At 72.6% G+C, this 57,671-nt stretch carries 45 protein-coding genes, 2 tRNA genes and 1 riboswitch (2 of these 48 cut by a window edge); of the genes, 29 read left to right on the top strand and 18 right to left on the bottom strand.

Annotation, left to right across the window (positions count from 1 at the left end):
* The 4 genes from AB0D66_RS12115 to AB0D66_RS12100 all read left to right on the top strand — a co-directional run.
* Positions 1 to 528, top strand: partial view of a PQQ-binding-like beta-propeller repeat protein gene (locus AB0D66_RS12115; RefSeq protein WP_362300585.1) — the end only. 1,074 nt of this gene lie to the left of the window's left edge; 528 of the gene's 1,602 nt are visible here — the last part of the coding sequence; its start codon lies beyond the left edge, outside the window; it ends in the stop codon at positions 526 to 528.
* 156 nt (positions 529 to 684) lie between these two features.
* The gene (locus AB0D66_RS12110) at positions 685 to 1,374 is read left to right on the top strand and encodes a LuxR C-terminal-related transcriptional regulator (protein ID WP_362300811.1); all 690 of its coding nucleotides are present in this window, start codon (positions 685 to 687) and stop codon (positions 1,372 to 1,374) included.
* Between the two features lie 75 nt (positions 1,375 to 1,449).
* The gene (gene galE / locus AB0D66_RS12105; protein WP_362300808.1) at positions 1,450 to 2,409 is read left to right on the top strand and encodes a UDP-glucose 4-epimerase GalE; all 960 of its coding nucleotides are present in this window, start codon (positions 1,450 to 1,452) and stop codon (positions 2,407 to 2,409) included.
* A 487-nt stretch (positions 2,410 to 2,896) separates the two neighbouring features.
* Entirely contained in the window at positions 2,897 to 3,667 is a 771-nt protein-coding gene (locus tag AB0D66_RS12100) for a response regulator transcription factor (protein ID WP_362300582.1), read from the top strand.
* Here AB0D66_RS12100 and AB0D66_RS12095 read toward each other — a convergent pair.
* Positions 3,626 to 4,123 carry a MarR family transcriptional regulator gene (locus tag AB0D66_RS12095; RefSeq protein WP_362300578.1) on the bottom strand — a complete coding sequence of 166 codons (498 nt, stop codon included), beginning with the start codon at positions 4,121 to 4,123 and terminating at the stop codon, positions 3,626 to 3,628. The two genes, AB0D66_RS12100 and AB0D66_RS12095, sit on opposite strands and share 42 nt — an antisense overlap.
* Before the next feature lie 161 nt (positions 4,124 to 4,284).
* On the opposite strand from AB0D66_RS12095, the gene AB0D66_RS12090 reads away from it, so the two are divergent.
* Together AB0D66_RS12090 and AB0D66_RS12085 are read left to right on the top strand one after the other, a co-directional pair.
* The gene (locus AB0D66_RS12090; protein WP_362300575.1) at positions 4,285 to 5,142 is read left to right on the top strand and encodes a trans-aconitate 2-methyltransferase; all 858 of its coding nucleotides are present in this window, start codon (positions 4,285 to 4,287) and stop codon (positions 5,140 to 5,142) included.
* Position 5,143: 1 nt separating this feature from the next.
* Complete coding sequence (locus AB0D66_RS12085; protein WP_362300572.1) at positions 5,144 to 5,512, top strand: VOC family protein; 369 nt, start codon at positions 5,144 to 5,146, stop codon at positions 5,510 to 5,512.
* A 113-nt stretch (positions 5,513 to 5,625) separates the two neighbouring features.
* Here AB0D66_RS12085 and AB0D66_RS12080 read toward each other — a convergent pair whose 3' ends face one another.
* Positions 5,626 to 6,297, bottom strand: coding sequence for a TetR/AcrR family transcriptional regulator (locus AB0D66_RS12080; RefSeq protein ID WP_030723342.1), 672 nt, complete (start codon positions 6,295 to 6,297; stop codon positions 5,626 to 5,628).
* Entirely contained in the window at positions 6,297 to 7,277 is a 981-nt protein-coding gene (locus AB0D66_RS12075) for an acyl-CoA desaturase (RefSeq protein ID WP_362300569.1), read from the bottom strand. Before AB0D66_RS12075 ends, AB0D66_RS12080 begins: the two co-directional genes overlap by 1 nt.
* Before the next feature lie 348 nt (positions 7,278 to 7,625).
* Here AB0D66_RS12075 and ppc point away from each other — a divergent pair, with 348 nt between their 5' ends.
* Positions 7,626 to 10,373, top strand: a complete 2,748-nt coding sequence (ppc, locus tag AB0D66_RS12070; protein ID WP_362300804.1) for a phosphoenolpyruvate carboxylase — start codon at positions 7,626 to 7,628, stop codon at positions 10,371 to 10,373.
* A 73-nt stretch (positions 10,374 to 10,446) separates the two neighbouring features.
* Here ppc and pth read toward each other — a convergent pair whose 3' ends face one another.
* The 5 genes from pth to AB0D66_RS12045 form a co-directional block, all read right to left on the bottom strand.
* Entirely contained in the window at positions 10,447 to 11,037 is a 591-nt protein-coding gene (pth, locus tag AB0D66_RS12065) for an aminoacyl-tRNA hydrolase (RefSeq protein ID WP_362300565.1), read from the bottom strand.
* Positions 11,038 to 11,127: 90 nt separating this feature from the next.
* Complete coding sequence (locus tag AB0D66_RS12060; protein ID WP_362300561.1) at positions 11,128 to 11,715, bottom strand: 50S ribosomal protein L25/general stress protein Ctc; 588 nt, start codon at positions 11,713 to 11,715, stop codon at positions 11,128 to 11,130.
* 182 nt (positions 11,716 to 11,897) lie between these two features.
* Positions 11,898 to 12,875, bottom strand: a complete 978-nt coding sequence (locus tag AB0D66_RS12055) for a ribose-phosphate diphosphokinase (protein ID WP_030716976.1) — start codon at positions 12,873 to 12,875, stop codon at positions 11,898 to 11,900.
* Positions 12,876 to 13,009: 134 nt separating this feature from the next.
* Positions 13,010 to 14,455 carry a bifunctional UDP-N-acetylglucosamine diphosphorylase/glucosamine-1-phosphate N-acetyltransferase GlmU gene (gene glmU, locus AB0D66_RS12050; RefSeq protein ID WP_362300557.1) on the bottom strand — a complete coding sequence of 482 codons (1,446 nt, stop codon included), beginning with the start codon at positions 14,453 to 14,455 and terminating at the stop codon, positions 13,010 to 13,012.
* A 110-nt stretch (positions 14,456 to 14,565) separates the two neighbouring features.
* A tRNA-Gln gene (locus AB0D66_RS12045) sits at positions 14,566 to 14,637 on the bottom strand.
* Positions 14,638 to 14,800: 163 nt separating this feature from the next.
* On the opposite strand from AB0D66_RS12045, the gene AB0D66_RS12040 reads away from it, so the two are divergent.
* Complete coding sequence (locus AB0D66_RS12040) at positions 14,801 to 16,069, top strand: histidine kinase (protein WP_362300554.1); 1,269 nt, start codon at positions 14,801 to 14,803, stop codon at positions 16,067 to 16,069.
* Positions 16,070 to 16,176: 107 nt separating this feature from the next.
* Here AB0D66_RS12040 and AB0D66_RS12035 read toward each other — a convergent pair whose 3' ends face one another.
* Together AB0D66_RS12035 and AB0D66_RS12030 are read right to left on the bottom strand one after the other, a co-directional pair.
* Positions 16,177 to 16,686, bottom strand: coding sequence for an SUKH-3 domain-containing protein (locus AB0D66_RS12035; RefSeq protein ID WP_362300551.1), 510 nt, complete (start codon positions 16,684 to 16,686; stop codon positions 16,177 to 16,179).
* 2 nt (positions 16,687 to 16,688) lie between these two features.
* A complete protein-coding gene (locus AB0D66_RS12030) occupies positions 16,689 to 17,294 on the bottom strand; it encodes a YwqJ-related putative deaminase (RefSeq protein WP_362300548.1) in 606 nt (201 codons plus the stop codon).
* A gap of 230 nt (positions 17,295 to 17,524) precedes the next feature.
* Here AB0D66_RS12030 and AB0D66_RS12025 point away from each other — a divergent pair, with 230 nt between their 5' ends.
* The 3 genes from AB0D66_RS12025 (at position 17,525) to AB0D66_RS12015 (ending at position 21,920) form a co-directional block, all read left to right on the top strand.
* Positions 17,525 to 18,532, top strand: a complete 1,008-nt coding sequence (locus AB0D66_RS12025) for an SMI1/KNR4 family protein (RefSeq protein WP_362300545.1) — start codon at positions 17,525 to 17,527, stop codon at positions 18,530 to 18,532.
* Positions 18,533 to 18,539: 7 nt separating this feature from the next.
* Positions 18,540 to 20,924 carry an SUKH-4 family immunity protein gene (locus tag AB0D66_RS12020; RefSeq protein WP_362300542.1) on the top strand — a complete coding sequence of 795 codons (2,385 nt, stop codon included), beginning with the start codon at positions 18,540 to 18,542 and terminating at the stop codon, positions 20,922 to 20,924.
* Between the two features lie 123 nt (positions 20,925 to 21,047).
* Positions 21,048 to 21,920: a cellulose-binding protein gene (locus AB0D66_RS12015; protein ID WP_362300539.1), complete on the top strand. Its 873-nt coding sequence runs from the start codon at positions 21,048 to 21,050 to the stop codon at positions 21,918 to 21,920.
* A 205-nt stretch (positions 21,921 to 22,125) separates the two neighbouring features.
* Here AB0D66_RS12015 and AB0D66_RS12010 read toward each other — a convergent pair whose 3' ends face one another.
* Positions 22,126 to 23,115 (bottom strand): hypothetical protein, encoded by a 990-nt coding sequence (locus AB0D66_RS12010; protein WP_362300536.1) that lies wholly within the window; start codon positions 23,113 to 23,115, stop codon positions 22,126 to 22,128.
* 83 nt (positions 23,116 to 23,198) lie between these two features.
* Complete coding sequence (locus tag AB0D66_RS12005; RefSeq protein ID WP_362300534.1) at positions 23,199 to 24,809, bottom strand: MFS transporter; 1,611 nt, start codon at positions 24,807 to 24,809, stop codon at positions 23,199 to 23,201.
* A 321-nt stretch (positions 24,810 to 25,130) separates the two neighbouring features.
* Between AB0D66_RS12005 and AB0D66_RS12000 the strand changes: the two genes are divergently transcribed.
* Both AB0D66_RS12000 and AB0D66_RS11995 read left to right on the top strand, forming a co-directional pair.
* A complete protein-coding gene (locus AB0D66_RS12000; protein WP_362300531.1) occupies positions 25,131 to 25,919 on the top strand; it encodes an ABC transporter ATP-binding protein in 789 nt (262 codons plus the stop codon).
* Positions 25,916 to 28,498, top strand: coding sequence for an FtsX-like permease family protein (locus tag AB0D66_RS11995; protein ID WP_362300528.1), 2,583 nt, complete (start codon positions 25,916 to 25,918; stop codon positions 28,496 to 28,498). The genes AB0D66_RS12000 and AB0D66_RS11995 overlap by 4 nt, the downstream gene beginning before the upstream one ends.
* 168 nt (positions 28,499 to 28,666) lie before the next feature.
* Here the strand turns inward: AB0D66_RS11995 and AB0D66_RS11990 are convergent, their stop codons facing one another.
* Complete coding sequence (locus AB0D66_RS11990; protein WP_362300525.1) at positions 28,667 to 30,076, bottom strand: DUF2079 domain-containing protein; 1,410 nt, start codon at positions 30,074 to 30,076, stop codon at positions 28,667 to 28,669.
* A 313-nt stretch (positions 30,077 to 30,389) separates the two neighbouring features.
* Here AB0D66_RS11990 and mfd point away from each other — a divergent pair, with 313 nt between their 5' ends.
* Positions 30,390 to 33,929 carry a transcription-repair coupling factor gene (gene mfd / locus AB0D66_RS11985; protein ID WP_362300800.1) on the top strand — a complete coding sequence of 1,180 codons (3,540 nt, stop codon included), beginning with the start codon at positions 30,390 to 30,392 and terminating at the stop codon, positions 33,927 to 33,929.
* Between the two features lie 64 nt (positions 33,930 to 33,993).
* Here the strand turns inward: mfd and AB0D66_RS11980 are convergent, their stop codons facing one another.
* Entirely contained in the window at positions 33,994 to 34,167 is a 174-nt protein-coding gene (locus AB0D66_RS11980; RefSeq protein WP_362300522.1) for an Rv0909 family putative TA system antitoxin, read from the bottom strand.
* Positions 34,168 to 34,374: 207 nt separating this feature from the next.
* Between AB0D66_RS11980 and AB0D66_RS11975 the strand changes: the two genes are divergently transcribed.
* Together AB0D66_RS11975 and AB0D66_RS11970 are read left to right on the top strand one after the other, a co-directional pair.
* On the top strand, positions 34,375 to 35,001 hold the full coding sequence (locus AB0D66_RS11975) for a hypothetical protein (RefSeq protein ID WP_362300519.1): 627 nt from the start codon (positions 34,375 to 34,377) through the stop codon (positions 34,999 to 35,001).
* Positions 34,998 to 36,512, top strand: coding sequence for a serine/threonine-protein kinase (locus AB0D66_RS11970; RefSeq protein WP_362300516.1), 1,515 nt, complete (start codon positions 34,998 to 35,000; stop codon positions 36,510 to 36,512). The genes AB0D66_RS11975 and AB0D66_RS11970 overlap by 4 nt, the downstream gene beginning before the upstream one ends.
* Here AB0D66_RS11970 and AB0D66_RS11965 read toward each other — a convergent pair.
* On the bottom strand, positions 36,500 to 38,848 hold the full coding sequence (locus AB0D66_RS11965) for a YfhO family protein (RefSeq protein ID WP_362300513.1): 2,349 nt from the start codon (positions 38,846 to 38,848) through the stop codon (positions 36,500 to 36,502). The two genes, AB0D66_RS11970 and AB0D66_RS11965, sit on opposite strands and share 13 nt — an antisense overlap.
* A 192-nt stretch (positions 38,849 to 39,040) precedes the next feature.
* Here AB0D66_RS11965 and AB0D66_RS11960 point away from each other — a divergent pair, with 192 nt between their 5' ends.
* Positions 39,041 to 39,664, top strand: a complete 624-nt coding sequence (locus tag AB0D66_RS11960; RefSeq protein ID WP_362300510.1) for a SurA N-terminal domain-containing protein — start codon at positions 39,041 to 39,043, stop codon at positions 39,662 to 39,664.
* Between the two features lie 28 nt (positions 39,665 to 39,692).
* Positions 39,693 to 40,727, top strand: a complete 1,035-nt coding sequence (locus tag AB0D66_RS11955; RefSeq protein WP_362300507.1) for a nucleoside triphosphate pyrophosphohydrolase — start codon at positions 39,693 to 39,695, stop codon at positions 40,725 to 40,727.
* Positions 40,728 to 40,749: 22 nt separating this feature from the next.
* Here AB0D66_RS11955 and AB0D66_RS11950 read toward each other — a convergent pair whose 3' ends face one another.
* Positions 40,750 to 41,970: a globin domain-containing protein gene (locus tag AB0D66_RS11950; protein ID WP_362300505.1), complete on the bottom strand. Its 1,221-nt coding sequence runs from the start codon at positions 41,968 to 41,970 to the stop codon at positions 40,750 to 40,752.
* Positions 41,971 to 42,091: 121 nt separating this feature from the next.
* Here AB0D66_RS11950 and AB0D66_RS11945 point away from each other — a divergent pair, with 121 nt between their 5' ends.
* The 9 genes from AB0D66_RS11945 to AB0D66_RS11905 all read left to right on the top strand — a co-directional run bounded on the left by AB0D66_RS11945 (position 42,092) and on the right by AB0D66_RS11905 (position 52,712).
* Positions 42,092 to 43,378: a cytochrome P450 gene (locus AB0D66_RS11945; RefSeq protein WP_362300502.1), complete on the top strand. Its 1,287-nt coding sequence runs from the start codon at positions 42,092 to 42,094 to the stop codon at positions 43,376 to 43,378.
* A 102-nt stretch (positions 43,379 to 43,480) separates the two neighbouring features.
* Positions 43,481 to 44,527, top strand: a complete 1,047-nt coding sequence (locus AB0D66_RS11940; protein WP_362300499.1) for a transglycosylase family protein — start codon at positions 43,481 to 43,483, stop codon at positions 44,525 to 44,527.
* A gap of 276 nt (positions 44,528 to 44,803) precedes the next feature.
* Positions 44,804 to 44,976: riboswitch (cyclic di-AMP (ydaO/yuaA leader) on the top strand.
* A gap of 3 nt (positions 44,977 to 44,979) precedes the next feature.
* The gene (locus AB0D66_RS11935; protein ID WP_362300496.1) at positions 44,980 to 45,675 is read left to right on the top strand and encodes a transglycosylase family protein; all 696 of its coding nucleotides are present in this window, start codon (positions 44,980 to 44,982) and stop codon (positions 45,673 to 45,675) included.
* Between the two features lie 273 nt (positions 45,676 to 45,948).
* Entirely contained in the window at positions 45,949 to 47,235 is a 1,287-nt protein-coding gene (gene eno, locus AB0D66_RS11930) for a phosphopyruvate hydratase (protein WP_266628651.1), read from the top strand.
* Between the two features lie 90 nt (positions 47,236 to 47,325).
* Entirely contained in the window at positions 47,326 to 47,817 is a 492-nt protein-coding gene (locus tag AB0D66_RS11925) for a septum formation initiator family protein (protein WP_069920565.1), read from the top strand.
* A 104-nt stretch (positions 47,818 to 47,921) separates the two neighbouring features.
* Entirely contained in the window at positions 47,922 to 48,470 is a 549-nt protein-coding gene (locus tag AB0D66_RS11920) for a DUF501 domain-containing protein (RefSeq protein ID WP_362300491.1), read from the top strand.
* Positions 48,467 to 49,435 carry a Ppx/GppA phosphatase family protein gene (locus tag AB0D66_RS11915; RefSeq protein ID WP_362300488.1) on the top strand — a complete coding sequence of 323 codons (969 nt, stop codon included), beginning with the start codon at positions 48,467 to 48,469 and terminating at the stop codon, positions 49,433 to 49,435. The genes AB0D66_RS11920 and AB0D66_RS11915 overlap by 4 nt, the downstream gene beginning before the upstream one ends.
* 426 nt (positions 49,436 to 49,861) lie before the next feature.
* Positions 49,862 to 51,241, top strand: a complete 1,380-nt coding sequence (locus AB0D66_RS11910; RefSeq protein WP_362300485.1) for an NAD(P)/FAD-dependent oxidoreductase — start codon at positions 49,862 to 49,864, stop codon at positions 51,239 to 51,241.
* Between the two features lie 136 nt (positions 51,242 to 51,377).
* On the top strand, positions 51,378 to 52,712 hold the full coding sequence (locus AB0D66_RS11905) for a cyclopropane-fatty-acyl-phospholipid synthase family protein (protein WP_362300482.1): 1,335 nt from the start codon (positions 51,378 to 51,380) through the stop codon (positions 52,710 to 52,712).
* 117 nt (positions 52,713 to 52,829) lie between these two features.
* Here AB0D66_RS11905 and AB0D66_RS11900 read toward each other — a convergent pair whose 3' ends face one another.
* Together AB0D66_RS11900 and AB0D66_RS11895 are read right to left on the bottom strand one after the other, a co-directional pair.
* Positions 52,830 to 55,382, bottom strand: coding sequence for an FtsX-like permease family protein (locus AB0D66_RS11900; RefSeq protein WP_362300479.1), 2,553 nt, complete (start codon positions 55,380 to 55,382; stop codon positions 52,830 to 52,832).
* Between the two features lie 55 nt (positions 55,383 to 55,437).
* Positions 55,438 to 56,211 (bottom strand): ABC transporter ATP-binding protein, encoded by a 774-nt coding sequence (locus AB0D66_RS11895; protein WP_362300476.1) that lies wholly within the window; start codon positions 56,209 to 56,211, stop codon positions 55,438 to 55,440.
* A 442-nt stretch (positions 56,212 to 56,653) separates the two neighbouring features.
* Between AB0D66_RS11895 and AB0D66_RS11890 the strand changes: the two genes are divergently transcribed.
* Positions 56,654 to 56,735, top strand: a tRNA-Leu gene (locus AB0D66_RS11890).
* Positions 56,736 to 56,880: 145 nt separating this feature from the next.
* Positions 56,881 to 57,671 carry the 5' portion of a Bax inhibitor-1/YccA family protein gene (locus tag AB0D66_RS11885; protein ID WP_362300473.1) on the top strand. Its footprint extends 64 nt past the window's final position, so the window shows 791 of its 855 coding nt (coding positions 1–791); the start codon lies at positions 56,881 to 56,883; the stop codon falls past the right edge of the window.

Genomic DNA, 57,671 nt, shown 5'->3' with positions numbered 1-57,671 from the left:
GTCGACCCGGCCGGCCAGCTGAAGGCCCGCATCTCGCTGTCCTCCGGCAACTTCGGCGGCGAGTGCAACACCGAGGTCGAGCGGTGCTTCGGCTTCGTCGTCGGCAACGGCAAGCTCTACCTGCCCTCGTACGAGCACCAGGGCCAGGACCCCTACGGCAAGACCAACGAGCTGCTCTCCTTCGACCTGGAGACCGGCAAGCAGACCAACGAGGCCGCCGCCGCGGGCGAGCGGTTCAAGCTGTTCCCGCTGCGCATGGACGGGTCGAACATCATCGCCTACAAGGAGCCCCCGTACGACAAGGGCGGCCAGATCGTCAGCATCGACGGCAAGACGATGAAGGAAACCGTGCTGATGGAGAACCCGTCGGACAAGACGACCCAGCGCATCGAGACGGCCTACTCGCCCGACCACCACGAGTACCGCTACCACAACGGCAAGCTGTTCCTCGCCCGCACGTCGGTGAAGAAGCCCTACTCCTCCACCTCGGACCCGGAGTACATCTTCTCCTCCTTCACCGCGAGCTGACCGGCCCGCACCCGGCTCGCGCCCGGCCCGCACCCGGCAAGCCCCGGCAAGCCCCCGGAAGGTCCGCCTTCCGGGGGCTTCTGCGCGGTTACCGCCGCGCACCGTCGAACAAGCGTGTAGCTTGCCGGGGCAGAAGGGTCGGGGGTGGGTCACGCAATGGGCGTACGGGTCGTGGTGGTCGACGAGCACCGGCTGCTGGCCGAGGCGCTCGCCTCGGCCCTGAAACTGCGCGGTCACCGCGTGCTCGCCGCCGCCGCACCGGCCGCGGGCGCCGCCGAACTGGTCATCAGCCGCGCCCCGGAGGTCTGCCTCCTCGGCACCGCCGTCCCCGCCGAGCCCGGGGTGTTCGAACCCGTCGTCCGGATCAAGCGGGAACGCCCGCAGATCGCCGTGGTCGTGCTCGGGCCGGTGCCCAGCCCGCGCGGGATCGCCGCCGCCTTCGCCGCGGGCGCCTCGGGGTACGTGCGCCACGACGAGCGGATCGAAGGCGTGGAGCGGGCGCTGGCCAAGGCCCGGGCCGGGGAGGTGGCGATCGCCCCGCAGCTGCTGCAGGGCGCGTTCGCGGAGCTGCTCAACCCCGCCGCCCAGCCCGACGACGAGGGCAGCCGGCTGCTGCGGCTGCTCACGCCGCGTGAGGTGGAGGTGCTGGTCCGGGTCGCGGAGGGCGAGGACACCCGGCTGATCGCCGCGGGCATGGCCATCGCGCCGAGCACCGCCCGTACGCATGTCCAGCGGGTGCTGATGAAGCTGGGCGTGGGCTCGCGGCTGGAGGCGGCCGCGCTGGCCGCCCGTACCGGGCTGCTCGACCGGGCGGCGCCGTCGGGGGCCGGCCAGACGGTAGTTTGACGGCACGACCCAGCACGCGCGCGCACCCGCGTGTGCTCCCCCGCGAGAGGCAGTAGGCGAGTGAGCAAGACGGCGATGCACAAATACCTGGTGACCGGCGGCGCCGGATACGTCGGCAGCGTGGTCGCGGCCCATCTGCTGGAGGCGGGCCACGAGGTCACCGTCCTCGACGACCTCAGCACCGGCTTCCGCGAGGGGGTGCCGGCGGGCGCCGCCTTCATCGAGGGCCGGATCCAGGACGCGGCCCGGTACCTCGACTCCTCCTACGACGCGGTGCTGCACTTCGCGGCCTCCTCGCAGGTCGGCGAGTCGGTGGCGAACCCGGGCAAGTACTGGGAGAACAACGTGGGCGGGACCCTCGCCCTGCTGGCCGCGATGCGCGGGGCGGGCGTGGGCAAGCTGGTGTTCTCCTCCACCGCCGCCACCTACGGGGAGCCGGCGCAGGGCCTGCTCACCGAGGCCTCGGTGACCGCGCCCACCAACCCGTACGGGGCTTCCAAGCTGGCCGTGGACCACATGATCGCGGGGGAGTGCGTGGCGCACGGCCTGGCCGCGGTGTCCCTGCGCTACTTCAACGTGGCGGGCGCGTACGGGGAGTTCGGCGAGCGGCACAGCCCCGAGACCCACCTGATCCCGCTGGTCCTCCAAGTGGCGCTCGGCGAACGCGAGTCGATCTCGGTGTTCGGCGAGGACTACCCGACCCCCGACGGCACCTGCGTGCGGGACTACATCCACGTCGCGGACCTGGCGGAGGCCCACCTGGCCGCGCTGGAGGCGGCCGCCGCCGGGGAGCACCTGATCTGCAACCTGGGCAACGGCAGCGGGTTCTCGGTCCGCGAGGTCGTCGAGACGGTCCGCAAGGTGACCGGCCACGAGATCCCCGAAGTCGTCGCCCCGCGCCGGGCCGGCGACCCGGCGGCGCTGGTCGCCTCGGCCAGGACCGCTCACGAGCGGCTGGGTTGGACCCCGAGCCGCTCGGACCTCACGGGCATCATCACGGACGCGTGGAACTTCGCGCGGACGCACACCTCCTGAACCGTGCGCCCCTCCTGAACCTTCCTGCACACGCTCTTCCCGCGCGCCCCCCGCACCGTGCCGGTGCGGGGGGCGCGCGCGCATCCGCGGTGCGCTGTGTGCGGGCGCTGTGCGCGGGCGCCCGGCGTGCACACGCCGGGTGAAATGCACACCGTGCAACTGCCCGTGGCACACGCCGGTCCGGAGGCCGCCATCCGGACCTTCGGCACAGGCGAAATCAAGCCACCACAAAGGCCCTTCGGGACGGCCTCGCCGGAAAATCCCCGGGAAAACTTCTGCTATTCGGCCAACCGCGAGCCGCACCGCGCCCTACGCTGATGCGTGACACCGGTGGGGGCCGGTGTTGATTCAGGGGTCGAGACAAGTCGGGTACGGCGTCCGGTCCGGGGTAGTGCAGAGGTGTCACGGCGGCGGCCGAGGCGCCTGCGGATCACCCGGTCCGGGCGCCGTACCCGCCGTCGTCCGTTCCCCGACCCTTGGGGGTTTTGTGGTCCGTATCCGGGTTCTCGTGGTCGACGATCACCGCATCTTCGCCGAATCGCTCGCCGCCGCGCTCGCGGCCGAGCCGGACGTGGAAGTGTCCGCGGCCGGCAGCGGCCCCGCCGCGCTGCGCTGCCTCGAACGGGCGGTGGCCGAGGGCCGCCGCTTCGACGTCATGCTGGTCGACGCCGACCTCGGCGCCGTCGCCGGGAGCGTGCCCGGCCAGCGGGAGCCGGGCTCCGGGTCCGGTCCGCCACCCGCCTCGGACGGGATCGCGCTGGTCGCGGGCGTGCGGGTGTCCCACCCCGGGGTGCGCTCCGTCGTCCTTGCCGAGCGGGACGACCCCCGGCGGGCGGCCCTCGCCCTGCAGGCGGGGGCGTCCGGATGGGTGGCGAAGGACTGCTCGCTCTCGCGGCTGCTGGCCGTGATCCGGGGGGTCCTGCGGGAGGAGACGCATCTGCCGCCCGCGCTGCTGACCGGAGTGCTCCGAGAGCTGACCGCCGCCCGCAAGCACCGTACGGACAGTGAGCGGCTCGTCGAGTCGCTCACCCCGCGCGAGCACGAGGTGCTGCGCTGCATGGTGGCGGGGCTGGGCCGCAAGGACGTGGCGGCCCGGCTGTTCCTGTCCCCGCACACCGTCCGCACGCACATGCAGAACGTGCTGGGCAAGCTCGGGGTGCACTCCACGCTCGCGGCGGTGGCACTGGCCCGGCGGGCGGGCGTACGGCCCGCGGACCTAGCCGGGGATGTTGTCGAACGGAGCGGTCAACTGGCGTAGCAGCGCGGCGAGATCGCCGCGCTGGCCGCGCGAGAGCTGGGCCAGGATCGCCCGCTCCTGGGCCAGCAGGCCGGCGAGGGCCTGGTCGGCACGGTCACGGCCCTCGGGGGTAAGCCGCACGAGGACCCCCCGGCGGTCGCTGGGGTCGGGCAGCCGCTCGACGAGGCCCTTCTTGGCGAGCCGGTCGATCCGGTTGGTCATGGTCCCGGAGGTGACCAGGGTTTGGGTCAACAGCTGGCCGGGCGAGAGCTGGTAGGGCGCGCCGGCGCGGCGCAGGGAGGTGAGGACGTCGAACTCCCACGGCTCCAGGCCGTGCTCGGAGAAGGCGAGCCGGCGGGCTCGGTCGAGGTGCCGGGCGAGCCTGCTGACGCGGCTGAGCACCTCGAGCGGTTCCACGTCGAGGTCAGGGCGCTCCCGCCGCCATGCCGCTACAAGTCGGTCGACCTCGTCCTCCATGCCGATCAGTGTAAGGGGTCTGTCGATGTGAAGTCTCTTCATGCCATGCATCTTGATATCAAGTATCTTGAGAACGAGATATAAATGCGGCGACCATGGGGCATGGAGGGGGCCGGAACTGATTCCGCTTCCGACCGCCCCGCCAGCAGGGAGGCTCGAACATGTATTCCGATACCGCACAGGCCGGGATCCCCACGGCCACCGCGCCCTCCGCACCCACCTGGGACCCCCAGCAGTACCTCCGGCACGCCGGCCATCGCGCACGCCCCTTCCTTGACATGCTGACCCGCATACCCGAACTCCCCACCCGGCCCGCCCGTATCGCCGACCTCGGCTGCGGCCCCGGCAACGTCACCGCCCTGCTCGCCGGCCGCTGGCCCGAGGCCCGCATCACCGGCTTCGACCTCTCGCCCGAGATGCTCCACCGCGCCACCGAGGAGTACGCCGGCCCCACCGCCGGCGGCGGCAGCCTCGACTTCCGGCACGGGGACCTCGGCACCTGGCTGCCCGACGAGCCCTACGACCTGATCGTCTCGAACGCCGCCCTCCAGTGGGTGCCCAGCCACCCCGGCTCCTTCGCCGCCTGGATCAACGGCCTGCGCCCCGGCGGCACCTTCGCCTTCCAGATCCCCGCCAACTTCACCGCCCCCAGCCACGCGCTGCTCGCCGAACTCTGCGACGCCCCGCGCTGGCGGGCCCGGCTCGCCGGACACGGCGCCCGATACGTCCATTTGCTCGAACCCGCCGAATACCTCGCCCGGTTCACCGAACTCGGCTGCGCCGTGGACGTCTGGGCGACCACCTACCACCAGCTGCTCCACGGGCCCGACCCGGTGCTGGACTGGGTCAAGGGGACCGCCCTGCGACCCGTCCTGACCGCCCTGGGCGACGACCGGGACGCCGTGGACGCCTTCCTCACGGAATACCGCGACCGGCTGCGCGAGGCCTATCCGCCCGGCCCCCGCGGCACCGTCTTCCCCTTCCGCCGGATCTTCGCCGTCGCCCGCAAGGAGGCCTGACGTGCTGACCGCCGTCGACCACGTCCAGCTCGCCGCGCCACCGGATGCGGAGGACCGGCTCCGGGCGTACTACACCGGAGTCCTCGGCATGACAGAGCTCTCCAAACCGCCGGTCCTCGCCGCACGCGGGGGCTGCTGGTTCGCGGCCGGACCGGTACACCTGCACCTGGGCGTGGAAGAGGACTTCAGGCCCGCGCGCAAGGCCCACCCCGGACTGCGGGTGACCGGCATCGAGGCGTACGCGAGACGACTCCAGGAGCGCGGCGCCGAGGTCGTCTGGGACGAGAACCTCCCGGGCCACCGCCGCTTCTACTCCGAGGACCCCGTCGGCAACCGGCTCGAGTTCCTCGAACCGCATCCCGCGGCCTGACGCCGCGGCTTCGGGTACGCCGCACACACGACGGCGCCCCGCCACCGGACTCCTCCGGTGGCGGGGCGCCGTCGTGTGCCCCCGTGCCGCGGCCGCGGCGGCGGGCGCGGGGCTCAGCTCTTGCGGCGGCCCACCAGCTGCGGCTTCGACTCCAGGCCGTCCAGCCCGTGCCAGGCCAGGTTCACCAGGTGCGCGGCGACCTCCGCCTTCTTCGGACGGCGGACGTCCAGCCACCACTGGCCGGTCAGCGCCACCATCCCGACCAGCGCCTGCGCGTACAGCGGGGCAAGCTTCGGGTCGAAGCCCCGCGCCTTGAACTCCAGGCCCAGGATGTCCTCGACCTGTGTGGCGATGTCGCTGATCAGCGAGGCGAAGGTGCCGGTGGACTGGGCGACCGGGGAATCCCGTACGAGGATCCGGAAACCGTCCGTGTACGACTCGATGTAGTCCAGCAGCGCGAACGCCGCCTGCTCCAGCAGCTCCCGCGGGTGCCCGGCCGTCAGCGCGCCCGTCACCCCGTCCAGCAGCTGGCGCATCTCCCGGTCCACGACGACCGCGTACAGGCCCTCCTTGCCGCCGAAGTGCTCGTACACCACCGGCTTGGACACCCCGGCCTTCGCCGCGATCTCCTCCACCGACGTGCCCTCGAAGCCCTTCTCCGCGAACAGGGCCCGGCCGATGTCCAGCAGTTGCTGGCGCCGCTCCGCGCCCGTCATCCGAACCCGGCGGCCACGCCTGGGCTTGTCGCTGCTGGAATTACCGCCGTCGATCGCCACGCCACCCATCATGCCGCGTTCGGCTCGGTTTCCCTGCGCCGGGCTTCGATGCGGTCGGCCGAGGGCCAGCGCACGTCCGTGGCCCAGCCGAGCTGCTCGAACCAGCGGATCAGCCGCGCACTGGAGTCGACCTGGCCGCGCAGCACCCCGTGCCGGGCCGAGGTCGGGTCCGCGTGGTGCAGGTTGTGCCAGGACTCGCCGCAGGACAGCACCGCCAGCCACCAGACGTTGCCCGAGCGGTCGCGCGACTTGAACGGGCGCTTGCCCACCGCGTGGCAGATCGAGTTGATCGACCACGTCACGTGGTGCAGCAGCGCGACGCGCACCAGCGAGCCCCAGAAGAACGCCGTGAACGCGCCCCACCAGGACATCGTGACCAGACCGCCCACCAGCGGCGGGATCGCCAGCGAGAAGATCGTCCAGAAGATGAAGTCGCGGGAGATCCGCCGGATCGCCGGGTCCTTGATCAGGTCGGGGGCGTACTTCTGCTGGTCGGTCTGCTCCTCGTCGAAGAGCCAGCCGATGTGCGCCCACCACAGGCCCTTCATCAGGGCCGGCACCGTCTCGCCGAACCGCCACGGCGAATGCGGGTCGCCCTCGTGGTCGGAGAACTTGTGGTGCTTGCGGTGGTCCGCCACCCAGCGCACCAGCGGGCCCTCCACCGCCATCGAGCCCATCACGGCGAGGGCGATCCGCAGCGGCCGCTTCGCCTTGAAGGAACCGTGCGTGAAGTACCGGTGGAAACCGATGGTGATCCCGTGGCAGGCCAGGAAGTACATGAAGACCATCAGGCCGAGGTCGAGCCAGCTCACCCCCCAGCCCCAGGCCAGCGGCACGGCCGCCAGCAGCGCCAGGAAGGGAACGGTGATGAACAGCAGAAGGGCGATCTGCTCGATGGACCGCTTGTTCTCGCCGCCCAGTGTCGCGGACGGCGCAGAGGTGTCGGAGGACGCGGAGGCGTCCTCGATCAGATCGGGACTGGTGGTCATGGGGGTCCCCTGGGGGGTGAGAGATGTCGGCAGGCTCCCTGGCTACGGACCTACGGACCCGTAACCTACGGCATCGTAAGTATGGCAAAGGCGGGTCCCGCGGCAACAGGAGCGCGGCCGCGGGCGGTGACGCGGGCGCCCAAGCGGTTCACGAGCCGCCTGATGAGACATTTGCCCAGGCACGCGCATCGGACACCTATCCTGTTGTCGTCGGACAGCGCGGTCCGCACGGGCAGCCCGAGCTGCGCATCAGGATCGGCATCGCCGTGCGCGGTCGGGAGCCCACCGCCCAGTAGCGCTCGAACACTGCAAGGAGCCGCACCTGTGAGCAGTGCTGACCAGGCCCCCCTGGCCACCCAGCCGGCCGCCCCCGTCACCCCGGCCGCCACCGCCAACGCAGAGTTGCGCGCGGACATCCGCCGGCTCGGTGACCTCCTCGGCGAGACCCTCGTACGCCAGGAAGGCCAGGACCTCCTCGACCTCGTCGAACAGGTGCGCGCACTGACGCGCACCGACGGCGAAGCCGCCGCCGCCCTGCTCGGCGACACCGACCTGGAGACCGCCGCCAAGCTGGTGCGCGCCTTCTCCACCTACTTCCACCTCGCCAACGTCACCGAGCAGGTGCACCGCGGCAAGGAGCTGCGCGCCCACCGCGCGGCCGAGGGCGGGCTCCTCGCCCGCACCGCGGACATGCTCAAGGACGCCGACCCCGAGCACCTGCGCGAGACGGTCAAGAACCTCAACGTCCGCCCCGTCTTCACCGCGCACCCCACCGAGGCGGCCCGCCGCAGCGTGCTCAACAAGCTGCGCCGCATCGCCGCCCTGCTGGAGGAGCCCGTCACGGGCGCCGGCGACCGCCGCCGCCACGACCTGCGGCTCGCCGAGAACATCGACCTCGTCTGGCAGACCGACGAGCTGCGCGTGGTCCGGCCCGAGCCCGCCGACGAGGCCCGCAACGCCATCTACTACCTCGACGAGCTGCACGCCGGCGCGGTGGGCGACGTCCTCGAGGACCTGGCCGCCGAGCTCCAGCGCGTCGGCGTCGAGATCCCCGCCGGGACCCGCCCGCTCACCTTCGGCACCTGGATCGGCGGCGACCGCGACGGCAATCCCAACGTCACCCCCGACGTCACCCGGGACGTGCTGATCCTCCAGCACGAGCACGGCATCACCGACGCCCTCGAGCTCATCGACTTCCTGCGCGGGCTGCTGTCGAACTCCATCCGCTACACCGGCGCCACCGAGGAGCTCCTCTCCTCCCTCCAGGCCGACCTGGAACGCCTCCCCGAGATCAGCCCGCGCTACAAGCGGCTGAACGCCGAGGAGCCCTACCGCCTCAAGGCCACCTGCATCCGGCAGAAGCTCGTCAACACCCGCGCGCGCCTGGCCAAGGGCACTCCCCACGAGGAGGGCCGCGACTACCTCGGCACCGCCGAGCTGCTCACCGACCTCACCCTCATCCAGACCTCCCTGCGCGAACACCGCGGCGCCCTCTTCGCGGACGGCCGCATGGACCGCACCATCCGCACCCTGGCCGCCTTCGGCCTCCAGCTCGCCACCATGGACGTACGCGAGCACGCGGACGCCCACCACCACGCGCTGGGCCAGCTCTTCGACCGGCTCGGCGAGGAGTCCTGGCGCTACGCCGACATGCCCCGCGACTACCGCGGCAAGCTGCTCGCCAAGGAACTGCGCTCGCGCCGTCCGCTGGCGCCCACCCCGGCCCCGCTCGACGCCGCCGGCCACAAGACCCTCGGCGTGTTCCTCGCCATCAAGGACGCCTTCGAGAAGTTCGGCCCCGAGGTCATCGAGTCCTACATCATCTCGATGTGCCAGGGCGCCGACGACGTGTTCGCCGCGGCCGTCCTGGCCCGCGAGGCAGGCCTCGTCGACCTGCACAGCGGCTGGGCCAAGATCGGCATCGTCCCGCTGCTGGAGACCACCGACGAGCTGCGCGCCGCCGACGTCATCCTCGACGAGATGCTCGCCGACCCGTCCTACCGGCGCCTGGTCTCGCTGCGCGGCGACGTGCAGGAGGTCATGCTCGGCTACTCCGACTCCTCCAAGTTCGGCGGCATCACCACCTCCCAGTGGGAGATCCACCGCGCTCAGCGCCGGCTGCGCGACGTGGCCCACCGCTACGGCGTCCGGCTGCGGCTCTTCCACGGCCGCGGCGGCACCGTCGGCCGCGGCGGCGGCCCCTCGCACGACGCGATCCTCGCCCAGCCCTGGGGCACCCTGGAGGGCGAGATCAAGGTCACCGAGCAGGGCGAGGTCATCTCCGACAAGTACCTCGTGCCGTCGCTGGCCCGGGAGAACCTCGAACTGACCGTCGCGGCCACCCTGCAGGCCTCCGCCCTGCACACCGCGCCCCGCCAGTCCGACGAGGCCCTCGCCCGCTGGGACGCGGCCATGGACACCGTCTCGGACGCCGCCCACGGCGCGTACCGGGCGCTCGTCGAGGACCCGGACCTGCCGGCGTACTTCTTCGCCGCCACCCCGGTCGACCAGCTCGCCGACCTGCACCTGGGCTCCCGCCCCTCGCGCCGCCCCGACTCCGGCGCCGGCCTCGACGGCCTGCGCGCCATCCCGTGGGTCTTCGGCTGGACCCAGTCCCGCCAGATCGTCCCCGGCTGGTACGGGGTCGGCTCCGGCCTCAAGGCCCTGCGCGAGGCCGGCCAGGAGGACGTGCTCGCCGAGATGGGCAAGCGCTGGCACTTCTTCCGCAACTTCCTGTCCAACGTCGAGATGACGCTGGCCAAGACGGACCTGCGGATCGCCCGCCACTACGTCGACACCCTCGTGCCCGACCACCTCAAGCACGTCTTCGCCCGCATCGAGGCCGAGCACGAGCTGACGGTCCGCGAGGTCCTGCGCATCACCGGAGGCGAGCAGCTCCTGGACTCCCACCCGGTGCTCCAGCAGACCTTCGCCGTCCGCGACGCCTACCTGGACCCGATCTCCTACCTCCAGGTCTCCCTGCTGGCCCGCCAGCGCGCCGCGGCCGCCCGCGGCGAGGAGGCGGACCCGCTGCTCGCCCGCGCCCTGCTGCTCACCGTCAACGGTGTGGCCGCGGGTCTGCGCAACACCGGCTGACCGGCTCCGTACACCGAGACGCAGGAAGCCCCCGCACCGGCCCGGTGCGGGGGCTTTCCGCGCTCCGCGGCCCTCAGGAGTTGTACGCCGACTGGGCGCGCTCCAGGCCCTCCTGGATCAGGCACTCCACCGCGTCGGCGGCCCGGTCCACGAACCAGTCCAGCTCCTTGCGTTCGGTGGAGGAGAAGTCCTTCAGCACGAAGTCCGCGACCTGCATCCGCCCCGGCGGCCGGCCGATGCCGCAGCGCACCCGGTGGTAGTCCGGGCCCATCGACTTCGTCATCGACTTCAGCCCGTTGTGGCCGTTGTCCCCGCCGCCCAGCTTGAGCCGCAGCGTCGGGTAGTCGATGTCCAGCTCGTCGTGGACCGCCACGATCCGCTCCAGCGGAACCTTGTAGAAGTCGCGCAGCGCCGTCACCGGGCCGCCGGACAGGTTCATGTACGTCATCGGCTTGGCCAGCACCACCCGGCGGTTGGCCGGCCCGGGCGCCCCGATGCGGCCCTCGACCACCTGCGCCCGGGCCTTGTGCGCCTTGAACTTCCCCCGGATCCGGTCCGCCAGCAGGTCGGCCACCATGAACCCGATGTTGTGGCGGTTGCCGGCGTACTCCGGTCCCGGGTTGCCGAGACCGACGATCAGCCAGGGCGCCGCATCGTCCGACATCAAAAGCTCCTTAAACGAGACGACCGCCGTCCCGCTCCAGTGGAGCCGGACGGCGGTCGGTCAGCAACTGCTGAGGGGTGGGGGCGAGGCTCAGGCCTCGGTGCCCTCGGCCTCGGCGTCGGCGGACGGCTCCTCGGCCTGCGGGGCGACGACCTGGAGGACGGCGATGTCGCCGTCGACGGCCAGGGTGGTGCCCTTCGGGAGGACCAGGTCCTTGGCGTGGATGGTCGCGCCGGCCTCGAGGCCCGCGATGGAGACGGTGACCTCGGTCGGGATGTGGGTGGCCTCGGCCTCGACGGAGACGGTGTTCTGCAGGGTCTCCAGCATGTTGCCGCCGGCGGCCAGCTCGCCCTCGGTGACGATCGCGACGTCGACGGTGACCTTCTCGCCCTTCTTGACGATCAGGAAGTCGACGTGCGAGATCGAGCGCTTCAGCGGGTGCTTCTGCACGGCCTTCGGGATGACCAGCTCGGTGCCGGCGTCGCCGAGGTCCAGGGAGATCAGGACGTTCGGGGTGCGCAGCGCCAGCTGGAGGGCGTGGGCGTCGACGTTGACGTGCTTCGGGTCGGTGCCGTGGCCGTAGATGACGGCGGGGGTCAGGGCGTCGCGACGGGCCTGGCGGGCAGAGCCCTTGCCGAAGGTGTCACGGATCTTGGCGGAAAGCTTGACCTCGGACATGCTCACTCCTCGTGGGGTGACGGAAATGGACGACAGTCACCCGGCCGGAACGGCCTGCTACGAAGAGCGCGTCGATAACGGAGCGTCCGTACCGCGAAAACGGGTACGGCCTCCCTCGCCGAGCAACTCATGGAGTGTACCCGGCGGGGGAGGCCGCACCAAAAGGATCTACCGCGGAGCGGTTACTGCTGCTCTTCGAACAGGCTGGTGACCGAGCCGTCCTCGAAGACCTCGCGCACGGCGCGCGCGATCATCGGGGCGATCGACAGCACCGTGATCTTGTCGAGCTCCAGGTCGGACGGGTCCGGCAGGGTGTTCGTGAACACGAACTCGCTGACCTTGGAGTTCTTCAGGCGGTCGGCGGCCGGGCCCGACAGGATGCCGTGCGTGGCCGTCACGATGACGTCCTCGGCGCCGTGCGCGAACAGCGCGTCGGCCGCGGCGCAGATGGTGCCGCCCGTGTCGATCATGTCGTCGACCAGGACGCAGACGCGGCCCTTGACCTCGCCGACGACCTCGTGGACGGTCACCTGGTTGGCGACGTCCTTGTCGCGGCGCTTGTGCACGATGGCCAGCGGCGCGTCCAGGCGGTCGCACCAGCGGTCGGCGACGCGCACACGGCCGGCGTCCGGGGAGACGATCGTCAGCTTGGTGCGGTCCACCTTGGCGCCCACGTAGTCCGCGAGGACGTTCAGGGCCGACAGGTGGTCCACCGGGCCGTCGAAGAAGCCCTGGATCTGGTCGGTGTGCAGGTCCACCGTGAGGATGCGGTCGGCACCCGCGGTCTTCAGCAGGTCGGCGACCAGACGGGCCGAGATCGGCTCGCGGCCCTTGTGCTTCTTGTCCTGGCGGGCGTACCCGTAGGACGGGACGATCACGGTGATGGAGCGTGCCGACGCGCGCTTGAGCGCGTCGATCATGATCAGCTGCTCCATGATCCACTTGTTGATCGGAGCCGTGTGGCTCTGGATCAGGAAGCAGTCCGCGCCACGAGCCGACTCCTGGAAGCGGACGTAGATCTCACCGTTCGCGAAGTCGAAAGCCTTGGTCGGCACGAGGCCGACTCCCAGCTGGTGTGCGACCTCCTCGGCCAGCTCGGGGTGGGCGCGGCCGGAGAAGAGCATCAGCTTCTTCTCGCCGGTCGTCTTGATCCCGGTCACAGCACTGTCTCCTCAGACGTGTTGAAAGCTGCTCGCCCCCGTGTGCGTCCGTCCCGCACACGGTGAGCCAGCCGAATTGCGTGCACCTATCACGGTACGCCGTCGCCGACGCACTCGTTTCCGGTCAGTTCACCTCAACGGCCGTCGGAGTCCACCTGGACCGCCGACTGAGCCGCCGTCGCGGCAGCGCTTCCCGGACGCTTGCGGGCCACCCAGCCCTCGATATTCCGCTGCTGGCCGCGGGCCACGGCCAGCGCGCCGGGCGGCACGTCCTTCGTGATCACGGATCCGGCGGCCGTGTAGGCACCGTCCCCGATGGTGACGGGCGCCACAAACATGTTGTCCGAGCCCGTCTTGCAATGCGAGCCGACGGTGGTGTGGTGCTTGTGCTCACCGTCGTAGTTCACGAAGACGCTCGCAGCGCCGATGTTGGTGTACTCGCCGATCGTCGCGTCGCCCACGTACGACAGGTGCGGCACCTTGGTGCCCTCGCCGATCGTCGCGTTCTTCATCTCGACGTACGTGCCGGCCTTGGCCTTCGCGCCGAGGACCGTGCCGGGGCGCAGGTAGGCGAAGGGGCCCACGGAGGCCGCGTCGCCGATCACCGCGCTGTCGGCCACCGTGTTGTCCACCCGGGCCCCTTGGCCCACCCGGGTGTCCGTGAGTCGGGTGTTCGGGCCGACCTCCGCCCCCTCGGCGATGTGCGTGGCGCCCAGGAGCTGCGTCCCGGGGTGGATGAGGGCGTCCTGCCCGAAGGTGACGGTGACGTCCACGAAGGTGCCGGCGGGGTCGACGACCGTGACGCCCGCGAGCATGGCCTGCTCCAGCAGCCGTGCGTTCAGCAGGGCGCGGGCCTCGGCGAGCTGCACGCGGTTGTTGATGCCGAGGATCTGGCGGTGGTCGGCACCGACGGCCGCGCCGACCCGGTGGCCCCCTTCGCGGAGGATCCCCAGCACGTCGGTGAGGTACTCCTCGCCCTGGCTGTTGTCGGTGCGCACCTTGCCGAGGGCGTCGGCGAGCAGGGCGCCGTCGAACGCGAAGACGCCGGAGTTGATCTCGCGGATGGCGCGCTGGGAGTCGGTGGCGTCCTTGTGCTCGACGATGGCCGTGACGGCGCCGCCGGCGTCGCGCACGATGCGCCCGTAGCCGGTGGAGTCCGGCACCTCGGCGGTGAGCACGGTGACGGCGTTGCCGTCGGCCTCGTGGGTGGCCGCGAGCTGGCGGAGGGTCTCGCCGGTCAGCAGGGGGGTGTCGCCGCAGACGACGATCACGGTGCCGCCGACCACCCCGCCGAGCTCTTCGAGGGCCATCCGGACGGCGTGCCCGGTGCCGTTCTGCTCGTACTGGACGGCCGTGCGCACACCGGCGTCGATCCCGGCCAGGTGGGCGGTGACCTGCTCGCGGGCGTGTCCGACGACCACGACGAGGTGGGCGGGGTCCAGCTCGCGGGAGGCGGCGACGACGTGACCGACGAGCGAGCGCCCGCAGATCTCGTGCAGGACCTTGGGAGTGGCCGACTTCATGCGGGTGCCTTCACCCGCTGCGAGTACGACGACGGCTGCCGGGCGGTTGGCGCTCACGGGGATGCCCTTCGGCTTCGGGGGTGGACCCGTGAAGGATACCGGGGCGCCAAGGAGCCGAAACGAGGCCGGGTCCCGACCCGACGGCCAGGACCCGAACGTGCGAGAAGCTCCCCCGCCAGGACTCGAACCCGGACATAAGGCACCAAAAGCCTCAGTGCTGCCAATTACACCACAGGGGATAGCAGGCGTTGCCTAATCGGACATTTCATGGTGCCGATCAAGGTGGCCGTCCCTACTATGCCGTACCACCTGCCCTCACCGCGACGGTACTCGTCCCCCCGCCGCCGCGGCGCCGGGTAATTCCCCGGGGGCGCCGCGGGGCCCCTGCGTACGCTGGACGGCATGACCAGTACGGGGGATGTGGAAGGCCGCGCTGGGCCGCCGTTGTGGTGGGCGCGGCGGCGGGATGCCGTGGTGGACGTGGGGCTCGGGGCGGTGTCCGCCGTCGAGTGCGCGTGGGAGGGCGTGGCCTTCGCCGGGGAGGCGGGGGTGCCGACCGCGGTCGGCGTGCTGTTCGGGCTGCTGGTGGGGGCCACGCTGGTGCTGCGCCGCCGGTGGCCGGTCGCCGTGGTGCTGGTGGGGATCGCCGTGGCGCCCGCCGCGATGGGGTTCCTGCTCGGGGTGGTGGGCCTGTACACGCTGGCCTCCTCCGAGGTGCCCCGGCGGATCACCGCCACGCTGGCCTCGATGACGCTGGCCGCGACCTTCGTGGTGATGTACCTGCGGACCAGGAGCGACGTCGAGGCCGACCACCTGCTCGTGGTCGCGCTGTCCGGGTTCGTGGCGGTGGCGCTGACCGTGCCGCCGGTGCTCTTCGGGCTGTACATCGGGGCGCGGCGGCGGCTGATGGAGAGCCTGCAGGAGCGGGCCGACTCGCTGGAGCGGGAGCTGTCGCTGCTCGCGGACCGGGCGGAGGAGCGGGCCGAGTGGGCCCGTAAGGAGGAGCGCACCCGGATCGCGCGGGAGATGCACGACGTCGTGGCGCACCGGGTGTCGCTGATGGTGGTGCACGCGGCCGCGCTGGAGGCGATCGCGGCCAAGGACCCGGCCCGGGCCGCGAAGAACGCGGCGCTGGTGGGGGACATGGGCCGGCAGGCGCTGACCGAGCTGCGGGAGATGCTCGGGGTGCTGCGGGCCGCCGAGCAGCCGGTGCGGCCGCCGCTGCGGCCGGCGGCGCAGGCGCGGCCGGTGTCCGTGGCGCTGGCGGGCAGCTTCGACGACGGGCCCTCGCTCGACGAGCTGGAGGTGCTGGTCGGGCAGTCCCGGGCGGCCGGGATGGCCGTGGAGATGGTGGTGCACGGCGAGGGGGCGGCGTACGCGGCGGAGGTGGAGCAGACGGCGTACCGGGTGGTGCAGGAGGCGCTCACCAACTGCCACAAGCACGCCCCCGGCGCACGCGTGACCGTACGCCTCGCGCACCGGGACCGGGAGGTGGCCATGCAGGTGGTCAACGGCCCCTGCGACGGGAAGGCCGCCGAGCCCGGCCTGCCGAGCGGGGGCAACGGGCTGGTCGGGATGCGGGAGCGGGTGCTCGGGCTGGGCGGGGTGTTCGTGTCCGGGCCGACCGACGAGGGCGGCTTCAAGGTGTCGGCGGTGCTGCCCGCCGGCTAGGGGTGCGGCGGCTGGCGGCCGGCGGCCGGCGGCCGGGTCGGCCGCCCGGCCGTCGCGTGCCCGGCCGGTCGCCGGTCGGCGGGTCGCCCGCGTGGCCCGCCGTCCTGTCAGCCGGTGGTCAGGCGGGTCGGCTGGAGGCCGGTGAGGAGCAGGGTCAGGGCCTCGTCGATGCCCGCGCCGAGGTACCAGTCGCCGGTGTGGTCGATGCCGAAGACCCGGCCTTCGCGGTCGAGGGCGAGGTGGGAGCTCCCGTCGGCCTCGACCCCGAGCGGGCAGAGCTGCGTCGACAGCGCACGGCCCAGGTCGGCGAAGGTGCGGGCCAGGTGCAGGCCGGTCAGCGGGTCGAGGCGGACCGTCACGGGCGCTATCTGCCGGCCCGGTCCGGGGGCGCCGACCGTGAGCCCGCCGAACTCGGCCCAGGCCTCGACGGCCGCGGGGAAGACGGTGTGCTGGTGCCCCGCGGGGGTGGTGTGGTCGCGGAGCGCGTCGGCCCAGTACTCGGCCTGCTTGATGTCCCAGCGGCCCGGTTCCCAGCCGGCGGTGCGCAGGGCGGAGTCCACGGCGGCGGGGAAGCGCGTGGCCGAGGAGCGGTCGTAGGAGGCTGAGGCGGTGGTCATGGCTACTCGGAGGGGGTGAGGTCGACGGGGCGTACGCCGAAGTGGGCGAGGAGTGCGTCGCAGGAGCGGCACGGGGGCGCGTAGCTGCCGTGCAGGGGGTCGCCGTCCTCGCGGATGCGGCGCGCGGTGATCTTCGCGTGCTTGAGGGAGCGGCGGGCCTCGCTCGCGGAGAGGGGTTTGCGGGAGGCGCGCCGGGAGCGGGCGCCCTCGACGGCGGCCAGGTGGCGGGAGAGCAGGATCGCCTCCGGACATCGGCCGGTGAAACGTTCGCGCTGGCCGCTCGTGAGGGTGTCGAGGAAATCCTGCACGAGGGGGTGGAGCACGGGCGGCTGGTCGGCCTTGCCCGCGGTGCCGGTGAGGGTCTCGCCGCGTACCGAGAGGGCGGCGGCGACGGTGGGCAGGATGCCGTCGCGGCGGAACCGCAGGACGGGCACGGCGGGGCGGCCGTCGGCGCTGCTCCAGCGCAGGCGGGGGTCGCCTCCGGGGCCGCCCGCTTCGGCAGCGGTTCCTGACGGACCGGAGGCTTCCGGGCCGCCCGGAGGGCCCGGGGTGCCTGAGGCTTCCGGGGTGGAGTCGCCCGGATTCGTGCGTGTTGCCGTGTTGTGCATGGTCGTGCTTTCCCTCCCGTGGCGGCGGTGGTGGCCGCTGTCGCGCACGCCCCCGTGCTGCGGGGACAGCCTGCCAAATGTCACCTGTCATGCGGAAGCGGGGTCGAATATTCGTATCAATTCGGATGTTCCCGGCCGCGTGCCGGGCGTGCCGGTCGCGCGCGGGTGAGCCCCTTGCCCCAGCGCATAGGCTGTGGTGAACCAGCCAGATCCAGCAGGGGGCTACCGCCATGACGACAGGTCGGCTCGGGCAGCAGGCCGCGCCACCCAACGCCGCTTACTCGGGGCAGGTCGTGCATTTCCCGGACCCGGTCCGGGCCGCTCGGCATCCCCACGGAGTGCGGATGGACGGCAACGGGCATCCGGACTTCTCCGCGTACGCGCGCGCGGCGGTGGAGATCGCGGAGCCGCCGGAGGGCTTCGGCGTGGACGAGCTGCGGCTGACGGACTACGTCTCCGCGAACGCGGCGATGCGCGCCTCCGGACACGAGCTGTGGGACACGGTCGGCCCCGTGGCGACCCCGCACGGCTGGACCTGGCACCACGTCGCGGGTACGCGCCGCATGGAGCTGGTGCCCGTCGAGGTGAAGGCGCTGCTGCGGCACCACGCGGGGCTGGTGACGGCGCCGGTGGACCACGCGAAGCGCGGGACGCGGCCGTTGCAGGAGGTGCGCCCGGCGCACATGGGCCTGCCGAAGTCCGTGGTGTCGGTCTCCGAGGAACAGGTGCAGGGGGTCGAGGAGGACCTCGGCTACCGGCTGCCGGAGGCGTACCGCTCGTTCCTCAAGGCCGCGGGCGGCTGCGCGCCGGTCGGCGCGGGGCTGGACGTGGACCTCGGCCTGCTGGTGGACCAGCCGTTCTTCACGGTCCGCGAGGAGGCGGCGGTCAACGACCTCGTCTACGTCAACAAGTGCCTGCGGGACCACCTGACGAAGGACTACCTGTGCGTGGGCTTCGTGCAGGGCGGACTGCTCGCCCTGAAGGTGAAGGGCGAGGGCATCGGTTCGGTGTGGTTCTCCCCGTACGACGATGCCCGCGACCAGGACGGCTGGTCCGTGCAGGAGCGCGTGGAGCGGCTGTTGCTGCCGTGCGGCGGTGATTTCGACGCCTTTCTGGAGCGGTTGGCGGGTAACCCGCCGGAACTGGAGACGGTGGCCGGTCTGATGGTGGACGGCGGATTCGCACGCTCGGTTCCCGTGGCGGGGCCCGGCCCCCGTGCCGGTTCGGATGAGGGGTGATGGCGCGGTGGTGACCTTCGCGCAGGCGCAGGAGCGCGCCGAGGAATGGATCAACGGCGACGTGCCCGCGTACCAGCACCGCGAGGTGCGGGTACGGGAGTTCGGACTCGGGTTCGTGGTGTGGGCCGAGGACCGCGCGGCCGGCCCCGTCTCCGGTGGCGGCCGGCAGCGGCTGGTCATCGCGCGGGACAGCGGGGAGGTGACGCTGTGGCCCGGGCTGCCGGTGGGCGAGGTGATCCGCCGGTACGAGGAGGAGTACGGGGCCGCGGCTGCCGCGACGGCTTCGGAGGCTTCGGTTCCGCCGCCGCGGATCGACTCCGAGCAGACGTCGTTCATGCTGAGCCCGCCGGAGTGGCTGCAGGAGGCGGCGGACCGGGCGGGGATCCCCCCGGCCGTGACCCCGGCCGCCCCGGCGACCCCGGCCGCCCCGGCGACCCCGGCCGCCCCGGCGCCGGATGCGGCGCCCGCCCCGGCCGTCCCGGACCCGGTGGACGTCTCCGCTTCCGCGGAGCCGGCCGCCGCCGCGTCCGATCCCGATCCGGCGCCCGCCGCCGCTTCTTCGTCCGCCGCCCCTTCGCATCCTGTGGACGCGGTGCCGCTGCGCCGCGGCGGCGAGATCCCCTACGAGCCGACCGCCAACGACGGGGTGCCGGCCGGGTCCACGCCGTGGGCCGGGACGGATGTGAACTCCGGTGCGGACGACGCGTCCGTGCCGCTGCCCGCGACCGTGTTCGCGCCGCCGCTGTCCGGGTCGGACCTGGAGGAGGCGCCGCCGTCCGCGGTGGCTCCGGAGGCGCAGACCACCCTGATGCCGGGCGGCAGCCGGCTGCCGAGGACGGCGGTCGTCCCGGCGCTGGCGCCGGACGCGGGCTCCATCGCCGACGCGCCGACCAGCAAGGCCCGGGTCTCCCGGCCGGCCGAGCCCGCGCCGGGCGCGAGCCGGCCGTCCACCCCGCAGGGCCCGCCCACGCCCCCCGGTCCGCCCGGTGCTCCGGGTTCGCTGGGCGGTGGGCTGGACCATGCCGCGACGATGCTGGCGGGTCCGGCGGTGACGGGTCAGCCGCCGGCGCCTCCCGGTCCGCCGGGGGCTCCGGGCGCCGGCGCGCCGCAGCCGCCGGGTCCGCCGGGTCCGCCCGGGGCTCCGGGTTCGCTGGGTCGTGGGCTGGATCATGCCGCGACGATGTTGGCGGGTCCGGCGGTGACGGGTCAGCCGCCGGCGCCTCCCGGTCCGCCCGGTGCTCCGGGTGCCGGTGCGCCGCAGCCGCCCGGTCCGCCGGGCGCGCCCGGTGGCGGGCTCGACCATGCCGCGACGATGCTGGCCGGTCCGGCCGTGACGGGCCGGCCCCCGGCGCCCCCCGGCCCGCCGCCGGGCGCGCCGGCCGCGCCCGCGCCGCAGCCTCCGGCGCCCACCGGCGTGCCCACGGTCGGCCCCGGCTACCAGGCCGTGCTCCGCTACCGGGCCCCCGACGGCTCCGAGCAGCAGCTCATCCGCCGTTCCGCGCCCGGCACCCCGCACCCCGAGTGGCAGATCCTGTACGAGCTGCGCGCCATGAACGTGCCGCCGCAGCAGGTGCTGGAGCTGCACACCGAGCTGGAGTCCTGCGAGCTGCCCGGCGGCTACTGCGCCCGGATGATCCGGGAGACGTGGCCGCAGGTGCGGATCACCAGCGTGGCCCCGTACGGCAAGGACCACGCGGGCCGTCAGCAGGGCATGCGCCACCTGCTCACCCACCAGGGAGAGCTGCACCAGGTGGCGGACGGCCCGGCGCGCCCCGCGCCGGTACGGGCGCCCCTGCCGCAGGTCCCGCTCCAGCAGGCGATCCCGCTGGACGCGATCGGGCAGGAACTGGCCGGCGCGTTCGGCCCGCAGGGCGTGTTCCGCTTCGACCAGCGGGCCGTGTCCCGGCAGGGCGTGCCGGAGATCGTGGCGCAGACGCTGATGTGGTCGGGCCTGCCCGTCGACTTCGGGCCGTTCTTCTGGGCGCAGGCGGTACCGGGCCAGCCGGTGCCGACGCTGGCCGAGCTGGCGGCGCAGCGGCAGGTGCAGCCGGCCTCGGACGCGGGTTCGTACCTCGTCATCGGCAGCGACTTCGGCAAGGCGCTGTGCGTCCAGTACGGCACGGCGAACATCGTGGCGGTGCCGGTGGAGGGCGGTCCGGGCGGTGCTCCGGTGGCCCCGCAGTTCGTGAACTCGAGCCTGCCGCAGTTCGCCCGGTCGCTGGCGATGCTCGGTCACATGTGGCGGCTGAGGCAGCACCTGACGCCGGAGCAGGCCGGCCGCTGGACCGTCGATTTCCAGGCGAATCTGGCCGGGCTCGACAGCGCGGCGCTGGCCTCGCCGGAGAGCTGGTGGTCGGTGCTGGTGGAGCAGATGTGGGACGGACTGCTCTGATCGGATGATCAGTTGAATGGCCGGGCCGAGACCCTCGAACGGGGTCTCGGCCCGGCCATTCCGGCTTCTGGGAGCAAATGACGCATCCTTGACAGGTATCCCCGCGAGAGAGGCGCTTCCCGGATGAGTGCACCCATTGCGACTGCGCGCGGCCGTGGTTACCGGCCGGATCAGGTCGACCGGTATCTCGCCCGGCTGTCCGGCAGCCGTGACGAGGCCTGGGAGCGGGTGGCACGGCTGACCGTCCTGGCGAAGCGGATGGAGGGCGAGGCGGCACGGCTGCGCGAGACCGTGTCCGCGCTGGCTCCGCAGACCTACGAGGACCTGAGCGAGCGCGCCCGCCGGATCCTGCTGCTGGCGCAGGAGGAGGCCCAGACCCTGCGGGGCGACGCCCGGGTGGACGCGGCCGAGGCGATGGGCGCGGCGGAGGCGCACGCGGAGCGGGTGGCCGAGCTGGCGCGCCAGGACGCGGCGGCGGTGCGCGAGCAGACCGAGGTCCGGGCCCGGCAGGGGCTGTTGCGGGCGCAGCGGGAGGCGGACGACGCGCGAGCGGAGGCGCGGGACGACGCGCAGGCCTGGCGGGCGGAGGCGCAGGACGGACTGGCGGAGACGCGCCGGCGGGCGGAGGCTCAGCAGGCGGAGCGCGAGCAGGAGCAGCGGGAGCGGTGGGAGGCGGCCGAGCGGGAGCTGACGGCCCGGGAGGCGGAGCTGGAGGCGCGCCACGCCGAGCTGGAACGCTACGCCGAGTCCCGCCTGGCGGAGGCCCGACGGGGCTTCGCGGAGACGGAGGAGGCGGCGCGGCACGGCCAGGAGGACGCGGAGGCGCTGGCCGCGGAGCTGCTCGCGGAGGCGCGGGTGGCGGAGGAGCGGGTGGGGCGGGAGACGGAGCGGGTCCTGCGGGAGCACGCGGAGGCGGAGGAGGAGATGCGGGCGCACATGAACCATGTCCGCTCGAGCCTGGCCGCGTTGACGGGGCGTGCCCCGGCCGAGGGCTGATGCGGCCGCGCCGGCCCGGGGCTCCCCGCCTCGATCGCCGGCGCGGCTGAAGGATCGGGGCTCCGCCCCGGGCCCCGCGCCTCAAACGCCGGCGGGGCTGAGGGCCCCGGCGGGGCTGAGGGGACCCCCCGGCGGGCTGAGCTGGTTCCCGGGTGGGGCTGGGGCGGGCGCCGCGCTTCGGTGTGGGCGTGGTCGGGTGTGGAGGTCAGCCCTCGTAGCAGTACGGGTCGCTGCGGAGGCCCCGGATGGTGACGACCACCGTGAACGGGGGCGTGGCCGTGGCCGGGAGCGGGGCGGTCAGGGCGCCGGTCAGCGGGTCGCGTTCGGCGGGGACGGCGGAGCCGTTCACGGTCAGGCCGGGCGCGGCGAACCCCGGCGCCACGGTGCCGACTGCGGGGGAGCCGGGCGGCGTGGGGCCGGGCGCCGAGGAGCCGGGCGCCGCGGAGCCGGGCATGGGCGAGCCGGGCGGGGTGGCGCCGGGCATGGGCGAGCCGGGCGGGGTGGCGCCGGGCATCGGCCAGCCGGGCGGGGTGGCGCCGGGCCTCGTGAAGCCGCCGCCCTCGACCGTGAGGCGCCCCTCGGCGACCTTGACGTCGGTGATCACCGGGGTCGGGCGGACGGCCATCTTGTTGACCAGGTACGCCCCGGCCGGGGCGCCCGTCAGCGCCCAGATCTCGGAGGGCAGCCGGGGGAGCCCGGCGCCGACGTCCGAGAGGAAGAACAGGACGACGTAGAGCATGGTGACCGCGCTGAGGCCGACGTACTGCAGGTCGACCAGGTCCGTGCGCCCGCTGTCGTTCGCGATGAGCTCCCGCAGCGGCCGCCGCCCCGACGCCGTGGACTTCGCGGCCGGTTTGGCCATGGTGCCGTTCTCGACGCGCATGCCGACCACCGCCTTCGCCGCGATCAGGGCCACGTACGGGCCGCCGAGCAGCGGCAGGTAGACGGTCGTCAGCGGGGACAGCGGGCCCGGCTCGCCCTGGAACCAGCCGGCGCCCCCGCCCGCGGTGAGTCCGTAGCCGAGGGTGGCGAGCAGCAGCCAGGCCAGGATCACGGTCCAGGCCAGGGCCAGTGCCGTGGAGGTGGAGAGCCGGCCGTCGCGGCCGGTGACGAAGGCCGGGTTGCGGCGCAGCCGAAGGACGAGCGGCCCGGCCAGCGCGGCCAGCAGCAGAGTTGCGCATAATACGGAAGCCATGTCTCGTCCCCCCGGAAACGGTCCTGGGCTCCGACTTAACCCGTTGACCCCGAGCATGACAAGTCACGCCCCGGCCGGGGCCCTTACTCCTCGATGTGCTCCGGCAGCACCGGGAACCTGCGCGGTGCCACCACCAGCAGCACCAGCACGGAGGCCACGGCCGCGCCCGTCGCGCAGAGGAAGATGTGGTCCACGGCGGTGGCCACGGCCTCGCGCAGGTAGTCGGCGGCCGCCCGGGAGACCAGGCCCGGCTGTTCCAGGGCCTTCGTCACGTCGTCCAGGGCGGTCGGCAGTCCGGGTACGGGCGCGTCCGCCAGGCGGGCGGCGATGGTGGCGTTGGCGACGGCGGCCAGCAGGGCCGCGCCGACGCTCTGGCCGACCTGGCGGTAGAACAGCACCGAGGCCGTCGCGGTCCCCCGCTCCGCCCAGCCCACGGTGGCCTGGACCCCGACGACCAGTGGGAGCTGGAAGAGGCCGAGGGCGCCGCCCAGCAGCAGCATGATCAGCGCGGCCTGCCACGGCTCGGCGGGGTAGGGGAGCAGGCTGAAGGAGAACAGGATCACCGCGGCCATGCCCATGCCGAGGGCCGCCGTGCGCCGGAAGCCGATCCGCCGGTAGACGTGCTGGCTGAGGGCGGCGCTGATGGGCCAACTCAGGGTCATCACGGACATGACCAGCCCGGCGCCGACGGGCCCGAGGCCGAGCACGGACTGGGCGTACGTCGGCATGAACACCATCGGGGCGACCATCAGCAGGCCGAGCGCCCCCATGGCGAGGTTGACGGCCGCGATGGTGCGCCGGCGCCAGACCCAGCCCGGCAGGATCGGTTCCGCGGCCCGGCGCTCCACCCGTACCACGAGCGCGGCCAGCACCGCGCTCGCGCCGAGCAGCCCCAGCGAGGGCGCGGACAGCCAGGGCCAGGCGACCCCGCCCTGGACGAGCGCGAAGAGCAGCAGTCCGCCGCAGGCGAAGATCGCCAAGGCTCCCTCCCAGTCGACCGGGCCGCGGCGCCCGGGCGACCGTACGGGCTCCTTCAGGTGACGGGAGATCATCCACAGGGCGAGGGCGCCCAGCGGCAGGTTGATCAGGAAGATCCAGCGCCAGTGGGCGTACGAGGCGAGCAGCCCGCCGAGCGCCGGGCCCGCCACGGCCGAGGTGGCCCACACCGTGGACATCCGGGCCTGGATCTTCGGCCGGTCCTTGAGCGGGTAGAGATCGGCGGCCAGTGTCTGGACCGTGCCCTGGAGGGCGCCGCCGCCCAGCCCCTGGATGATCCGGAACGCGATGAGGGCGGCCATGTTCCAGGCGAGCGCGCACAGCAGCGAGCCGACGACGAACAGGCCGATGCCGAAGAGCAGCATGGGCTTGCGGCCGAAGGTGTCGGACAGCTTCCCGTAGACGGGCAGGGTGACGGTGACGGCGAGCAGGTAGCCGGAGAAGAGCCAGGAGAACACCGCGAATCCGCCGATGTCGCCCACGATCTGGGGGACGGCGGTGGCGACGATGGTGGTGTCGAGCGCGACGAGGGACGTGCCGAGCATCAGCGAGGCGACGGCGGCGGCGTGCGGCCGCGCCGGCTTCCCCGGGGCCCCGGCGGCGGCCGCCGGCCCGGTGCCGGCCGTGGACCCGGTGCCGGCCTGAGCGCCGCCGGGTATGCCGTCCGGTCGTCCCTCCACGCTCTCCGCTGCCCCCACCGAGATTCCTTCCCCCTGCACGTACTCGCGAGGGACACCTTCTCACCGCTGCCGTGTCCGGCGGTATCCCCCATGGCGGCTCCGCCGAAGGGTGCAGAACCCCTAGGGGACTCTCCGCACAACGGCCCAGGGGCCGTTCCTCCCGGCGGAGGAGGAGGAAGTCCGCGCCGCGTCCTTGACTGGTTCACAGGGGCCGCAAGCCCCGGGGGGTGGGGTTAACCCCCGGGCGGATACGGCGATGGGCACCAGCGCGCCGGAGCCCGGCCCGCAACAGACTTTGGGCGCGGCACACCGAGCAGGACACCGAGAAGGAGAAAGACCGTGACAACGGCTATGACCGAAACCAGGCACGGGGGTACTGGAGGGCATGCTGCCGTCGCGGCCCGGGCGCGGAAGGTCGTCAAGGCCTACGGCTCCGGCGAGACGCGGGTCGTCGCCCTGGACGACGTGGACGTGGACATCCACCGCGGCCAGTTCACCGCCATCATGGGCCCCTCCGGCTCCGGCAAGTCCACGCTGATGCACTGCCTCGCCGGTCTCGACACCGTGACCAGCGGGCAGATCCACCTCGACGACACCGAGATCACCGGGCTGAAGGACAAGAAGCTCACCCAGCTGCGCCGCGACCGGATCGGCTTCATCTTCCAGGCGTTCAACCTGCTGCCCACGCTGAACGCCCTGGAGAACATCACGCTCCCCATGGACATCGCGGGCCGCAAGCCCGACGCCCAGTGGCTGAACCGGGTCGTGGAGACCGTCGGCCTCGCCGGCCGCCTGAAGCACCGTCCGACCGAGCTCTCCGGCGGCCAGCAGCAGCGCGTGGCGGTCGCCCGTGCCCTCGCCGCCCGCCCGCAGATCATCTTCGGGGACGAGCCCACCGGAAACCTGGACTCCCGGGCCGGCGCCGAGGTCCTCGGCTTCCTGCGCCGCTCGGTGGACGAGCTCGGCCAGACCATCGTGATGGTCACCCACGATCCGGTCGCCGCCTCCTACGCGGACCGCGTCATCTTCCTCGCCGACGGCCGGATCGTCGACGAGATGTTCGGGCCCACCGCCGAGCAGGTCCTCGACCGCATGAAGGACTTCGACGCGCGCGGGCGGACCTCATGAGCAACACCGTCCTGAAGACCTCCCGGCGCAACTTCGTCGCGCACAAGGGGCGGATGGCGCTCTCCGCCGTCGCGGTCATGCTCTCCGTCGCCTTCGTCTGCGGCACCCTGGTGTTCACCGACACCATGGACACCACCTTCGACAAGCTGTTCGCCGTCACCAGTTCCGACGTCACCGTCAGCCCGAAGGCCGCGAAGGGCGGCGAGGAGATCCCGGACCGCGGCAAGCCGGAGATGCTGGACGGCGTCGCCGTCGAGCAGGTGCGCAAGGCCGAGGGCGTGGCGGGCGCCGAGGGCGCGGTCCTGTCGATGTCCGTCACGGTCGTCAACGCCAAGAACGAGAACATGGGCTCGACCACCGGTGCCCCGACCATCGCGGGCAACTGGAACGACAACGAGCTCAAGTCGATGAAGATCACCTCGGGTCACGCGCCGCGCGGCCCCACCGAGGTGATGGTCGACGCCGACACCGCCGAGAAGCACCACCTGAAGCTCGGCGACGAACTGCGCACCATCGCCGTCACCGGCGACTTCCGCGCCGAGATCAGCGGTATCGCCACCTTCACCGTGACCAACCCGGGCGCGGCGGTCGTCTACTTCGACACCCCCACGGCGCAGCAGAACCTGCTCGGCGCCCCGGGTGCCTTCACGCACGTCAACGTCACCGCCAAGGACGGGGTGAGCGACGCGCAGCTCAAGCAGAACATCGCGTCGGCCGTCGGCGCGGACACGTACAAGCTCCAGACCTCCAAGGAGGCGGCGGACGCCAACCGCGAGGACGTCGGCTCCTTCCTCGACGTCATGAAGTACGTGATGCTCGGCTTCGCCGGGATCGCCTTCCTCGTCGGCATCTTCCTGATCTTCAACACCTTCTCCATGCTGGTCGCCCAGCGCACCCGCGAGATCGGCCTGATGCGCGCCATCGGCGCCGACAGCGGGCAGGTGCTGAAGTCCGTCGTGCTGGAGGCCTTCCTGCTCGGAGTCGTCGGCTCGGTGCTGGGCGTCGGCGCGGGCGTCGGGCTGGCCGTCGGACTCATGGAGCTCATGGGCCAGATGGGCATGCACCTGTCCACCGACGACCTCACCGTCGCCTGGACCACCCCGGTCGTCGGCGTCGTCCTCGGCGTGGTCGTCACCGTCGTCGCCGCCTTCGTCCCGGCCCGCCGGGCCGGCAAGGTCTCCCCGATGGCCGCCCTGCGCGAGTCGGGCACCCCCGGCGACAGGAAGGCCGGCGTCGTCCGCGCCGTCCTCGGCCTGGCGCTCACCGCCGCCGGCGGCGCCGGCCTCTACCTCGCCTCCGCCGCCGACGAGGCCGGACCCGGCTCGCTCTGGCTGGGCCTGGGCGTCGTCCTCACCCTCACCGGCTTCATCGTGATCGGCCCGCTGCTCGCCGCGGGCGTGGTGCGGGTGCTCTCCGGCGTGGTGCTGCGCCCCTTCGGCTCCGTGGGCCGGCTCGCCGAGCGCAACGCGCTGCGCAACCCGCGCCGCACCGGGGCCACCGCCGCCGCGCTGATGATCGGCCTGGCGCTGGTCGCCTGCCTGTCCGTGGTCGGCTCCTCGATGGTGGCCTCCGCCACCGACGAGCTCGACAAGTCGGTCGGCGCGGACTACATCGTCAACTCCGAGACGGGCCAGCCCGTCATGCCGCAGGCCGAGCAGGCCCTGCGCGCCACCGCCGGCCTCGACCACGTGACCGCCTACCGCGAGGTGGAGGCCGAGGTCACCGCGCCCGACGGCGCCACCGCGAAGGAGGGCCTCGGCGCCACCGACCCCGCCTACGCCCAGGACCTCCGGCGCAAGATGATCGCCGGGGAGCACGCGGCGGCGTACGGCAAGGACTCCATGTCGGTGGGCTCCCAGTACGCGGCCGAGCACGGCATCAAGCTCGGTGACGAGCTGAAGGTGGCCTTCACCGGCGGCAACACCGTCCGGCTGAAGGTCGCGGCGATCACCAGCGACGAGGGCAACCTCGACAAGGGCATGAAGTACATCAGCACCGCGCTCGCCGAGGCGAACGTCCCGGCCGACCGGATGCCGCGCCCCTTCATGCTGCTGGCCAGCGCGAAGGACGGGCAGCAGGACGCCGCGTACACGGCGGTCAAGGCGGCCCTGGCGGAGTACCCGCAGTACAAGGTGCGCAACCAGGCCGACTACAAGCAGTCCCTGAAGGACCAGGTCGGCCAGCTGCTGAACATGGTCTACGGGCTGCTCGCCCTCGCCATCATCGTGGCGGTCCTGGGCGTCGTGAACACCCTGGCGCTGTCGGTCGTCGAGCGGACCCGCGAGATCGGCCTGATGCGCGCCATCGGCCTCTCCCGCCGCCAGCTGCGCCGCATGATCCGCCTGGAGTCGGTGGTCATCGCCCTCTTCGGCGCCCTGCTCGGCCTCGGGTTGGGGATGGGCTGGGGGGCCACCGCGCAGCAGCTCCTCGCCCTCCAGGGGCTGAAGGTGCTGGAGATCCCGTGGCCGACGATCCTCGGGGTGTTCGCCGCCTCGGCCCTCGTGGGCCTGTTCGCCGCACTGGTCCCGGCCTTCCGGGCGGGGCGGATGAACGTCCTGAACGCGATCGCGAGCGAGTAGCCCGGCCCGCGTTCGTCAACGGGGGTAAGCCGGTCCGGGACCTCGGGTTCCGGACCGGCGTCGTTTCAGTCCGCCCCCCGGCCGTCCCCGGCCGCCCCAGGCCGTCTCCCGGCCGTCCCCGGCCGTCCCAGGCCGTCCCAGGCCGTCCCCCGGTCGTCCTCCGCCGGGTCACTCGCGGCGCATCAGGACGACGCCCTCCGCTTCGCCCACCAGGGTGAACCGGGCACCGGGATGCAGCTGCCGGGCGTAGCCGGTCGGGTCCTCGCCGGCCCACTTGGAGGAGTTGTCGAGGGTGATCCAGTCCGGGACCACGCCCTTGCTGCCGCCGATCCACAGCACCCGGCAGCGGGAGGTCAGCCGGGTCAGCGGGCCGGTGTCGGCCTCGACCGTCGCCCCGTCGGGGATCCGGCCGAGGAGCTCCTCGATGGCGGTGACGCGGGCCGGCTTCTCGTACGTACGGGGCTGCGCGAGCTTCTCGGTCGGCAGGCTGGTCGCGCTCAGGGCGAGGCCCGCGGCGAGGACGGCGGTCGGCAGCTGGAGGGCGTACGAGCGCAGCCAGGGCCGCTCGCCGCGCCGGACGGTGTCGATGGCGTCGACCAGGGCGAGGGTGACGACGGGCATGAGCACGGCGCTGTAGTGCCAGTCGGTGGACCAGTAGTGGTCGTCCCCGGACAGGAACCGCCAGCCGAGGGTGGGGGCGGCGACGAGCAGCAGCGGCGAGCGCAGGGCGAGCAGCCCGGAGGTGGGGATCAGCACCCAGGCCAGGGTCTCCAGCTTGGTGCCGAGCCCGGCGAAGGGGCCCGCCCCGTCGATCTTGTCCCAGTAGCCGTAGCCCGCCGTGGCGAAGGCCGGTATGAACACGGTGAACACGAGGACGGCGAAGACCGTGGCCCCGGCGGCGACCCCGAGGGCCGTCCAGGCGGCCCGCCGGTCGGTGGGCATGGCCCGCCAGGCGACGACCACGGCCAGCGCGGCGAGCGTGAAGCCCAGGTCCTCCTTGACGAAGAGCAGGGGCAGACCCCACAGCAGGGCGGCCCGCCAGCGCCGGTCGAGCAGCGCCTCCAGCGAGAAGGCGAGCAGGGGCACGGCGAAGGCGATCTCGTGGAAGTCGAACTCCACGGCCCGCTGGATGCCCCAGGACAGCCCGTAGGCGATCCCGAGGGCGAGCCCGCGGGGACGGCCGAGCAGCCGTCCCGCCGCCCGGGTGACGGGGACCGCGGACAGCGCGAAGAGCGCGGCCTGGGCGACCAGCAGGGTGAGGGGGCCCGGGAAGACCCGGTAGACCGGGGCGATGAGCGCGATGATCGGGGAGAAGTGGTCCCCGAGGATGTTGGCCCCGGGCCCCTTCAGGTCGGCGACGGGCACCTGGAGGTGCGCGTAGGCGCGGATGGCCTGCTCGAAGATCCCCAGGTCCCAGGAGGCCCACTCCATCCGCCGGAACCGCCCGACGGACAGCACGAGGTACACGAGGAACAGCCCGCCGGCCACCGCGTACGGCCCGGCCCACCGGCCCCTGCCCCGGGCGGCCCGCACCGGCCCCGGCGCCGCCTCGGGCCGCGCTATCGCATCGCTCGTCACGGACTGCTGCTCCCTCGGCCGGTCGGCGTGAACTCCTGCGGAAGCGACGCGGAGCTCGGACGGCACGGTCACCACGGGAACATCTTGACATCCTCCCGAGTCCCCGGCGGGGCGCGGCGGGCCGTGGCGCCGGCGCCGCCGGGGCCGATCCGGCCGCGCCGGCCCGGTCGCCTTCGCGTCACCCCCGCGGGTGACCCGAATCCCCCGCGCGTGGCGGCGGGCCCCGTCGTAGGGTGGGGATCCCCGGCCCGTGCGACGTGTCGGGTCCTTCGCGTTGCCCCTTCACGACCCTCACCGGATGGAAAGCCTCTTCATGAGCCTGCACGGACTGCTCGACGCCGTCACCCGGGACCCGGCCCTCGCCGAGGCGGTCACCGCGGCCGGGGACGGCAACCGCATGCATGTGGACCTGGTCGGGCCCGCCGCCGCGCGGCCCTTCGCGATCGCCGCCCTGGCCCGGCGGACCGAGCGGACCATCCTCGCCGTCACGGCCACCGGGCGCGAGGCCGAGGACCTGGCCGCCGCGCTGCGCTCGCTGCTGCCGTCGGCCGACGAGGTCGTGGACTACCCGTCGTGGGAGACGCTTCCGCACGAACGGCTCAGCCCGCGCAGCGACACGGTCGGCCGCCGGATCGCCGTCCTGCGCCGCCTCGCGCACCCGAGCAAGGACGACCCGGCCGCCGGGCCCGTCTCGGTGGTCGTCGCACCGATCCGCTCCGTGCTCCAGCCGCAGGTGAAGGGGCTCGGGGACCTGGTGCCCGTGGCCCTGAGGCAGGGCCAGAGCGTCGACCTCGGAGAGGTGACCCAGGCGCTGGCGGCCGCCGCGTACGCCCGCGTGGAGCTCGTCGAGAAGCGCGGCGAGTTCGCCGTGCGCGGCGGCATCCTCGACGTGTTCCCGCCCACCGAGGAACACCCCCTGCGCATCGAGTTCTGGGGCGACGAGGTCGAGGAGATCCGCTACTTCAAGGTCGCCGACCAGCGGTCCCTGGAGATCGCCGAGCACGGCCTGTGGGCCCCGCCCTGCCGCGAGCTGCTGCTCACCGACGAGGTGCGGGAGCGGGCCGCGGCCCTCGCCGAGGCCCACCCCGAGCTCGGCGAGCTGCTGAACAAGATCGCCGAGGGGATCGCCGTCGAGGGCATGGAGTCCCTGGCCCCGGTCCTGGTCGACGACATGGAGCTGCTCATCGACGTGCTGCCCGCCGGGGCGATGGCCGTCGTCTGCGACCCCGAGCGGGTCCGGACCCGGGCCGCCGACCTGGTCGCGACCAGCCAGGAGTTCCTGATGGCCTCCTGGGCGGCGACCGCGGGCGGCGGCGAGGCCCCCATCGACGTCGGCGCCGCCTCCCTGCGCGGGATCGCCGACGTGCGCGAGCACGCCCGCGAGCTCGGCATGATGTGGTGGTCCGTCTCCCCCTTCGCCGCCGACGAGGCGGAGCTGTCCGGCGGGGACACCCTGAAGCTCGGCATGCACGCACCCGAGGCCTACCGCGGCGACACCGCCCGCGCGCTCGCCGACACCAAGGGCTGGATCGCCGACGGCTGGCACACCGTCTACCTCACCGAGGGCCACGGTCCGGCCGCCCGCACCGTCGAGGTGCTCGGCGGCGAGGGCATCCCGGCCCGGCTGGAGGCCGATCTCGCCGCCCTGGAGCCGTCGATCGTCCACGTCGCCTGCGGCTCGGTCGAGACCGGCTTCGTCGATCCGGCACTGAAGATCGCGGTCCTGACCGAGACCGACCTCACCGGGCAGCGCACCGCCACCAAGGACCTCGGCCGGATGCCGACCCGCCGGCGCAAGACGATCGACCCGCTGACCCTGGAGGCCGGCGACTACATCGTCCACGAGCAGCACGGCGTCGGCCGCTACATCGAGATGGTCCAGCGCACCGTCCAGGGCGCGACCCGCGAGTACCTGCTCGTCGAGTACGCCCCCGCCAAGCGCGGCCAGCCCGGCGACCGCCTCTACATCCCCACCGACCAGCTGGAGCAGGTCACCAAGTACGTCGGCGGCGAGGCCCCGACGCTGCACCGGCTCGGCGGCGCGGACTGGACCAAGACCAAGGCGCGGGCCAAGAAGGCGGTCAAGGAGATCGCCGGCGACCTGATCAAGCTCTACAGCGCGCGCATGGCGGCGCCCGGCCACGTCTTCGGCCCCGACACCCCCTGGCAGCGCGAGCTGGAGGACGCCTTCCCGTACGCGGAGACGCCCGACCAGCTCACGACCATCGCCGAGGTCAAGGAGGACATGGAGAAGTCGGTCCCGATGGACCGGCTGATCTGCGGCGACGTCGGCTACGGCAAGACCGAGATCGCGGTCCGGGCGGCCTTCAAGGCGGTCCAGGACGGCAAGCAGGTCGCCGTGCTCGTCCCCACGACCCTGCTCGTGCAGCAGCACTTCGGCACCTTCTCCGAGCGCTACAGCCAGTTCCCGGTGGTGGTGAAGGCGCTGTCCCGCTTCCAGAGCGACAGCGAGTCCAAGGCCACCCTGGAAGGCCTGCGCGAGGGCTCGGTCGACGTGGTCATCGGCACCCACCGGCTGTTCTCGCAGGAGACCAGGTTCAAGGACCTGGGCCTGGTCATCGTCGACGAGGAGCAGCGCTTCGGCGTCGAGCACAAGGAGCAGCTGAAGAAGCTGCGCGCCAACGTGGACGTGCTCACCATGTCCGCGACGCCGATCCCGCGCACCCTGGAGATGGCGGTGACCGGCATCCGCGAGATGTCGACGATCACCACCCCGCCGGAGGAGCGCCACCCGGTGCTCACCTTCGTCGGCCCGTACGAGGAGAAGCAGATCGGCGCGGCCATCCGCCGGGAACTGCTGCGCGAGGGCCAGTGCTTCTACATCCACAACCGGGTCGAGTCCATCGACCGGGCCGCCGCGCGGCTGCGCGAGATCGTGCCCGAGGCGCGGATCGCGACCGCGCACGGGCAGATGTCCGAACAGGCCCTGGAGCAGGTCGTGGTGGACTTCTGGGAGAAGAAGTTCGACGTGCTCGTCTCGACGACGATCGTCGAGTCCGGCATCGACATCTCCAACGCGAACACCCTGATCGTGGAGCGCGGCGACAACTTCGGCCTCTCGCAGCTGCACCAGCTGCGCGGGCGCGTGGGCCGCGGCCGCGAGCGCGGGTACGCGTACTTCCTCTACCCGCCGGAGAAGCCGCTGACCGAGACCGCCCACGAGCGGCTCGCGACGATCGCCCAGCACACCGAGATGGGCGCGGGCATGTACGTGGCCATGAAGGACCTGGAGATCCGCGGCGCGGGCAACCTGCTCGGCGGCGAGCAGTCCGGCCACATCGCGGGCGTCGGCTTCGACCTGTACATCCGCATGGTCGGCGAGGCCGTGGCCGATTACCGCGCGGCCGTCGAGGGCGGGGTGGAGGAGGAGCCGCCGCTCGAGGTCAAGATCGAGCTGCCGGTGGACGCGCACGTCCCGCACGACTACGCGCCCGGCGAGCGGCTGCGCCTCCAGGCGTACCGCTCCATCGCCTCGGCCAACTCCGAGGCGGACGTCAAGGCCGTCCGGGAGGAGCTCACCGACCGCTACGGCAAGCTGCCCGAGCCGGTGGAGAACCTGCTGCTGGTGGCCGGTCTGCGGATGCTCGCCCGCGCCTGCGGGGTCGCCGACATCACCCTGCAGGGCCCCAACATCCGCTTCGGGCCGGTGGAGTTGCGCGAGTCGCAGGAGCTGCGCCTGAAGCGGCTCTACCCGGGGGCGGTGCTCAAGCCCGCCACCTCGCAGGTCCTCATCCCGCGGCCGAAGACCGGCCGGGTCGGCGGAAAGCCGCTGGTCGGACGGGAACTGCTGGCCTGGACCGGCGAGTTCCTGACCACCATCCTCGGCTCCTGAGGGACGGCAGGCGCGGAGGCCGGCGGCCCTTTCGGGCCGCCGGCCTCCCGGGCTCCACGGCGGGTTACTTCGTCGGGTCGTCGTCGATCCGCAGCTTCTCTTCCATCTGCTGCTGGGTCCGATCGATCTTGTCGCTGTACTTGTTCCCGGTCCGCTCGTTGGCCTCTTGCTCGACCTGGTCGGAGATTTCCTTGCCCTTGGTCTTGGCCTGGTCCCTGAACCTGTCGAAGATCCCCATGTCGAGGGCTCCTTCCGTATCCCGTTTGCGACGCTACGCCCGTTTGGGGTGATTCGCTCGCCGGGGTCCGGAACCCGCTGCTCAGACCGCCTCGCAGGCGATCGCGCGGCGACCGTACAACGGTTGGGCACATCCCCTCACCATGGCCGGAATCGCTGTATACGCTCATACCCGAAACCCTTTCCGCACGGCCCGTCAGGAGCACCGATGCACGCCCCCGGCATCCCGCCGCAGCACGGCCACCAGCCCAGTTCCGGGGGCGTGGTGGCCTTGCGCGTGATCTTCGCGCTGCTGCCGATCCTGAGCTGCGGCTTCTTCGCCTGGGGCTCGATGCTGCGGCTCGCGATCGTGACCCGCGCCGCCCGCGACTGGACCCTGCTCGCGGTGAGCGGTGCGCTCTCCGTCGGCTCGGTCGTCCTGATCGGCCTCGACCCGACCCCGGACACCAGCGGCTGGCAGGGCAACACCGGGGCCGGCGGCATCATCCTCACCGGCTTCGCGACCTGCGTGTACTTCCTCGTCGCCGACATCCGCCACCACGAACGGCAGCGCGCCGCGGGCCCGCAGGGGCACTGGTACCCGGCGCAGCCGGCCCCGTACGCCGCGCCGCACCAGACCACCACGCCCTCCTACGGCTACCCGGCCACCCACACCACCACCCCGTCGGCGCCGCAGGTCCCGCCGCAGCCCCCGCAGCCGACCCCGCCCCCGCGCATCGGGCAGGTCCGTGCCGAACTCGACGAGCTCAGCGAACTGCTGCGCAAGCAGACCCCGCCGCCCGGCGGCCCCTACCAGGACCCGAACCGGACCGCGATCCAGGACCCGAATCAGTGACCGACCGGCTCATCGGAGACCGCTACCAGCTGTCGTCCATCCTCGGCCAGGGCGGCATGGGCCAGGTCTGGACGGCGTACGACCGGCGCCTGGACCGGCGGGTCGCCGTCAAACTGCTGCGCCCCGACAAGGTCGCCGGCCCCGGCACCGTCGCCGAGGAGCTGCGCCGCCGCTTCGTGCGCGAGTGCCGGGTCACCGCGCAGGTCGACCACCCCGGCCTGGTCACCGTGCACGACGCGGGCAGCGACGGGGACGAGCTCTTCCTCGTCATGGGCTACGTGGAGGGCTCCGACCTCGCCGACCACCTCGCCGCGCACGACCCGTACCCCTGGCCGTGGGCGGTCTCGGTCGTCGCGCAGCTGTGCTCGGTGCTCGCCGCCGTGCACGCGGTGCCGATCGTGCACCGCGACCTGAAGCCCCGCAACGTGATGGTCCGCCCGGACGGCACCGTCCTGGTCCTCGACCTCGGTGTGGCGTCGGTGATGGACACCGACACCACCCGCCTCACCAGCACCGGCACCCCGATCGGCAGCCCCGCCTACATGGCTCCCGAGCAGGCCATGAGCGGCGCGGTCGGCCCGTACACCGACCTCTACGCGCTGGGCGTGCTGCTGTACGAACTCCTCAGCGGCACCGTCCCCTTCGCGGGGTCCACCGCGCTGGGCGTGCTCCACCGCCACCTGTACGAGCCCCCGGCGCCGGTCCGCCCCCAGCGCCCGGAGATCCCGCAGGAGCTGGAGGCGCTCATGCTGCGCCTGCTCGCCAAGGACCCGCAGGACCGCCCCGCCTCCGCGCAGGCGGTCTACGAGGCCCTCGCCCCGCTGCTGCCCGCCCGCGGGAGCCGCGCCCCCTCCGGCCCGCTCGACCCCACCCGCCCCTTCCTGCGCCCCCAGGCCCCGTGGCCCGACCGGTCCACCACGATCCCCCCGCAGCCGACCTCGCCGCCCACCCCGGCTCCCGCCGGGCCCGACATCCCCGGCGCCGTGGACGAGGCGCGCAAGCTGCTGGACCAGGGCCGGCTGACCCAGGCCGGCGACATCCTCGGCGGCATCCTGCCGGCCGCGGCCGCCCAGCACGGCGAGCGCTCGCCGGTGGTCCGCTCCCTGCGCAAGCAGTACGCCGCCACGCTGATGGACGACGGCCAGTACCGCCGCGCCCTGCCCGAACTGCGCCGCCTCGCCGACGAGTTCCCGGCCGGCGACCCCCAGTCACTGCGCTTCCGCTACGACGCGGCCCAGTGCCTGGAGCAATTGGGCGAGCCGGCCGCCGCCCTGGCCGAGTACCGCTCGCTGCTCCCCTTCTTCGAGAACCACTACGCCAACCCGGACCCGGGCCTGCCGCTGGAGGTCCGCCGCCGGATAGCCCACCTGCTGCTCTCCCTCGGCGACCGGCCCGCGGCCCACGACACCCTGGCCCGCCTGCTGTTCGACGCGGAACGGCTGCACGGCCCGGGCCACCCGTTCCCGGGCGAGATCCGCCGCACCCTCCACTGGCTCGGTCAGGTCCGCTGACGGCCCCCGCGCGCGAGCGCGAGGCCGAGTACGACCGCCAGGGCGAGAGCCCCGGCCGCGGCCCCCGGCAGCAGGCCCGGCGGGCGGAAGGCGCAGTCCACCACCGTGGTCCGGCCGTCCAGGGGGACCGCGACCAGCCCCAGGTGGGCCGCGGCGGGCCGGTCGTTGCAGGTCCAGCCCGCGATCGCGGGGACCGAGAGGACCGCCGTGCCGGTGCTGCCCGGCGGGAGCACGGCCCGCACCCGCGCGGAGCCGACCGTGACCGAGGAGGCGGCCGTGGCGCGCAGCCCGGCCACGGCCGTGTCCAGGCGACCGCGGTCCAGGCAGGACAGCGCCCACCGGGCGGGCGCGGCCTGGTCGAAGACCAGCGCCGAGGAGCCGCCCCGGGAGACGCCCATCGGCTGCACGGCCGCCCGGTTGCGCGGGGCGCTGCCGTTCAGCCGGAAGGCCGGGCCGTCGGCGAGACGGGCCGTGGCGTTGTACTCCGGCGCCCACAGGTAGGCCTCCGTGCCCGCGCGGCAGACCCCGGGCGCGACCGGGTCCTCGTACACCCGGGCGCCCAGCAGCAGTTCCTGGTTGGCGAAGGGCGAATCCCCGTACGCGCCGGGCGCGCCCGGCGGGCGGGTCGTCACCAGCGGCGGGACCTCGGCCCGGCGGACCGTGCCGTCCGGCCGCAGGCGCGCGCCGACCGAGAAGACCGCGTCCGTCACCGGGCTGTCGATGCTCTGCACGTTGCGCCCGCGCGAGGTCCAGCCGGCCCCGAGGGCGGCCATCGTGCGCGTGAACACCTCCGGCGTGTGACTGCTGTAGTAGGAGCCGCCCTCCCCGCCCAGCAGCATCGGGTCGTTGCCCGTCAGGGCCGGCCGGCCCGGGTCGGTGCGGTAGGCGGGCCAGCCCCCGGCGCCGGCCAGGGCCGCGGCGCGGGCGGTGTGCGCCCGGCCCCAGGACGGGTAGTCGTCGAGGCCGCCGAGCTTGCCCCGGTGGCCGTACGCCGTCGTGGCGGCGCCCTGCCCGACCAGGACGGCCGCCAGCACCGCGGCCGCCGGCAGCGCCAGGCGGCGGTGGCGCAGCGCCCACCAGGCCGCGGCCGCCGCAGCCAGCCCGCCGCAGAAGAGCACGTACCCCCAGGTCGTCACCAGCGGGCTCGCGGCGGCCCACAGGGCGGCGGCCGCCAGCAGGCCCGCCCCCGCCGCGAGCGCCCGCCGCCCGGGAAGCCCCGCGGACAGCCCCGCCCAGGCGGCGATCACGGCGATCCCGGCCAGCACGAAGGTCTGCCGGTACGGGCTGCCGTTCGGGGTCGCGAACAGGTGCCAGGCCAGGTGCGTCGGAGCCCACTGCAGGGAGAGCGCCACGGCCGCGGTCAGCCCCGCCCAGGCCAGGCGGGTGCGCGCGGGCACCGCCCGGTGGAAGGGCAGGGCGGCCGCCAGCAGCAGGGTCCCGGTGCCCACGAAGACGGCGGGGGAGGAGAAGGAGTACGTCGCCGGGAGCAGCCGGGCGAAGAGGTCCGCCCAGGACACCGGGCGGAACTCCCTGACCCAGCCCGGATAGGCCTGCCCGGAGCTGAGGAAGAGCGGGGCCAGCACCGGCGCCGCGAGCGCGATCCCGAGCACGGTCGTCCCGGCCGCCCGGCCGATCACGGCCGCCCGGGTCCGGACGCCCTCCCGGGTCAGCGCCACCCGGACCAGCAGCACCAGCGCCGCGCCGAGGGTCGCCATGTAGGCGGTGTAGAAGTTCGCCGTCCAGCACACGGCCACGACCAGCGGGGCGGCCGCGAGGCGCCGCCCGCGCAGCGCCCATTCACCGGTCAGGCACAACAGCGGGAAGGCGATCAGGCCGTCGAGCCACATCGGGTTGTAGGAGGCCTCGATCACCGACCAGCCGCACAGCGCGTACGAGGCCCCGAGCAGCCCCGCCGCCCACCAGGCTCCCCGGCGCTGCGTGCGCAGCAGCCAGGTCATGGCCGCCGCCGCAGCCGCCGTCTTCAGCACGGTGACCACGTACACCGCGAGGTCCGTGTCCGCCCGCGGGAACAGGCCGACCAGCACCGCGAAGGGGCTGGCCAGATAGGTGCCCAGGTCCGGCAGGAAGCTCGTGCCGTAGCCGGACTGCCAGTTGAACAGCAGTCCGCCCTCCGCACGGCCGTGCAGGAGGTCCCACAGGTGCGCGTGGAAGGGGACGAACTGGTTGCCGAGGTCGTTGATGCTGCGGTGGCGCGGGCCGTAGGGGAAGACGCGGGCGACGGCGTCCCCGGCTCCCACGGCCACCACCGTGAGCAGGGCGGCGAGCGCGGAGCCGGCCAGGCTCAGGCGTCGCGGCGAGCGGTGCGGTGTCGACATGGTGCGCCGACCTTGGCACCACCGGTGGACGGCGGGATGTCCGAGGAGTGACCGCGACACGAACAGCGGCGCACCCCAACACCCCGGGAATCGTTGGTCGAATCAGTGGCTCGGATCACCCTCACTGCATACCATCGATCATCGCAAGGCCCTTGTGCACCGACGCACAATCTCCCGGCCCTGGAGGCTCCTTTGCACCGTCGCACTGCGCTCTCCGTCTCCACCGCCCTGTTGCTGGCGGCCCCCCTGCTGTCCGCCTGCTCGGGGCAGGCGCGCCCCGGCACCGCGGCCGTGGTCGGCGGTGAACGGATCACCACCTCCGCCCTCCAGGCCCAGGTGAACGAGGTGCGCGCCGCCCAGAACCGCACCGGGCAGGCCGCCGCCGAGCTCATCGCGAGCACCCCCAACCTGGAGCGCCAGAAGCTCGACTCGATGCTCCAGAGCCACATCATCGACAAGATGGCCAAGACCGCCGGGATCTCCGTCTCCGAGAAGGACATCGAGGAGCAGCGCAAGGCGCTCGTCGAGGCGGAGGGCGGGCCCGGGCAGTTCGAGGCGGCGCTCCTGCAGAAGGGCGCCCTGGCTCCCGGCCAGGCCGACCGGCTGCTGCGGGACCGGGTCCTGCTGACCAAGCTGACCGCCAAGTACGGCAACGGGAAGCTGGAGGAGCCCGCCCGGACCGCCGCGAAGGCCCTGCACATCGAGGTGAACCCGCGCTACGGCGCCTTCGACGTCGAGCAGATCAAGCTCGGCGCCGGGGAGACCCCCTGGATCACCCAGCGGACCCGCCCCGAGCAGGCACCCGCCGGAGCCTGACGTCCGCCCGCGGAGGTAGGTTCGGAGGGTGACCGACCACGACCCCGCCGATTTCACCGCGCCCGAGCCCACCGGCCGCATCGTCCTGCTGACCACCAGCCACCGGGTCGCCCCCGGCGTGCTGTCCTGGCCCGCGTGGCAGACCCTGCACGCCGCGGACCGGGTGCTGTGCGCCGACCCCGGCCACCCGCAGCTCCCCTACCTGCGGGAGGCGGGCGTCGAGGTCGTCCACGGAAGTCCGGACGCGCAGGAGCTGGTCGGCGCCTGCGCCGGGGGCGGCACGGTCGTGGTGCTCCTGAGCGGCGAGGGCGACCAGCGGCTCACCGACGGACTGGCCCGCCTCGCGGGCTCGGGCCGGGTCGCCATGCCCGACCTGGAACTGCTGCCCGGCTCGTACGACCTGCCGGGCGCCCGCCTGCTCGACCTGGTCCAGGTGATGGACCGGGTGCGGCGCGAGTGCCCGTGGACCTCCCGGCAGACCCACCGGGGCCTGGCCAAGTACGCGATCGAGGAGGCGTACGAGCTGGTCGAGGCCATCGAGGACGGGACCCGGGAGGAGCTGCGCGAGGAGCTCGGGGACGTCCTGCTCCAGGTGGTGTTCCACGCCCGCATCGCGGAGGAGGGTGCCGGGGATCCGGACGCGGAGGGCGGGGACCCCGATGACGACGCCGGCGGGGCGTTCTCCATCGACGACGTGGCCGGCACCCTCGTGGAGAAGCTGATCCACCGCCACCCGCACGTCTTCGGCGACGAGAAGGCCGAGACCCCGGAGGACGTCAGCGCGCACTGGCAGCGCACCAAGGCGGTGGAGAAGAGCCGGGAGTCCGTCACGGACGGGATCCCGCTGGGCCAGCCGGGGCTCGCGCTCGCGGCCAAGCTCGCCGGGCGGGCCCGCACCGGCGGTGTGGCCGTGGAGCTGCCCCGCGGCGAGGGCATCGGGTACGAGCTGCTGGCGCTGGCGGCGCGCGCCGAGGCGGCGGGAACCGACCCGGAGACCGCGCTGCGCGCGGCGGCCCGCGCCTACCGGGACGCGATCCGGGCCGCGGAGGGCGTCGGCGCCTAGCCCCCGCAGGTGGCGGACCGCGCTACGCCCGGTCCCCCGGCGAGCGGCCGGAGGGGTTGTGCCAGTGCGGCGAGGGGCGGCTGAGGAACCACTCCCCGAAGCCCAGCGGGCGGCCGTTCGGGCCGTGGCCCCGTCCGGCCGCGGGCACGGAGTCGTGGAAGACCCGGCCGGGGCGGGCGCCCAGCTCCTCCAGGAGGAGGGCGGTCTCCTCGATGAACAGCGGCGGTCCGCTGAGGTAGACGTCCTGGTCCGGCCACAGCCCCCGGTTGCCGAGCGCGGTGGCCAGCCGGTCGGTGGCCTGGTTGCGGTGCCCCCCGGGGGCGGGCGTGATGTAGGTGACGCCGAGCCAGGGGCAGGCGGCGGCGTACTCGTCGATGAGCGGGCGGTCGTAGAGGTGGGCGGCGTCCCGGGCCACCACGAAGAGGCGTACGTCCTGATCGGGAGGGTGCTCGGCGAGGTCCTCCAGCACGGCCCGGATCGGCGCCCAGCCGGTTCCGGCGGCGATGAGGCTGGCCGGACGGTCCGCGCGGCGGAAGGTCAGCCGCCCGCCCGCGGCGCCCAGCCGCAGGGTCTCGCCCGGCTGTACGTCGCGGACCAGGGCGGTGCTGAGCCGCCCCCGCTCGATCCGGCTGACGTGCAGGTCCAGGGTGCCGTCGGGGCGGGGCGCGTTGCCGATGGAGTAGGTGCGCCACGTCGTCGGGACCCGCTCGCTGCTCACGCTCGTGTACTGGCCGGGGAGATAGGGGAAGGGGGCGTGCGGCTTCAGGGTCAGCACGCCGATGTCCTCCCCGTACTGGAGGTGGCGCACGACCTCCGCGTCCCACCACGGCGGCTCCCGGCCCTCGGCCGCGGCGGCGCCGGCCAGCATCGCGTCGGCGATCACCTGGTACGCCTCGGCCCAGGCCTTCTCCACCTGAGGGGTCCAGGCCTCGCCGGAGGCCTCGGCGAGGGCGGCGAGCAGGCTGGCGCCCACGGCCGCGTAGTGCTGGGCTCCGGCCCGGAACTTGCGGTGGTCGCGGCCCAGGTCGCGGAGATAGGGGACGAGGCCGTCGTCCTCCAGGTGGGCGATCACGTGGGTGAGCGCGGCGAAGAGCCGGTCCCGCTGCCGCTCCATGTCCTCGGGGGAGGCCGGGAAGAGCTCACGGATCGCGGGATTGTGCCAGAAGAGGTGGGAGTAGAAGAACTTGACCGCGTGCTCGGCCCGTCTCTCCACCACCGCGAAGCTGCTTTTCAAGATCCTCACATCCACAAAACCGAAAGTAGGAATGCCGGACAAGGCGAGGTCAAGCGATGGCGGATCTACGGACAGCCGCGGCGAAGCACCCATATGGGATGGGGGCCGGGCGCCGGGATACGGTCGTCGGGTGCACGAGCAGACCCCCGCAGCCTCCGCAGACGCCCCCTCTGACGCCCCTTCCCGGCAGGGCCCGACCCTGTTCGACTGGGAGTTCGCGACCGATCCCTACCCGGCCTACGCCTGGCTGCGCGAGCACTCCCCGGTGCACCGCACCAAGCTCCCCAGCGGGGTCGAGGCCTGGCTGGTCACCCGGTACGCCGACGCCCGCCAGGCCCTCGCCGACCAGCGGCTCAGCAAGAACCCGGCGCACCACGCGGAGCCCGCGCACGCCAAGGGCAAGACCGGGATCCCCGGGGAGCGCAAGGCGGAGCTGATGACGCACCTGCTCAACATCGACCCGCCGGACCACACCCGGCTGCGGCGGCTGGTGTCGAAGGCGTTCACCCCGCGCCGGGTCGCCGAGTTCACCCCGCGGGTGCAGGAGCTCACCGACCACCTCATCGACGCCTTCGCGGAACGGGGGGAGGCGGACCTGATCCACGAGTTCGCCTTCCCGCTCCCCATCTACGCCATCTGCGAGATGCTCGGCGTACCGCGCGAGGACCAGGACGACTTCCGCGACTGGGCGGGGATGATGATCCGCCACGGCGGTGGTCCGCGCGGCGGAGTCGCCCGTTCCGTGAAGCAGATGCGGACCTATCTCGGCGAACTCATCCACCGCAAGCGGGATGATCTGGGCAATGACCTCATTTCCGATCTGATCCGGGCGAGCGACCACGGCGACCACCTGACGGAGGCCGAGGCCACCGCCATGGCTTTCATCCTGCTTTTCGCCGGTTTCGAAACCACCGTCAACCTCATCGGCAACGGGGTCCACTCCCTCTTCGTGAACCCGGGGGAGCGCGAGCGCCTCCAGGCCTCCCTCGCGGCCGGCGAGAGCGGCCTGCTGGAGACCGGCGTCGAGGAACTGCTGCGCTACGACGGCCCGGTGGAGCTGGCCACCTGGCGGTTCGCCACCGAGCCGCTGACCCTCGGCGGGCAGCCGGTCGCCGCGGGGGATCCGGTCCTGGTCGTCCTCGCCGCCGCGGACCGCGACCCCGCCCGGTTCGCCGAGCCGGACACCCTGGACCTCTCCCGGACGGACAACCAGCACCTCGGGTACGGGCACGGCATCCACTACTGCCTGGGCGCTCCGCTCGCGCGACTTGAGGGGCAGACCGCGCTTGCGACTTTGCTCACGCGTCTGCCAGATCTGGAACTCGCTGTTCCGCCCGAAGACCTGCGCTGGCGCGGCGGGCTGATCATGCGTGGCCTGCGCACCCTTCCCGTGCGCTTCACACCCCGAAACATCTGAAGGGCGACTGACCGGAAGTCAGTGGCCGACCGGAGTTGTGACAATCGTTCGAAGGCCGCTAGGTTCTGCCGTTACCCCGCCGTTATGCGAAAGGTGCAGCTCATGCGTTCCGGGAACGGCCGCCACAGACGCCCCCGCCAGGTGCCCGCGATAGTCGTCACTGCCGGAGTCACAGGCTCCGCGCTGGCACTGCCGCTGCTCGCCGCCACCAACGCCAGTGCGGCCGACACGTCCACATGGGACAAGGTCGCCGAATGCGAGAGTGGCGGCGCCTGGAGCGCGAACTTCGGCAGCGGCCAGTACGGCGGCCTGCAGTTCACCCAGGAGCAGTGGAGCAACGCCGGCGGCCTCGACTTCGCCGAGCGGGCCGACCTGGCGAGCCGTTCCCAGCAGATCGCCGTGGCCGAGCGGGTGCTGGCCTCCCAAGGGCCCGAGGCGTGGCCGCTGTGCGCGGCCTCGGCCGGACTGGACGGACAGGGCCCCGCGGCCGAGGTCGACCCCGGTCTGCCCGGCGGTTCGCAGGCCGGCACCGCGCCGTCCCGCCCGGACCACAGCGTCCCCACCACCGGGGCCGGCAAGCCGTCCACGGACTTCGGTGCCCCGACGCAGCCCGCGCCCAGCCCGTCGTTCGCGCTCCCCGAGGGCCCGCTCGCGCCCTCCCTCGGACTGCCCGTCATGCCCTCGCCGGACGACCCGGAGGCGACCCCGGCCCCGGTCGAGCCGACCGAGCCGACGGCCCCCGTGAGCCCGGACGCGCCCACCACGCCGCCCGTCACCCCGCCGACCACCCCGGGCCTGCCCCCGGTCACCCCCGGGGCCCCCGTGACCCCGGCCGACCCGACGGCCCCGGCCGACCCGACGGCCCCCGTGACCCCCGAGGCCCCGGCCGACCCCACCGCACCGCCCGCAACGGCCCCCGAGGGCAGCGGCAAGCACCGCGGCGCTCCGGCCGTCGAGGCTCCGGGCGCGCCTGACGCCCCGTCGGAGCCCACCTACACCGTCCAGGCGGGCGACAGCCTGACGGCCATCGCGAACGCCAAGGGACTCAAGGGCGGCTGGAACGCGCTCTACGAGGCCAACGAGCAGGTCATCGGCGAGAACGCCGATCTGATCAAGCCCGGTCAAAACCTGGATCTAAGCGCCGAATAGGGGCACTTCAGGCGGCCGGAAAGAGTTGATTGTCCGTTTTCTGTAAGTGAGACATGTGTCTCTTCCGGTCAACTGGCGTGTCCCGCCCGGGGGCTTCCGCAAACCCCGCTCCCACCTGCGCAAACACCAGTAAAGGGAGTGCAAGTAGGGGTCGTTTCTCCCCGATGGAGCTCGTTGAACATCGGGGAGGGACCTGTCTACCTTCTGAATCGCTCGCCACCGCGAGCTCCTTCGACCGCATCGCCGAATCCTGCCGGCGGACGGGGGGAACAGTCGTCGCGTCAAGCGCCGAAGGCAGGAGCGGGGGAACCAAGGTAGGCGCCGGGAGCGGCCGTTGAGAGACGGTCACGCCACCGGCTAGGGGTTAAGACGTGCGCTAGGTCGCACGGCCGGGCAACTCACTCGCCCGAACCCGACAGCTCACCTCGTAGGCGTCGGTGAGGAGAAACTCCATGCTGCTTTCCGGCAAGGGCAAGCACCGCCGCGGTTCCAAGGCCGTCCGCATCGTCACGCTCGCCGGTGTCGCCGGTGTGGCCGTCGCCGCGCCCCTGATGGCCGCGGGCACCGCCAGCGCCGCCACCGCGTCCGAGTGGGACAAGGTCGCGCAGTGCGAGTCCGGCGGCAACTGGGCCATCAACACGGGCAACGGCTACTACGGCGGCCTGCAGTTCTCGTCCTCCACCTGGGCCGGCTACGGCGGCAAGGCGTACGCGCCGCAGGCCAACCAGGCCTCGAAGGCCCAGCAGATAGCCGTCGCGGAGAAGGTCCTCAAGGGCCAGGGCAAGGGTGCCTGGCCGCACTGCGGCAAGGGTCTGTCGAACTCCTCCTACACCGGTGGCGGCGCGACCGAGGCCGCCCCCAAGCAGGAGAAGAAGACCGAGCCCAAGAAGACCCAGCCGAAGAAGACCGAGCCGAAGAAGACGGAGCCGAAGCGCGCCGAGGCTCCGACCACCCGTTCCGAGCGCTCCGAGGCCCCGGCCCCGAAGACCGGCAACGGCTCGTACGAGGTCAAGTCCGGTGACACCCTGGGCACCATCGCCGACGCCAACGGCGTGCAGGGCGGCTGGCAGAAGCTGTTCGAGCTGAACAAGGACATCGTCTCGGACGCCGACCTGATCTTCCCGGGTCAGAAGCTGAAGCTCAGCTGAACACCGCGGCAATAGCCGCGGCGTCCCAGAGCAACACGTACTCCCTCCACCGCCCGGCGCGTCTGTCCCTACGCGCCGGGCGGTGGTGTGTGCGCCGGCGGAACCGCCGTGATCAAGAGTCCTATGTCCCGGAAGAGGGGTATTCGGACCCTTTTTCGTCCCAGGACCCGGGCGGTCGGCCGGCCCAGCGCCCGGAGCCGGTTAGGCTCTAGGCGGCAAGGCCATCCCACGGCCTGATGCCACCGCACACCCAGCGTCACATCCCAGAAGGAGATGCTCGTGCCGTCCATCGACGTCGTCGTAGCCCGGGAAATCCTGGACTCCCGAGGCAACCCCACGGTCGAGGTCGAGGTGGGCCTCGACGATGGCAGCACCGGCCGTGCTGCAGTTCCGTCCGGCGCCTCCACCGGTGCCTTCGAGGCCATCGAGCTCCGTGACGGTGACCCCAACCGTTACATGGGCAAGGGTGTCGAGAAGGCCGTCCTCGCCGTCATCGAGCAGATCGGCCCGGAGCTCGTCGGCTACGACGCCACCGAGCAGCGCCTGATCGACCAGGCCATGTTCGACCTGGACGCCACCGACAACAAGGGCTCGCTCGGCGCCAACGCCATCCTCGGCGTCTCCCTCGCCGTCGCGCACGCCGCGTCCGAGGCCTCGGACCTCCCGCTCTTCCGCTACCTCGGCGGCCCGAACGCGCACCTGCTGCCCGTTCCGATGATGAACATCCTCAACGGCGGGTCCCACGCGGACTCCAACGTGGACATCCAGGAGTTCATGATCGCCCCGATCGGCGCGGAGTCCTTCTCCGAGGCGCTGCGCTGGGGTGCCGAGGTCTACCACACCCTCAAGAAGGTGCTCCACACCAAGGGCCTGTCCACCGGCCTCGGTGACGAGGGCGGCTTCGCCCCGAACCTGGAGTCCAACCGCGCCGCGCTCGACCTCATCGTCGAGGCCATCAAGCAGGCCGGCTACGTCCCGGGCAAGGACATCGCGCTCGCGCTCGACGTCGCCGCGTCCGAGTTCTACAAGGACGGCAAGTACGAGTTCGAGGGCCAGTCCCGCTCGGCCGCCGAGATGACCGAGTACTACGAGGAGCTCGTCTCCGCGTACCCGATGGTCTCCATCGAGGACCCGCTGTACGAGGACGACTGGGCCGGCTGGAAGACCCTCACCGACAAGCTGGGCACCAAGGTCCAGATCGTCGGCGACGACCTCTTCGTGACCAACCCGGAGCGCCTGGCCCGCGGTATCGAGGAGGGCTCCGCCAACGCCCTGCTCGTGAAGGTGAACCAGATCGGTTCGCTGACCGAGACCCTCGACGCCGTCGAGATGGCCCAGCGCAACGGCTTCAAGTGCATGATGTCGCACCGCTCCGGTGAGACCGAGGACGTCACCATCGCCGACCTCGCCGTCGCCGTGAACTGCGGTCAGATCAAGACCGGCGCCCCGGCCCGCTCGGACCGCGTCGCCAAGTACAACCAGCTGCTGCGCATCGAGGAGATCCTCGACGACGCCGCGGTGTACGCGGGCCGCAGCGCGTTCCCGCGCTTCAAGGGCTAATCACGCCCTCGCCTCCGTACGTCCCCGCACTCGGTCCCGTACCGTGTGCGGGGACGTAGTGCGTAGTGCGTACACAGGGGAGGCGGACCAATGGCCGGGAACCGGGATCGGTTCTCCACCTTCTCCACCGCGACCAGGCTCAAGCAGCTCGGCGAGCGGACCGCCGCGCATGTCTACCGGTCCCAGTCGCGCCGCCAGGTCCGCCGCAGCCGGCTCACCGGCCGTGCGGCCCTCCTGGTGCTCGTCCTCTGTACCCTGGTCGTCGCCCTCGCGTATCCGATGCGCCAGTACGTCTCCCAGCGCTCGGAGATCGCGGACCAGCAGCGGGCCGCGGCCGCCGCGCGGGAGCGCCTGGAGCGGCTCCGCGACGAGAAGGCCCGCTGGCAGGACGACGCCTACGCGGAGCAGCAGGCGCGCAAGCACCTGCACTTCCTGCGCCCGGGGGAGATCGGCTACATCATGACCGACCCGGGGGCCCAGGCGGCGGCCGAACGGCACCGGACCGGCCAGGCCGGCTCCGACCGTCCGTGGTACTCCAACGTCTGGGACGGCGTGGACAAGGCCGACCGCCCCGGCGACTGAGTCCGTCCGCGTCCGTACCGCTTCCGTCCCCCCGTCCCGTCCCGCACCGCACCGCATCCGTACCGCAGTACCCATCCACGAGAACGAAGAGACTTCCTCCAGGCATGCAGACGCCCCCGCCCCAGACCGACCGGACCGAGCCGACCGACGCGGACATCGAGGCGTTCGAGCAGCAGCTCGGCCGCCCGCCGCGCGGGCTGCGCGCCATCGCCCACCGCTGTCCCTGCGGTCAGCCGGACGTGGTCGAGACCGCGCCGCGGCTTCCCGACGGCACCCCCTTCCCGACGCTGTACTACCTGACGTGTCCGCGCGCGGCCTCCGCGATCGGCACGCTGGAGGCCAACGGCGTGATGAAGGAGATGCAGGCCCGGCTCGCCGAGGACCCCGAACTCGCCGCCGCCTACCAGGCCGCGCACGAGGACTACATCCGCCGCCGCGACGCCATCGAGGTGCTCCAGGGCTTCCCCAGCGCCGGCGGGATGCCGGACCGGGTCAAGTGCCTGCACGTGCTGGTCGGGCACTCGCTGGCCGCGGGGCCGGGCGTGAACCCGTTCGGCGACGAGGCCCTCGCGATGCTTCCGGAGTGGTGGGCCAAGGGCGCCTGCGTCACCCCGTGCGGCGCGAAGGCGGACGACGGGGAGCCGCAGGCGTGACCCGGGTCGCGGCCGTCGACTGCGGCACCAACTCCATCCGCCTCCTGGTCGCCGACTGCGACCCCGCCACCGGCGAGCTGGTCGAACTGGACCGGCGGATGACCGTCGTCCGGCTCGGCCAGGGCGTGGACAAGACCGGCCGACTGGCGCCGGAGGCGCTGGAGCGCACCTTCGCGGCCTGCCGCGCGTACGCGGCGGTCATCAAGGAGCTCGGCGCGGAGAAGATCCGCTTCGTGGCGACCTCGGCCTCCCGGGACGCGGAGAACCGCGCCGACTTCGTCCAGGGGGTCTTCGACATCCTGGGCGTCGAGCCCGAGGTGATCTCCGGGGACCAGGAGGCGGAGTTCTCCTTCACCGGAGCCACCAAGGAGCTCGCCGCCCACGACCTGCCCCGGACTGCGTCCGGGGGGACCCCCATGGAGCGGCCGTTCCTGGTGGTGGACATCGGCGGCGGCTCGACCGAGTTCGTGGTCGGCGAGGAGCACGTGCGGGCGGCCCGCTCCGTGGACGTGGGCTGCGTCCGGATGACCGAGCGCCACCTGATGGTGGACGGGGTCGTCAGCGATCCGCCGAGCGCGGCGCAGGTGGCCGCCGTACGGGCCGACATCGAGGCGGCGCTGGACCTGGTGGAGCAGACGGTTCCGCTGGCGCAGGCCCGCACCCTGGTGGGCCTGGCCGGCTCGGTGACCACGGTCGCCGGGATCGCCCTCGGCCTGCCGGAGTACACCTCCTCGGCGATCCACCACTCCCGGATCGGCTACGAGCAGGTCCGGGAGATCAGCGAGCGCATGCTGACCTCGACCCACGCCGAGCGCGCGGCCATCCCCGTGATGCACCCGGGCCGGGTGGACGTGATCGGCGCCGGCGCGCTGGTCCTCCTGGCGATCATGGAGCGCATCGGCGCCGCGGAGGTCGTCGTCTCGGAGCACGACATCCTCGACGGGATCGCCTGGTCCGCTGCCTGAACGGCGGGCGGGTGAGGGGCTGTAGAGGGCTCGGAAGGGTCCTCCGCAGGGGTCCGCGGGGGGCTTTGGCCCCGTGATCCACATGAACTTCGTGAAGTTCTTCACAAGGAAAAGAGGCCTGAGGGGCCGACGGAGAGGCCTTTCGGGCCCCTCCCGAGGCCCGCAGGCCCTTTTTCGTGGCCGTTCGTGCGATCGGCGGACGCGACGGGTTCCGTGTCGGAGGTATGGACGAAGCCCGGTGGTCCAGTCCGGTTGAGGGCCTGGAGGCCAGTTCAGGACGGGTGAACAACGACTCCCGTTACACCGTGGTTCCCGTTGCGCGCCATGACCTCCGTCACGTGGGCGGCGGAGTGTAGCAGAGGCCTCCGGTCACCTTGTGAAGGGGCTCACGAGCGACACCCCATCGGGTGCTGGATACTCGTTCACATGAGCACCACGGAGCGTCCCAGGATCCTCGTTGTAGGAGGTGGGTACGTAGGCCTGTACGCAGCCAAGCGCATCATGAAGAAGATGCGCTACGGCGAGGCGACCGTCACGGTCGTCGACCCGCGCTCGTACATGACCTACCAGCCCTTCCTCCCCGAAGTGGCCGCAGGCAGCATCTCGCCTCGGCACGTCGTCGTCCCGCTGCGACGCGTGCTGCCCAAGGCAGAGGTACTCACCGGCCGGGTCACCAGCATCGACCAGGACCGCAAGGTCGCCGTCGTCACGCCGCTGGTCGGCGAGGCGTACGAGCTGCCCTTCGACTACCTGGTGATCGCGCTCGGCGCCGTCTCCCGCACCTTCCCGATCCCCGGCCTCGCCGAACAGGGCATCGGCATGAAGGGCGTCGAGGAGGGCATAGGCCTGCGCAACCACGTCCTCGAGCAGCTGGACAAGGCCGAGTCCACGACGGACGAGAACGTCCGCCGCAAGGCCCTCACCTTCGTCTTCGTCGGCGGCGGCTTCGCCGGTGCGGAGACCATAGGCGAGGTCGAGGACATGGCCCGCGACGCCGCGAAGTACTACTCCACGATCAAGCGCGAGGACATGCGCTTCATCCTGGTCGACGCGGCCGACAAGATCCTTCCCGAGGTCGGGCCCAAGCTGGGCACCTGGGGCAAGGAGCACCTCGAGTCCCGCGGCATCGAGATCTACCTCAACACCTCCATGGACTCCTGCGTGGACGGCCACGTGGTGCTGAAGAACGGCCTCGAGGTCGATTCCAACACCATCGTCTGGACCGCGGGCGTCAAGCCCAACCCGGTCCTGGCCCGCTACGGCCTGCCGCTCGGCCCGCGCGGCCACGTGGACGCCGAGCCGACCCTCCAGGTCAAGGGCACGGACTACATCTGGACCGCCGGCGACAACGCCCAGGTGCCCGACGTCGCCTCCCGCAAGGCCGGCATCGAGAACGCCTGGTGCCCGCCGAACGCCCAGCACGCGCTGCGCCAGGCCAAGGTCCTCGGCGACAACGTCATCTCGGGCATGCGGGGCTTCCCGCAGTCGGAGTACTCGCACTCCAACAAGGGTGCGGTGGCGGGCCTCGGCCTCCACAAGGGCGTCGCGATGATCGTCATGGGCAAGATGAAGATCAAGCTCAAGGGCCGGCTCGCCTGGTACATGCACCGTGGCTACCACGGCATGGCCATGCCGACCTGGAACCGCAAGATCCGCGTCTTCGCCGACTGGACCCTCGGCATGTTCCTCAAGCGCGAGGTCGTCTCCCTCGGCGCGCTGGAGACCCCGCGCGAGGAGTTCTACGAGGCCGCCAAGCCGGCTCCGGCCGCCGCCGCGGCTCCGGCCCAGAAGGCCAAGGCCTCCTGACCCGGGCCTGACCGGAACACCCCCAGCACGTCCCCGAAGGGGCCGTCCGCCATCCGTGGTGCGGACGGCCCCTTCGGCATGTCCGGGCCCGGGAATGGGTAGCCCACCCAGTCGGAGCTTTCTGGAGGTGCCTACGATGACCGACGCCGCGCCGCGGCTGGCCGCACTCGCCGAGACCCTGCTGGGCGCCCCGCTGCCCGTGCGCATACGGGCCTGGGACGGCAGCGAGGCCGGTGCGCCCACCGGCCCCACCCTTGTGCTGGCCAACCGCCGGGCCCTGCGCCGCATGCTCTGGAAGCCGGGCGAGCTGGGCCTGGCGCGCGCCTGGGTCGCCGGCGACCTGACCGTCGAGGGCGACCTCTTCGAACTGCTGGACCGGGTGGCCGGCCTGCTCTGGGAGCGCGAGCCCCCCGCCGAGCCGACCCCCCGCGCCCGGCACGCCCGGCTCGCCCGCGCCGCCGGCACCGTCGAGCTGCTGCGCGACCCGGCCGCGCGGTCCGCCGTACGCGACCTCGCCGCGCTGGCCCGGCCGTGGCCCGCGCCCGCCCCGCCGCCGGAGGAGGCCCCCCGCCGCAGCGGGGCCGTCCACACCAAGGTCCGCGACCGCGCGGCGATCAGCCACCACTACGACGTCGGCAACGCGTTCTACGGGCACGTGCTCGGCCCGTCCATGGTGTACTCCTGCGCCTACTGGAGCCCCGGGGCGACCCTGGAGGAGGCCCAGCGGGACAAGCTCGACCTGGTCTGCCGCAAGCTCGCCCTGACGCCCGGAGCCCGGCTCCTGGACGTCGGCTGCGGCTGGGGCTCCATGGTCCTGCACGCCGCCCGGGAGTACGGGGTCCAGGCCACCGGGATCACCCTCTCGCGCGAGCAGGCCGCCTACGCCCGCAAGCGGGTCGCCGAGGAGGGCCTGGCCGACCGGATCGAGATCCGCGTCCAGGACTACCGGGACGTCAAGGACGGCCCGTACGACGCCATTTCCTCCATCGGCATGGCCGAGCACGTCGGCTCCGACCGCTACCGCGAGTACGCCCGCACCCTGCACGCCCTGCTGCGCCCCGGCGGGCGCCTGCTGAACCACCAGATCGCCCGGCCCCCGGAGCCCGACGAAGAGGCCCACCGCATCGACGAGTTCATCGACGCCTACGTCTTCCCCGACGGGGAGCTCTCGCCGCTCGGCAGCACCGTCGGCGAGCTGGAGCGGGCCGGCTTCGAGGTCCGCGACGTGGAGGCGCTGCGCGAGCACTACGCGCTGACCCTGCGCGCCTGGGTGGCCCGTCTGCAGGCCGGCTGGGACGAGGCCGTGCGCCTCACCTCGCCCGGCAGGGCGCGGGTGTGGCTGCTGTACATGGCGGCCTGCGCGCTCGGCTTCGAGCACGGCCGGCTCGGGGTCAACCAGGTCCTCGCGGTGCGCCCCGGGGCGGGCGGGGACTCGGGGCTGCCGCTGAGGCTGCGCACCTGGGGCGCGTGAGGGCCCGTACGGACCCGGCTGCGGCCCGGCCGCGGCGGCCGGGCCGGAGCGGACAGCGGGAAGGGCCCCGGGGCGTGTGCCCCGGGGCCCTTGCGTCACTCCTGAACCGCCGGTCCGCTACTCCGTCTTGATGGCGGTGAGCATGTTCAGCCGGGCGGCGCTGCGGGCCGGCCACATGGCGGCCAGGACACCGACCACGGCGGCCAGCAGGAGGAAGATGCCGATCCGGTCGTACGGGAGGACCAGCTCGTAGTTCGGCATGGCGCTCGCCAGCGTGGTGCCGACGGCCCAGGCGAGGAAGACGCCGATGGCGACACCGAGGACCGCGCCGAAGAGCGAGATCACCACGGCCTCCAGGCGGATCATGTTCTTGACCCGGCTGCGGTCGAGGCCGATCGCCCGCAGCATGCCGATCTCCTGGGTCCGCTCGAAGACGGACATCGCCAGGGTGTTGACCACACCGAGCACCGAGATGATCAGCGCCATGCCGAGCAGGCCGTACATGACGTTCAGCATCGTGTTGATCATGCCGCCCATCTCGTTGCGCATGTCCTGCTGGGTGGCGACGGTGATGGCCGGGTTCTTGCCCAGGGCGTCGACGACCTTCTGCTGGCCGGCCGCGGAGGCCCCGCCCTCGACGTTGACGTACACCTCGCGGACGTACTGCTCCTCGCTGTGCTCACCGAGGATCTTGTTGTCGAGGACGTACGGGGAGAGCAGGCCGTCCAGGTCCTTGTAGAGGGCGCCGACCTTCAGGCTGCCCTGCTGCCCGTCGTCGTACCGGACCTGGAGGGTGGAGCCGACGGTCAGGTTCTGCTTCTGGGCGGTCTTCTCGGCGACGGCGAGCTCGCCCTTGCCGAGGCTGTCCAGGGAGCCGCCCGTGACCTCGATGTTCAGCATCTGGCCGATGGTGGCGGGGGTGACGCCGGAGACCGACCGGAAGTCGTCGCCGACCATGAAGTAGCCCGCGGCCTGCGGGGAGACCGCCTTGATCCCGGGCGCCTTGGCCAGGGTCTCGGCGACCGACTTGTCCAGGCCGCCCATGTCGCCCGCCATGGAGACCCGGTAGTCGGCCTTCAGCTTCTCGGTGCTCATGCGGTCGACGACCTGGCCCACGGTGATGCCGAGCACCGACAGGGTGGTGACCAGGGTCAGCCCGATCGCCAGCGAGGCGGCGGTGACGGCGGTGCGGCGCGGGTTGCGCACGGCGTTCTGGGCGGCCAGCTTGCCGGGGACCCCGAACACCTTCTGCAGCAGCGGGCGGACGGCCGCGATGACCGGCTTGGAGAGCAGCGGCAGCAGCACGATCATGCCGATCAGCATGAAGAACGCGCCCGCGCCGATGACCATGCGGCCGTCGTCCTTGCCCATGGACACGCCGAGCAGGACCAGGCCGACGGCGAGGAGGCCGATGACGGAGCCGATCACGTTGCGCAGCACCAGGGACTTCGCGCTGGCCGGCAGGTGGGCGCTGCCCATGGCGGCGACCGGGGCGATCCGGCCGGTGCGCCAGGCGGGCAGCACCGCGGCGACCATGGTGACCAGGACGCCGATGACCAGGGCCGCGATCACCGTGGTCGGCGCGATCACGAGGCCGCCGCCGGGGAGCTTGGCGCCGAAGGAGCCGATCAGGGAGCGGATGCCGACGGCCAGGCCGATGCCGCTGACCAGGCCGATGGCGGCGGAGACGACGCCGACGACCAGGGCCTCGGACAGGACCGAGCGCATGACCTGGCCGCGGTTGGCGCCGACGGCGCGGAGCAGGGCCAGCTCCTTGGTGCGCTGGGTGACCAGCATGGTGAAGGTGTTGTAGATGAGGAAGACGCCGACGAAGAGTGCGATGCCGGCGAAGACGAGCAGCATGGTGCCCATCTGGCCGAGGCCCTCCTCGATGTCCTTGGCCTGCTCCTTGGCGAGCGCCGCGCCGGTCTGCGCCTTGGTGTTCTTCCCGTCGAGCAGCGGCTTGATCTCGGCCAGCAGCTGGTCGGCCGAGGCGTCGCCCTTGGCGCCGACCGACAGCTCCTGGTAGTAGCCGGGCTTGAGGTAGAGCTCCTGGGCGACCTTGGTGTCGAAGAGCACCAGGCTGCCGCCGGCCTGGACGGCGCCGTCCTGCGTGGTGAAGACGCCGGCGAGGGAGTACTCCTTGACCGGGCCGTTGGTGGCGACGCGGACCTTGTCGCCGACCTTGTAGCTGCCCGCGTCGGCGGTGGCCTTGTCGAGCGCGACCTCCTCGGCCTTGACCGGGCCGGCGCCCTGGACGAAGGAGTAGCGCGGGTCCTTGCCGTCCTTCACGGGCGTGTAGTTGGCGCCCTTGTTGGACCAGCCGGAGCCGATCAGCTTGCCGTTCTCGTCGCCCACACCGGCGAAGCCGGAGACCCGACCGGAGACGGACTCGACGCCCCCGAGGGCCTTGACCTTCTCGAGGGTGGCCTGGCTGATGCCCGGCTCGCCCTCCTTCTGGCCGTTGTCGTCGCGGCTCTGGCCGTACGAGGTGACCGAGACGGCCACGCCCTCGTAGCTCTTGGCGGACTGGCTGGACAGGGACTTCTTCAGGGTGTCGGTGAAGACGAGGGTGCCGGAGACGAAGGCGACGCCGAGGGTGACGGCGAGCACCGTCATCAGCAGCCTGGCCTTGTGCGCGAGCACGTTGCGCAGGGCGGTACGGAACATGGGGGTCTCAGTCCTGGGGCTGGAAGTCTGGTGGAGGGCTTCGGGGAGACCCCGGTCAGCTGGTGCGGCCCTTGGCGTCGAAGGCCTTCATGCGGTCCAGCACGCCGTCCGCGGTGGGGCTGGTCATCTCGTCGACGATCCGGCCGTCGGCGAGGAAGATGACGCGGTCCGCGTAGGAGGCGGCGACCGGGTCGTGGGTGACCATCACGACGGTCTGGCCGAGCTCGCGGACGGAGTTGCGCAGGAAGCCCAGGACCTCCGCGCCGGAGCGCGAGTCGAGGTTGCCGGTGGGCTCGTCGCCGAAGATGATCTCGGGGCGCGAGGCCAGGGCGCGGGCGACGGCCACGCGCTGCTGCTGGCCGCCGGAGAGCTGCGTGGGGCGGTGGGACAGGCGCTCGGAGAGGCCGACCATGCTGATCACCGCGTCCAGCCACTGCTGGTCGGGCTTGCGGCCGGCGATGTCCATGGGGAGCGTGATGTTCTCCAGGGCGGTCAGGGTCGGCAGCAGGTTGAAGGCCTGGAAGATGAAGCCGATCTTGTCCCGGCGCAGCTGGGTGAGCTGCTTGTCCTTGAGGGAGCCCAGCTCGGTCTCGCCGATGCGCACGGAGCCGGCGGAGAAGGTGTCCAGGCCGGCGACGCAGTGCATCAGCGTGGACTTGCCGGAGCCCGAGGGGCCCATGATCGCGGTGAACTGGCCCTGCGCGAAGTCGACGGAGACGTTGTCGAGGGCGACCACCTGGGTCTCGCCCTGGCCGTACACCTTGGAGAGGCCGGTGGCGCGGGCGGCCACGGCCTGGGTGGTGTGCGGGGCGTAGTTCGTGGTGGTCACGGAAGCGACTCCTGTCGGGGCGGGGGGCTGCGGACCGGCTTCGGTCCGCACGGCTGCGGGACGCTTCCATCCTCGCCGCGCCCACCCCCGCCCGGGATCAGCCGAGGTGCCCGTTCGCAGGCCCACTGGAGTCTGACCGGCGGGTCTCCCGTCTCCTCCTCTGGTATGACAGGGCCCTGACGACCGGGCCGCGGCGCGGGGTGGCGGAGCGGGTGGCGCGCGGGGTGGCGCGGGCCCTCGGCGGGCCATCGAAATCCCGTCATTCCCAGCTCGGGGGTGATCGTCGCCCAGAACGGGCCGACCGTGCGTTCTCGTCTCTGACGACCCCTCAAGCGCCAATAAAATCAGACAACATCGGTTAGACGCCCCGTTGGCGGCGAGGGCGTTCCGGATAGGCTCGGCGCAGCGTTCAAGGCTTTTTCCACGGGGGCCGCCACGCCCTGCCCGGATGGTGGAATGCAGACACGGCGAGCTTAAACCTCGCTGGCCTTCGGGCCGTGCCGGTTCAAGTCCGGCTCCGGGCACTCCGTAGGTCGCGAGGGCCGGTCCTTTTATCCCCTGCGCTTCGCCATGCCTTCTCCTAAGATCCTCCTCCAGCAGTAGGGTGCTTTCTTTGCGAGCGCATTACTCTTGATGCAAGGCCGCGCTCGGTGGCCACGGAGGAGTGAGATGAGGAGCAGTAACCCGGTCTTCTCGCGACGGGGGTTCAGCCGCGACAACGGTGGCTACGCGGGGTTTGACGCGCAGCACCAGCAGGCCGGGACCGCGACCAACCCGTATGCGACGAACCCGTATGCGACCGACCCGGCCACGGGCATGCCGCAGGCACCGGTGCGCGCCAATGCGATGACCATGGACGACGTGGTGAGCCGCACGGGCATGACGCTCGGTGTGCTCGTCCTGACGGCGGCCCTGTCCTGGATCCTGCTGCCGGTCGACCCGGCCAACCTGGGCAAGTCGTACGCCATCGGCATCGGTGCGGCCCTCGTCGCGTTCGTCCTGGCCATGGTGCAGTCCTTCAAGCGCAAGCCCGTCCCGGCCCTGATCCTGGGATACGCGGCGCTCGAGGGCGTCTTCCTCGGCGTCATCAGCGCGGCCACCAGCACCTACCTGAGCCCGGGTGTCGTCATCCAGGCCGTGATGGGCACGATGTGCGTCTTCGCCGCCGTGCTCCTCGCCTACAAGATGGGCTGGATCCGGGTCAACCGGCGCTTCACCGGCTTCGTGATGGCCGCCGCCATGGGCTTCATCCTGCTCATGGTCGCGAACTCGCTGTTCGCCATCTTCGGCGGCGGTGACGGCCTCGGCTTCCGCAGCGGCGGCCTCGGCCTCCTGTTCGGTGCCATCGGCGTCATCCTCGGCGCGTGCTTCCTGGCCCTCGACTTCAAGCAGGTCGAGGACGGGCTGGCGTACGGCGCCCCCCGTGAGGAGGCCTGGCTGGCCGCCTTCGGTCTGACGCT

Origin of the sequence: Streptomyces sp. NPDC048270, assembly GCF_040652335.1 — a bacterium.
Taxonomy (GTDB): domain Bacteria; phylum Actinomycetota; class Actinomycetes; order Streptomycetales; family Streptomycetaceae; genus Streptomyces.
Note: the sequence above shows the minus strand (reverse complement) of the source record. Positions and strands in the feature narration are given on the sequence as shown.

What these genes read in the sequence shown, in the direction of transcription:
- AB0D66_RS12015 (WP_362300539.1), top strand. Translation starts at nt 21,048, where the DNA reads ATGAGTGCACCCATTGCGACTGCGCGCGGCCGTGGTTACCGGCCGGAT.
- AB0D66_RS11910 (WP_362300485.1), top strand. Translation starts at nt 49,862, where the DNA reads ATGAGCACCACGGAGCGTCCCAGGATCCTCGTTGTAGGAGGTGGGTAC.
- AB0D66_RS12040 (WP_362300554.1), top strand. Translation starts at nt 14,801, where the DNA reads ATGACCAGTACGGGGGATGTGGAAGGCCGCGCTGGGCCGCCGTTGTGG.
- AB0D66_RS11935 (WP_362300496.1), top strand. Translation starts at nt 44,980, where the DNA reads ATGCTGCTTTCCGGCAAGGGCAAGCACCGCCGCGGTTCCAAGGCCGTC.
- eno (WP_266628651.1), top strand. Translation starts at nt 45,949, where the DNA reads ATGCTCGTGCCGTCCATCGACGTCGTCGTAGCCCGGGAAATCCTGGAC.
- AB0D66_RS12030 (WP_362300548.1), bottom strand. Translation starts at nt 17,294, where the DNA reads ATGCACAACACGGCAACACGCACGAATCCGGGCGACTCCACCCCGGAA.
- AB0D66_RS11900 (WP_362300479.1), bottom strand. Translation starts at nt 55,382, where the DNA reads ATGTTCCGTACCGCCCTGCGCAACGTGCTCGCGCACAAGGCCAGGCTG.
- AB0D66_RS12060 (WP_362300561.1), bottom strand. Translation starts at nt 11,715, where the DNA reads ATGTCCGAGGTCAAGCTTTCCGCCAAGATCCGTGACACCTTCGGCAAG.
- AB0D66_RS11995 (WP_362300528.1), top strand. Translation starts at nt 25,916, where the DNA reads ATGAGCAACACCGTCCTGAAGACCTCCCGGCGCAACTTCGTCGCGCAC.
- AB0D66_RS12025 (WP_362300545.1), top strand. Translation starts at nt 17,525, where the DNA reads ATGACGACAGGTCGGCTCGGGCAGCAGGCCGCGCCACCCAACGCCGCT.
- AB0D66_RS12035 (WP_362300551.1), bottom strand. Translation starts at nt 16,686, where the DNA reads ATGACCACCGCCTCAGCCTCCTACGACCGCTCCTCGGCCACGCGCTTC.
- AB0D66_RS12090 (WP_362300575.1), top strand. Translation starts at nt 4,285, where the DNA reads ATGTATTCCGATACCGCACAGGCCGGGATCCCCACGGCCACCGCGCCC.
- AB0D66_RS12080 (WP_030723342.1), bottom strand. Translation starts at nt 6,297, where the DNA reads ATGGGTGGCGTGGCGATCGACGGCGGTAATTCCAGCAGCGACAAGCCC.
- AB0D66_RS11925 (WP_069920565.1), top strand. Translation starts at nt 47,326, where the DNA reads ATGGCCGGGAACCGGGATCGGTTCTCCACCTTCTCCACCGCGACCAGG.
- AB0D66_RS12110 (WP_362300811.1), top strand. Translation starts at nt 685, where the DNA reads ATGGGCGTACGGGTCGTGGTGGTCGACGAGCACCGGCTGCTGGCCGAG.
- AB0D66_RS11920 (WP_362300491.1), top strand. Translation starts at nt 47,922, where the DNA reads ATGCAGACGCCCCCGCCCCAGACCGACCGGACCGAGCCGACCGACGCG.
- AB0D66_RS11980 (WP_362300522.1), bottom strand. Translation starts at nt 34,167, where the DNA reads ATGGGGATCTTCGACAGGTTCAGGGACCAGGCCAAGACCAAGGGCAAG.
- mfd (WP_362300800.1), top strand. Translation starts at nt 30,390, where the DNA reads ATGAGCCTGCACGGACTGCTCGACGCCGTCACCCGGGACCCGGCCCTC.
- AB0D66_RS12075 (WP_362300569.1), bottom strand. Translation starts at nt 7,277, where the DNA reads ATGACCACCAGTCCCGATCTGATCGAGGACGCCTCCGCGTCCTCCGAC.
- AB0D66_RS12010 (WP_362300536.1), bottom strand. Translation starts at nt 23,115, where the DNA reads ATGGCTTCCGTATTATGCGCAACTCTGCTGCTGGCCGCGCTGGCCGGG.
- AB0D66_RS11975 (WP_362300519.1), top strand. Translation starts at nt 34,375, where the DNA reads ATGCACGCCCCCGGCATCCCGCCGCAGCACGGCCACCAGCCCAGTTCC.
- pth (WP_362300565.1), bottom strand. Translation starts at nt 11,037, where the DNA reads ATGTCGGACGATGCGGCGCCCTGGCTGATCGTCGGTCTCGGCAACCCG.
- AB0D66_RS11965 (WP_362300513.1), bottom strand. Translation starts at nt 38,848, where the DNA reads ATGTCGACACCGCACCGCTCGCCGCGACGCCTGAGCCTGGCCGGCTCC.
- galE (WP_362300808.1), top strand. Translation starts at nt 1,450, where the DNA reads ATGCACAAATACCTGGTGACCGGCGGCGCCGGATACGTCGGCAGCGTG.
- AB0D66_RS11905 (WP_362300482.1), top strand. Translation starts at nt 51,378, where the DNA reads ATGACCGACGCCGCGCCGCGGCTGGCCGCACTCGCCGAGACCCTGCTG.
- AB0D66_RS11940 (WP_362300499.1), top strand. Translation starts at nt 43,481, where the DNA reads ATGCGTTCCGGGAACGGCCGCCACAGACGCCCCCGCCAGGTGCCCGCG.
- AB0D66_RS12095 (WP_362300578.1), bottom strand. Translation starts at nt 4,123, where the DNA reads ATGGAGGACGAGGTCGACCGACTTGTAGCGGCATGGCGGCGGGAGCGC.